At 72.4% G+C, this 56,841-nt stretch carries 54 protein-coding genes and 1 pseudogene (2 of these 55 only partly in view); 21 read left to right on the top strand and 34 right to left on the bottom strand.

The genetic code is table 11. The features are described 5' to 3' along the window. The 8 genes in view from ACYVP9_RS06275 to ACYVP9_RS06240 are tightly spaced (at most 26 nt apart) and all read right to left on the bottom strand, a layout consistent with a single transcriptional unit that may run on beyond the window. Positions 1–895, bottom strand: the 5' portion of a protein-coding gene (locus tag ACYVP9_RS06275; protein WP_460603846.1) for a PucR family transcriptional regulator. 695 nt of this gene lie to the left of the window's left edge; only the first 895 of its 1,590 coding nucleotides appear in the window; the start codon lies at positions 893–895; its stop codon lies beyond the left edge, outside the window. Positions 896–918: 23 nt separating this feature from the next. After that, complete coding sequence (gene menC / locus ACYVP9_RS06270) at positions 919–2,025, bottom strand: o-succinylbenzoate synthase (protein ID WP_460603845.1); 1,107 nt, start codon at positions 2,023–2,025, stop codon at positions 919–921. Next, positions 2,022–2,918, bottom strand: a complete 897-nt coding sequence (locus tag ACYVP9_RS06265; protein WP_460603844.1) for a GNAT family N-acetyltransferase — start codon at positions 2,916–2,918, stop codon at positions 2,022–2,024. Before ACYVP9_RS06265 ends, menC begins: the two co-directional genes overlap by 4 nt. Further along, complete coding sequence (locus ACYVP9_RS06260; RefSeq protein WP_460604305.1) at positions 2,915–4,015, bottom strand: M20 family metallopeptidase; 1,101 nt, start codon at positions 4,013–4,015, stop codon at positions 2,915–2,917. Before ACYVP9_RS06260 ends, ACYVP9_RS06265 begins: the two co-directional genes overlap by 4 nt. 26 nt (positions 4,016–4,041) lie before the next feature. Next, a complete protein-coding gene (locus ACYVP9_RS06255; protein ID WP_460603843.1) occupies positions 4,042–5,010 on the bottom strand; it encodes an ABC transporter ATP-binding protein in 969 nt (322 codons plus the stop codon). After that, positions 5,007–6,893, bottom strand: coding sequence for a dipeptide/oligopeptide/nickel ABC transporter permease/ATP-binding protein (locus ACYVP9_RS06250; protein WP_460603842.1), 1,887 nt, complete (start codon positions 6,891–6,893; stop codon positions 5,007–5,009). The genes ACYVP9_RS06255 and ACYVP9_RS06250 overlap by 4 nt, the downstream gene beginning before the upstream one ends. Beyond that, positions 6,890–7,921 carry an ABC transporter permease gene (locus ACYVP9_RS06245; protein WP_460603841.1) on the bottom strand — a complete coding sequence of 344 codons (1,032 nt, stop codon included), beginning with the start codon at positions 7,919–7,921 and terminating at the stop codon, positions 6,890–6,892. The genes ACYVP9_RS06250 and ACYVP9_RS06245 overlap by 4 nt, the downstream gene beginning before the upstream one ends. Then, complete coding sequence (locus ACYVP9_RS06240) at positions 7,921–9,534, bottom strand: periplasmic substrate-binding domain-containing protein (RefSeq protein ID WP_460603840.1); 1,614 nt, start codon at positions 9,532–9,534, stop codon at positions 7,921–7,923. The genes ACYVP9_RS06245 and ACYVP9_RS06240 overlap by 1 nt, the downstream gene beginning before the upstream one ends. Positions 9,535–9,731: 197 nt before the next feature. Here ACYVP9_RS06240 and ACYVP9_RS06235 point away from each other — a divergent pair, with 197 nt between their 5' ends. Both ACYVP9_RS06235 and ACYVP9_RS06230 read left to right on the top strand, forming a co-directional pair. Continuing rightward, a complete protein-coding gene (locus tag ACYVP9_RS06235; protein WP_460603839.1) occupies positions 9,732–10,334 on the top strand; it encodes an ArsR/SmtB family transcription factor in 603 nt (200 codons plus the stop codon). Further along, the gene (locus tag ACYVP9_RS06230) at positions 10,331–11,581 is read left to right on the top strand and encodes an MFS transporter (protein WP_460603838.1); all 1,251 of its coding nucleotides are present in this window, start codon (positions 10,331–10,333) and stop codon (positions 11,579–11,581) included. Before ACYVP9_RS06235 ends, ACYVP9_RS06230 begins: the two co-directional genes overlap by 4 nt. On the opposite strand, the gene ACYVP9_RS06225 is transcribed toward ACYVP9_RS06230, so the two are convergent. Genes ACYVP9_RS06225 through ACYVP9_RS06215 form a run of 3 tightly spaced genes read right to left on the bottom strand, consistent with a single transcriptional unit; the run spans position 11,544 to position 13,875 of the window. Then, positions 11,544–12,350, bottom strand: coding sequence for an alpha/beta fold hydrolase (locus tag ACYVP9_RS06225; protein WP_460603837.1), 807 nt, complete (start codon positions 12,348–12,350; stop codon positions 11,544–11,546). The two genes, ACYVP9_RS06230 and ACYVP9_RS06225, sit on opposite strands and share 38 nt — an antisense overlap. 31 nt (positions 12,351–12,381) lie before the next feature. Then, positions 12,382–13,302 carry a L,D-transpeptidase family protein gene (locus ACYVP9_RS06220; RefSeq protein WP_460603836.1) on the bottom strand — a complete coding sequence of 307 codons (921 nt, stop codon included), beginning with the start codon at positions 13,300–13,302 and terminating at the stop codon, positions 12,382–12,384. Between the two features lie 24 nt (positions 13,303–13,326). Next, positions 13,327–13,875: a L,D-transpeptidase family protein gene (locus tag ACYVP9_RS06215; RefSeq protein WP_460603835.1), complete on the bottom strand. Its 549-nt coding sequence runs from the start codon at positions 13,873–13,875 to the stop codon at positions 13,327–13,329. Between ACYVP9_RS06215 and ACYVP9_RS06210 the strand changes: the two genes are divergently transcribed. Further along, entirely contained in the window at positions 13,850–14,401 is a 552-nt protein-coding gene (locus ACYVP9_RS06210) for a hypothetical protein (protein ID WP_460603834.1), read from the top strand. The two genes, ACYVP9_RS06215 and ACYVP9_RS06210, sit on opposite strands and share 26 nt — an antisense overlap. Positions 14,402–14,468: 67 nt before the next feature. Beyond that, a complete protein-coding gene (locus ACYVP9_RS06205; protein ID WP_460603833.1) occupies positions 14,469–14,906 on the top strand; it encodes an SRPBCC family protein in 438 nt (145 codons plus the stop codon). Positions 14,907–14,909: 3 nt separating this feature from the next. Here ACYVP9_RS06205 and ACYVP9_RS06200 read toward each other — a convergent pair whose 3' ends face one another. Both ACYVP9_RS06200 and tenA read right to left on the bottom strand, forming a co-directional pair. Next, the gene (locus ACYVP9_RS06200; RefSeq protein WP_460603832.1) at positions 14,910–15,311 is read right to left on the bottom strand and encodes a VOC family protein; all 402 of its coding nucleotides are present in this window, start codon (positions 15,309–15,311) and stop codon (positions 14,910–14,912) included. Beyond that, positions 15,308–15,961 carry a TenA family protein gene (gene tenA, locus ACYVP9_RS06195; protein ID WP_460603831.1) on the bottom strand — a complete coding sequence of 218 codons (654 nt, stop codon included), beginning with the start codon at positions 15,959–15,961 and terminating at the stop codon, positions 15,308–15,310. Before tenA ends, ACYVP9_RS06200 begins: the two co-directional genes overlap by 4 nt. 32 nt (positions 15,962–15,993) lie before the next feature. On the opposite strand from tenA, the gene thiD reads away from it, so the two are divergent. The 7 genes from thiD to ACYVP9_RS06160 all read left to right on the top strand — a co-directional run bounded on the left by thiD (position 15,994) and on the right by ACYVP9_RS06160 (position 22,231). After that, positions 15,994–16,812, top strand: coding sequence for a bifunctional hydroxymethylpyrimidine kinase/phosphomethylpyrimidine kinase (thiD, locus tag ACYVP9_RS06190; protein WP_460603830.1), 819 nt, complete (start codon positions 15,994–15,996; stop codon positions 16,810–16,812). A 199-nt stretch (positions 16,813–17,011) separates the two neighbouring features. Continuing rightward, entirely contained in the window at positions 17,012–18,115 is a 1,104-nt protein-coding gene (gene thiO, locus ACYVP9_RS06185; RefSeq protein ID WP_460603829.1) for a glycine oxidase ThiO, read from the top strand. Beyond that, a complete protein-coding gene (thiS, locus tag ACYVP9_RS06180) occupies positions 18,112–18,312 on the top strand; it encodes a sulfur carrier protein ThiS (protein WP_460603828.1) in 201 nt (66 codons plus the stop codon). Before thiO ends, thiS begins: the two co-directional genes overlap by 4 nt. 2 nt (positions 18,313–18,314) lie before the next feature. Continuing rightward, positions 18,315–19,112 (top strand): thiazole synthase, encoded by a 798-nt coding sequence (locus tag ACYVP9_RS06175; RefSeq protein ID WP_460603827.1) that lies wholly within the window; start codon positions 18,315–18,317, stop codon positions 19,110–19,112. Further along, positions 19,109–20,440, top strand: a complete 1,332-nt coding sequence (locus tag ACYVP9_RS06170) for a purine-cytosine permease family protein (RefSeq protein ID WP_460603826.1) — start codon at positions 19,109–19,111, stop codon at positions 20,438–20,440. Before ACYVP9_RS06175 ends, ACYVP9_RS06170 begins: the two co-directional genes overlap by 4 nt. A 10-nt stretch (positions 20,441–20,450) precedes the next feature. Beyond that, positions 20,451–21,356 carry a pseudouridine-5'-phosphate glycosidase gene (locus ACYVP9_RS06165; protein ID WP_460603825.1) on the top strand — a complete coding sequence of 302 codons (906 nt, stop codon included), beginning with the start codon at positions 20,451–20,453 and terminating at the stop codon, positions 21,354–21,356. Beyond that, positions 21,356–22,231 carry a carbohydrate kinase family protein gene (locus ACYVP9_RS06160; RefSeq protein WP_460603824.1) on the top strand — a complete coding sequence of 292 codons (876 nt, stop codon included), beginning with the start codon at positions 21,356–21,358 and terminating at the stop codon, positions 22,229–22,231. Before ACYVP9_RS06165 ends, ACYVP9_RS06160 begins: the two co-directional genes overlap by 1 nt. Here the strand turns inward: ACYVP9_RS06160 and ACYVP9_RS06155 are convergent. Then, positions 22,215–22,949: an LmeA family phospholipid-binding protein gene (locus ACYVP9_RS06155; RefSeq protein WP_460603823.1), complete on the bottom strand. Its 735-nt coding sequence runs from the start codon at positions 22,947–22,949 to the stop codon at positions 22,215–22,217. The two genes, ACYVP9_RS06160 and ACYVP9_RS06155, sit on opposite strands and share 17 nt — an antisense overlap. Before the next feature lie 79 nt (positions 22,950–23,028). Between ACYVP9_RS06155 and ACYVP9_RS06150 the strand changes: the two genes are divergently transcribed. Beyond that, positions 23,029–24,384, top strand: coding sequence for a serine/threonine-protein kinase (locus ACYVP9_RS06150; RefSeq protein WP_460603822.1), 1,356 nt, complete (start codon positions 23,029–23,031; stop codon positions 24,382–24,384). Between the two features lie 183 nt (positions 24,385–24,567). Beyond that, positions 24,568–24,882 (top strand): STAS domain-containing protein, encoded by a 315-nt coding sequence (locus ACYVP9_RS06145; protein ID WP_460603821.1) that lies wholly within the window; start codon positions 24,568–24,570, stop codon positions 24,880–24,882. Positions 24,883–24,896: 14 nt separating this feature from the next. Here ACYVP9_RS06145 and ACYVP9_RS06140 read toward each other — a convergent pair whose 3' ends face one another. Then, positions 24,897–25,541 (bottom strand): NlpC/P60 family protein, encoded by a 645-nt coding sequence (locus ACYVP9_RS06140; protein WP_460603820.1) that lies wholly within the window; start codon positions 25,539–25,541, stop codon positions 24,897–24,899. A 146-nt stretch (positions 25,542–25,687) separates the two neighbouring features. Between ACYVP9_RS06140 and ACYVP9_RS06135 the strand changes: the two genes are divergently transcribed. Then, a complete protein-coding gene (locus ACYVP9_RS06135; protein ID WP_460603819.1) occupies positions 25,688–27,385 on the top strand; it encodes an endo-1,4-beta-xylanase in 1,698 nt (565 codons plus the stop codon). A gap of 86 nt (positions 27,386–27,471) precedes the next feature. Here the strand turns inward: ACYVP9_RS06135 and hutI are convergent, their stop codons facing one another. The 4 genes from hutI to hutU all read right to left on the bottom strand — a co-directional run bounded on the left by hutI (position 27,472) and on the right by hutU (position 32,869). Next, positions 27,472–28,626, bottom strand: a complete 1,155-nt coding sequence (hutI, locus tag ACYVP9_RS06130; RefSeq protein ID WP_460603818.1) for an amidohydrolase family protein — start codon at positions 28,624–28,626, stop codon at positions 27,472–27,474. Then, the gene (locus ACYVP9_RS06125; RefSeq protein WP_460603817.1) at positions 28,614–29,921 is read right to left on the bottom strand and encodes a formimidoylglutamate deiminase; all 1,308 of its coding nucleotides are present in this window, start codon (positions 29,919–29,921) and stop codon (positions 28,614–28,616) included. The genes hutI and ACYVP9_RS06125 overlap by 13 nt, the downstream gene beginning before the upstream one ends. After that, positions 29,918–31,075: a Zn-dependent hydrolase gene (locus ACYVP9_RS06120; RefSeq protein ID WP_460603816.1), complete on the bottom strand. Its 1,158-nt coding sequence runs from the start codon at positions 31,073–31,075 to the stop codon at positions 29,918–29,920. The genes ACYVP9_RS06125 and ACYVP9_RS06120 overlap by 4 nt, the downstream gene beginning before the upstream one ends. Before the next feature lie 120 nt (positions 31,076–31,195). Continuing rightward, positions 31,196–32,869, bottom strand: coding sequence for a urocanate hydratase (hutU, locus tag ACYVP9_RS06115; protein WP_460603815.1), 1,674 nt, complete (start codon positions 32,867–32,869; stop codon positions 31,196–31,198). 83 nt (positions 32,870–32,952) lie between these two features. Here hutU and ACYVP9_RS06110 point away from each other — a divergent pair, with 83 nt between their 5' ends. Then, complete coding sequence (locus tag ACYVP9_RS06110) at positions 32,953–33,711, top strand: IclR family transcriptional regulator (RefSeq protein ID WP_460603814.1); 759 nt, start codon at positions 32,953–32,955, stop codon at positions 33,709–33,711. Here ACYVP9_RS06110 and ACYVP9_RS06105 read toward each other — a convergent pair. Continuing rightward, positions 33,708–34,538 carry an SDR family oxidoreductase gene (locus ACYVP9_RS06105; RefSeq protein ID WP_460603813.1) on the bottom strand — a complete coding sequence of 277 codons (831 nt, stop codon included), beginning with the start codon at positions 34,536–34,538 and terminating at the stop codon, positions 33,708–33,710. The two genes, ACYVP9_RS06110 and ACYVP9_RS06105, sit on opposite strands and share 4 nt — an antisense overlap. 118 nt (positions 34,539–34,656) lie before the next feature. After that, a complete protein-coding gene (locus ACYVP9_RS06100) occupies positions 34,657–35,496 on the bottom strand; it encodes a hypothetical protein (protein WP_460603812.1) in 840 nt (279 codons plus the stop codon). A 235-nt stretch (positions 35,497–35,731) separates the two neighbouring features. Between ACYVP9_RS06100 and ACYVP9_RS06095 the strand changes: the two genes are divergently transcribed. Beyond that, a complete protein-coding gene (locus ACYVP9_RS06095) occupies positions 35,732–37,903 on the top strand; it encodes a multicopper oxidase domain-containing protein (RefSeq protein ID WP_460603811.1) in 2,172 nt (723 codons plus the stop codon). Here the strand turns inward: ACYVP9_RS06095 and ACYVP9_RS06090 are convergent. The 8 genes and pseudogenes from ACYVP9_RS06090 to ACYVP9_RS06055 all read right to left on the bottom strand — a co-directional run bounded on the left by ACYVP9_RS06090 (position 37,850) and on the right by ACYVP9_RS06055 (position 45,879). Further along, complete coding sequence (locus ACYVP9_RS06090) at positions 37,850–38,704, bottom strand: hypothetical protein (RefSeq protein WP_460603810.1); 855 nt, start codon at positions 38,702–38,704, stop codon at positions 37,850–37,852. The genes ACYVP9_RS06095 and ACYVP9_RS06090 overlap by 54 nt on opposite strands. After that, positions 38,701–39,126 carry a VOC family protein gene (locus ACYVP9_RS06085; RefSeq protein ID WP_460603809.1) on the bottom strand — a complete coding sequence of 142 codons (426 nt, stop codon included), beginning with the start codon at positions 39,124–39,126 and terminating at the stop codon, positions 38,701–38,703. The genes ACYVP9_RS06090 and ACYVP9_RS06085 overlap by 4 nt, the downstream gene beginning before the upstream one ends. A gap of 79 nt (positions 39,127–39,205) precedes the next feature. Continuing rightward, entirely contained in the window at positions 39,206–41,404 is a 2,199-nt protein-coding gene (uvrB, locus tag ACYVP9_RS06080) for an excinuclease ABC subunit UvrB (RefSeq protein WP_460603808.1), read from the bottom strand. Positions 41,405–41,517: 113 nt separating this feature from the next. After that, a pseudogene (locus ACYVP9_RS06075) lies at positions 41,518–41,922 on the bottom strand (DUF3995 domain-containing protein); the annotation flags it as partial. Continuing rightward, a complete protein-coding gene (locus ACYVP9_RS06070) occupies positions 41,919–42,518 on the bottom strand; it encodes a hypothetical protein (protein ID WP_460603807.1) in 600 nt (199 codons plus the stop codon). The gene ACYVP9_RS06070 and the pseudogene ACYVP9_RS06075, both read right to left, overlap by 4 nt. Before the next feature lie 54 nt (positions 42,519–42,572). Further along, positions 42,573–43,235, bottom strand: a complete 663-nt coding sequence (locus ACYVP9_RS06065) for a response regulator transcription factor (RefSeq protein ID WP_460603806.1) — start codon at positions 43,233–43,235, stop codon at positions 42,573–42,575. After that, entirely contained in the window at positions 43,232–44,413 is a 1,182-nt protein-coding gene (locus tag ACYVP9_RS06060; protein WP_460603805.1) for a sensor histidine kinase, read from the bottom strand. The genes ACYVP9_RS06065 and ACYVP9_RS06060 overlap by 4 nt, the downstream gene beginning before the upstream one ends. 56 nt (positions 44,414–44,469) lie before the next feature. After that, entirely contained in the window at positions 44,470–45,879 is a 1,410-nt protein-coding gene (locus ACYVP9_RS06055) for an HNH endonuclease signature motif containing protein (RefSeq protein WP_460603804.1), read from the bottom strand. Positions 45,880–45,942: 63 nt separating this feature from the next. Between ACYVP9_RS06055 and ACYVP9_RS06050 the strand changes: the two genes are divergently transcribed. From ACYVP9_RS06050 to treY, 4 genes are all read left to right on the top strand, one after another. Then, the gene (locus ACYVP9_RS06050; protein ID WP_460603803.1) at positions 45,943–46,725 is read left to right on the top strand and encodes a class I SAM-dependent methyltransferase; all 783 of its coding nucleotides are present in this window, start codon (positions 45,943–45,945) and stop codon (positions 46,723–46,725) included. A gap of 48 nt (positions 46,726–46,773) precedes the next feature. Next, entirely contained in the window at positions 46,774–46,956 is a 183-nt protein-coding gene (locus ACYVP9_RS06045) for a DUF5808 domain-containing protein (RefSeq protein WP_460603802.1), read from the top strand. A gap of 78 nt (positions 46,957–47,034) precedes the next feature. After that, positions 47,035–49,224: a glycogen debranching protein GlgX gene (glgX, locus tag ACYVP9_RS06040; RefSeq protein WP_460603801.1), complete on the top strand. Its 2,190-nt coding sequence runs from the start codon at positions 47,035–47,037 to the stop codon at positions 49,222–49,224. Continuing rightward, positions 49,221–51,494 (top strand): malto-oligosyltrehalose synthase, encoded by a 2,274-nt coding sequence (gene treY, locus ACYVP9_RS06035; RefSeq protein ID WP_460603800.1) that lies wholly within the window; start codon positions 49,221–49,223, stop codon positions 51,492–51,494. Before glgX ends, treY begins: the two co-directional genes overlap by 4 nt. A gap of 3 nt (positions 51,495–51,497) precedes the next feature. Here treY and ACYVP9_RS06030 read toward each other — a convergent pair whose 3' ends face one another. The 4 genes from ACYVP9_RS06030 to ACYVP9_RS06015 are packed head-to-tail and all read right to left on the bottom strand — an operon-like array spanning position 51,498 to position 54,436. Beyond that, a complete protein-coding gene (locus tag ACYVP9_RS06030) occupies positions 51,498–52,328 on the bottom strand; it encodes an Rv0361 family membrane protein (protein WP_460603799.1) in 831 nt (276 codons plus the stop codon). A gap of 31 nt (positions 52,329–52,359) precedes the next feature. Continuing rightward, positions 52,360–53,208 carry an alpha/beta hydrolase gene (locus ACYVP9_RS06025; protein ID WP_460603798.1) on the bottom strand — a complete coding sequence of 283 codons (849 nt, stop codon included), beginning with the start codon at positions 53,206–53,208 and terminating at the stop codon, positions 52,360–52,362. Next, the gene (locus ACYVP9_RS06020) at positions 53,208–54,044 is read right to left on the bottom strand and encodes a PPK2 family polyphosphate kinase (RefSeq protein WP_460603797.1); all 837 of its coding nucleotides are present in this window, start codon (positions 54,042–54,044) and stop codon (positions 53,208–53,210) included. Before ACYVP9_RS06020 ends, ACYVP9_RS06025 begins: the two co-directional genes overlap by 1 nt. After that, on the bottom strand, positions 54,041–54,436 hold the full coding sequence (locus tag ACYVP9_RS06015; protein WP_460603796.1) for an SRPBCC family protein: 396 nt from the start codon (positions 54,434–54,436) through the stop codon (positions 54,041–54,043). The genes ACYVP9_RS06020 and ACYVP9_RS06015 overlap by 4 nt, the downstream gene beginning before the upstream one ends. Positions 54,437–54,490: 54 nt before the next feature. Between ACYVP9_RS06015 and treZ the strand changes: the two genes are divergently transcribed. Further along, entirely contained in the window at positions 54,491–56,209 is a 1,719-nt protein-coding gene (gene treZ / locus ACYVP9_RS06010; protein WP_460603795.1) for a malto-oligosyltrehalose trehalohydrolase, read from the top strand. Between the two features lie 195 nt (positions 56,210–56,404). Here the strand turns inward: treZ and ACYVP9_RS06005 are convergent, their stop codons facing one another. Continuing rightward, on the bottom strand, positions 56,405–56,841 hold the 3' portion of the coding sequence (locus ACYVP9_RS06005) for a hypothetical protein (RefSeq protein WP_460603794.1). The gene runs 292 nt beyond the window's last position; only the last 437 of its 729 coding nucleotides appear in the window; its start codon lies off the right edge, out of view; the stop codon is at positions 56,405–56,407.

The raw sequence follows: 56,841 nt of genomic DNA, 5'->3' as shown, positions 1-56,841 counted from the left end.
TGGCGCCCGCTCGCAGCTGCAACCGGTCGGCGGCGTCGGCGGCCCGCGGGCCGCCCGCGAGCAGCGTGGCCAGCTGGTCGGCCTGCAACCGCCGGGTCACGTCGGCTCCGACCCGCCGGCGCAACAGGTGCAGTGCCACGACCCGGGCGGCGTCGCGCAGGGCCCGCGCCTGCGCCGCGTCGGGCTCGGAGCGGACGGCCGCCCACACCGAACCCAGCAACTCGTCTCCCGCGCGGACCGCGACGGCCACCCGCGGCACCAGGCCGTCCTCGACCGGCCCGACGAACACCGGCTCGTCGCTGTTGCGCAGGGCGGCGAACACGCCCTGCTGCTGCAGCACCTTGAGGTAGCGGGCGGGCACCCGCCGCCCGAGCACGGTCGCGATGCGTCCCTCGTCGGCCTCGTCCTGGCGCCGTGAGAACGCGAGCACGTTCGAGTGGACGTCCTCGATCGTCACGGGCCCGTCGACCACGGCGGCGATCGCGTCGGCGAGCTCGAACAGCCCGCCGTCGGTGTGCGATGCGGCGGTGACGAACGAGCGGACGAGTTCGGCCACGTGCAACCACACCGCGTCGCGCGCCAGCCGCAGCACGGGCAGCGGGGCGTCGGTGACCGCCACGACATGCGCCTTCAGCACCACCGCAGCGCAGTCGGCGGCGTGGGCCCGAGCCAGCAGGTCGGCCAGCGAGTCGGCGTCGGGCGCACCCACCGCGAGGACGACGTCACCCTCGCTCGCGACGAGCGGTTCGGTGGCGTCGTGCACCACCACACCGCGGACGACCCGCGGCCCGCCGCCGTCGTGCTCGACCACGAGCAGCGGCGCCAGCGTGTCGACCAGCCGCGCGGTGTCGACGCGCGGCGGCGCGGCGGCGGCGTCGTGCACCTCGGCGGGCATGGCGCCAGTATCCCGGCGTCGGCTCAGAGCGAGATCACCTCGCGGGAGACGGTCATCGCCTCGAGCACGTCGGGCAGCACGTCGACGCCCAGCCCCGGGCCGGTCGGCACGGCGATGGCGCCGTCCTCCAGCACGAACGGCGGGGTGATGTCCTGCTCGTAGAACCGGTCGGACGCCGACACGTCGCCCGGCAGGACGAATCCCGGCAGCGCGGCCAGCGCCAGGTTGGCGGCGCGGCCGAGCCCGGTCTCGAGCATGCCGCCGCACCACACGGGCACGCCGTGCGCCCGGCAGACGTCGTGCACGCGCCGTGCCTCGAGGTACCCGCCGACCCGTCCGGGTTTGACGTTGACGATCGCGCAGGCGCCCAGCGCGATCGCGTCCGCGGCTGTTTTCGCCGAGACGATCGACTCGTCCAGGCAGATGGGCGTACGGACGCGCCGGGCGAGCTGCGCGTGCTCGGTGAGGTCACCCTCGGCCAGGGGCTGCTCGATGAGCAGCAGGTCGAACGGGTCGAGCGCGGCGAGCCGGGGCGCGTCGGCGAGGGTGTAGGCGGCGTTGGCATCGACCTGGAGCAGTGCGTCGTCGCCGATCGCCTCGCGGACGGCGCGAACGGGTTGGACATCCCAACCCGGTTCGATCTTCAACTTGATCCGGGCGTACCCCTGGGCCACGTAGTCCTTCACCACGGCGACGAGGGACTCGACATCGTCCTGGATTCCTACCGACACCCCGGGTGCGACCCGGTCACGCACCGAGCCCAGGTGGTCGGCGAACGACGAGCCCGCCGCGCGCAGCTCGGCGTCGAGCACCGCCATCTCGAGCGCGGCCTTGGCCATCCGCTGGCCCTTGAACGGCAGGAGCAGCTCGGCGACCTCGGCCGCCCGCAGCCGGGGCCGGGCGAGCAGGGCGGGCACGAGGTGCCGGCGCAGCACGATCGCGGCCGCGTCGTTGAACTCCTCGGAGTAGAGCGGGTCGTCCATGGCGACGCATTCGCCCCACCCCTCGCCCACGTCGGTCACCGCACGCAGCAGCAGGGCGGCCCGGCGGGTCTGCGTGCCGAACGACGTGCGGAACGGTGAGCGCAGCGGCAGTTCGACCCGCCGCAGCTCGACGGCCTCGAGCTTCACGGTGTTCCCCCTTCGTTCCCGAGCGCGCGCTCGAGCACGTAGTAGCCGTCGCGGCCGAAGTCGGTGACCGTCCAGCCTTCGTCCATCAACCCGCCGAGGGAGTCGCGGACGGCCGTTCGCCAGGCCGTTCCCAGAGCGGGGTCGGCGACCCGCAGCGTCTCGATGTCGGCCGGCACCCGCACGAGCCGCACCGGCGCCGACGACGGACGGGCGGACGGTGCGTCGTCCACGACGTCGAGCACGATGCCGGCGCCCGCCGCGAGCAGGTCGGGCACCGGCCGGGTGACCTCGCGCCCGGCGAGCACCGCCGAGGTGCGCGCCCCGAGCAGCGGCCACGAGACCTTGACCCGGTCGGTGGCCTGCCCGGTGTTGATCGAGTCGTTCATGACGCCGTAGAAGTCGACCAGGTAGCGGGTCGGCAGCGCGCCGAGCTTCGCCGCGTTGAAGAACGCGTTGCGCCGGATGAGGGGGTCGAACGTCCACCCGATGCTCGACAGGCCGTGCTCGAGGGCCCAGGCGCGCTGGTCCAGCTTGAGGGCGCGGCCCACGTGCCGTCCGCCGGTGGACGGGACGACCCCCGCGATGTGCGAGTGCAGCTCGCGCGCGGGCTCGACGCTGAGGAAGCCGAAGCAGACGCCGACCGGGCGGGTGCCGTCCCACGCCAGCACGCAGTAGTTGCCCGCGTGGGTGAGCGCGCGCAGGAAGTCGATGCGCACGGTGGTCTGACCCGCGGGTGGCCGCCAGATCTCGTCGACGACGTCGCAGACGACCTGCAGCATCGCCATGTCGCGCACCTGCTCGATGCGCACGCCCGACCGCAGCGCGGCCTCGGTGGCGAGCAGGCGCGCCTCGGGTGCGGCGCCGAGCACGGCGGGCAGGTCGAGCGCCGTCATCCCGTCACCTCCGAGATCAGGGCGGCGAGCAGTGCGGCGCGCTCGGGCAGGTGGCGGGCCAGCACGTGTTCGTCGTCCGCGTGCGCGCCGCCACCCACGGCGCCGAGGCCGTCCAGCGTGGGTGTGCCGACGCCGGCGGTGAAGTTGCCGTCCGACGCGCCGCCGACGGCCACGTCGTCGAGCTCGCCGAGACCCAGCTCGCGGTGGCACCGGCGCGCCCGCTGCAGCAGGTCGGCCGACATCGCGTCCTCGAGCGGCGGGCGGTTGATGCCGCCCGAGACCGTGACGCCGGTGCCGAGCACGGTCGGGCCGATCGCGCGCAGTTGGGCGTCGACGCGCTCCTGCTCGGCGAGCGTCCACGCGCGGGCGTCGACCGCCAGCCGGGCCTCGGCCGGGATGGTGTTCGTCGTCGTCCCCGCCGTCGACGCCGTCGGGCTCACGGAGGTGCCCCTGGCCGCGTCGGCGAGGGCGGCGATGCGCAGCACCTGGTGGGCGAGCTCGACACCGGCGTTCGCGCCCCGCTCGGGTTCGAGGCCGGCGTGCGCCGCCCGTCCGGTGATCTCGAGCGTGTACATCGACGCGCCCTTGCGGGCGCTCTTCAGCGCGCCACCGTCGGCGGACGCCTCGAGCACGAACGCGGCGGCGGCGCGGCGCGCCTCGGCCTGGATCAGGTCACGCGAGTCGGGTGAGCCGATCTCCTCGTCGCCGGTGACCAGGACGGTCACGTTCGGTGTGCCCGCGTCGCGCAGCGCGGCGACCGCGTGCCACAGCACGACGAGTCCGGCCTTCATGTCGAAGCAGCCGGGCCCGCGCAGCACCGGCCCGGCGTCGGTCTCGGTGACCGACCAGGGCAGCCGCTCGAGGGTGCCGAGCGGCCACACCGTGTCGTGGTGACCGACCAGCAGCACCCGCTCCCACGCGTCCGGGTCGCCCATCGTCCAGCGCAGGTGCGTGGCACCGCGCACGTCCAGGGTCTCCGGCTCGGCGCCGAGGTACGGCGACGCGAGTTCCGCGACGAGCGCGGCGCTGCGGCGGCAGGCGTCCTGGTCCTTCGAGGGCGACTCGCAGCGCACCAGCCGTCCGGTCTCGTCGATCATCGCGTCGAGGCGTTCGGCGAACGAGGTCACGCGGTCTCCCCGGCGAAGTGGCACGCAGCCCGGTGCGGACGCTCGGCGGCGCCTGCGGACGGGTCGTCGGTGCGGCAGAGCTCCCGCGCGTCGTCGACCAGCGGCCCCACCGGACAGCGCGGATGGAAGCGGCACCCCGGCGGCGGGGCGTGCGGGTCGGCGGGTTCGGCGACCAGGCGCGCGTCCGCCGGGCGGTGCAGCAGGTCCGGGTCGTCCAGCGACGGGACGGCCGACAGCAGCAACCGCGTGTACGGGTGCTGCGGGTTCGCCACCAGCTCGTCCGGCGGGGCGACCTCGACGACGCGGCCGAGGTACATGACCGCGACGACGTCGCTGACATGACGGACGACCGCGAGGTTGTGCGAGATGAACAGCACCGACAGCGCGAGTTCGCGCTGCACCTCGCGCAGCACGTTGAGCACCGCGCCCTGCACGGACACGTCCAGGGCGGACGTGATCTCGTCGGCGACGAGCACGTCCGGACGGGCGGCGAGCGCCCGCGCGAGGGCGGCGCGCTGCCGCTGCCCGCCCGACAGCTCACCCGGCAGCCGTCCGGCCAGGGCACCGTCGAGCTGGACCAGTTCCAGCAATCGCTCGGCCTCGGCACGTCGGGCACGGCGGTCGAGATCGGGACGCGCCTCGCCGATCGCGTCGCCGATGCGCTGGCGCGGGTCGAACGCCGACTGCGGGTCCTGGAACACCATCTGCACAGGACGCCGGCCGCGGCGCACCATGATCGGGGCGCCGTCGAGCAGGATCTCCCCCGACGTCACCGGCGCGAGCCCGACGGCGGCGCGGGCGAGCGTCGACTTGCCCGAACCCGACTCGCCGACGAGCCCGACCACCGCACCCGGTGGCACCGTGAGGTCGACGCCGTCGACGGCCTGCAGCGCGGTGCGGCCGCTGCCGTAGCGGACGCCCACGTCGCGGAACGCCAGCTCGTGTCCGGTGACGACGGCGGTCACGGTGCCACCTTCTCGGTCGAGACCGTCCGCACGGCACGGTGGTCCGGCGCCTGCGGGTGGAAGCACGCGGCGCGTCCGGACGGCGTCGCCACGAGCGGCGGCTCGGCCGTGCGGCACCGCTCGTCCGCGAAGGCGCAGCGGGGTGCGAACGCGCACCCGTCCGGCACCGCGCCGGGCGCGGGCGGACGTCCGGGGACGGTCGCGAGCGGCTCGTCGCGCGCGGTCGTCATCGTCGGCAGCGAGGCCAGCAGCCCCCGCGTATAGGGGTGGCGGGCGTCCTCGCGGATCGACGCGGCGGCGACCTCTTCGACGACCCGCCCGGCGTACATCACGACGATGCGCTCGCACATGGAACCGACGACGGCGATGTCGTGCGAGATGAGCAGCAGCGCGGCGCCGCTTCTCGCACGGGCCTCGCCGACCAGACGCAGCACGTCGCGCTGCACGGTGACGTCCAGGGCGGTGGTGGGTTCGTCGGCGATGAGCAGCTTGGCGTCGCCCATCAGGCCCATCGCGATCATCGCGCGCTGCCGCATGCCGCCGGAGAACTCGTGCGGCAGCTGCCGCGCGCGGCGCTCGGCGGCGGGGATCCGCACGGCCCGCAGCCGCTCGACCGCCTGCCGCATCGCCGATGCGCGGTCGGCGCCGGCGTGCACGACGGCCACCTCGGCGAGCTGCCGGCCGACCCGCATGACCGGGTTCAGCGAGCTCATCGGGTCCTGGAACACGAAGGCCATCGAGTCGCCCAGCCGCGCGCGCAGTCGCCGTCCGGACAGGCCCGTCAACTCGGCGCCGTCGAAGGTGATCGCGTCGGCGCGGACGTCCGCCGGTTCGGCGAGCAGTTGCGCGACGGCGAGCGCGGTGAGGCTCTTGCCCGAGCCGGACTCGCCCACGATGCCGACGGCCTCGCCCGGCGCGACCGTGAGGTCGACCTCCCGGACCGCCTCGTGGGTACGCCCGTCCTCGAGCGGGAAGCGGACGGACAGCCCCTGCACCCGCAGCAGTGCGTCGGTGTCGGCGACCTCGCCGCCCGGACGCTCGCGCCGGGCAGTACGGGCGCGGGGCGCCCGTCCGCCCAGCACCTGCGCGGCGAGCTCGCCGCCGAGGTTCAGCGCGAGACCGGCGACGACGATGGCGAGTCCGGGTGCGACGGCGGCGGCCGGGTTCGTGTAGACGCTGTTGACGCCCTCGTTGAGCAGCCGTCCCCAGTCGTAGGACGGGCTCTGCACCCCGAGGCCGAGATAGGACAGGCCGGCGAACGCGAGCAGGTTCGCGCCGGCGGCGATGGTGGCGTTCACCGCGAGCGGTTCGGCGATGTTGGGCCAGATGTGGCGGGCGAGCAGGCGCAGGCGCCCGACCCCCAGCACGCGCGCCGCCGCGATGTAGTCGCGGGCGGCGACGGACGCCGCGAGCGTCTGCGTCAGCCGCGCGAACCACGGCGCGCCGGCGATGCCGAGCGCGAGCACCGCGCCGGTCGCGCCGACGCCCACCACCGTCGCGACGAAGATGGCGAGCAACACGGCCGGGAAGGCGATCGCGGTCGACACGACCGCCGCCACGAAGCGTCCGACGCGCGGGCCGGTGATGGCGGGCACGCTGCCGATCGCGACGCCGACCACGACGGCGATCACGGTGGCGGCGACCGACAGCCCGACCGACAGCCGGGTCGCGACGAGCACCCGCAGGAAGATGTCGCGGCCACCGGCGTCGGTGCCGGCGAGGTGCGCGCCGGACGCCGGACGGCTGATGGCGTCGGTGTCGTAGCGGGCGGCGGCGTCACCCCAGATCATCGGGGAGACGATCGCGAACGCGGCCACGAGCAGCACCGAGACGAGCGCGGCGATGCCCATGCCGGAGCGCGCGAGCCGCCGGAACGTGGTCATGCCTGCGCCCGGATGGTGGAGCGCGGGTCGACCGCGGCGAGCAGCAGGTCCACGAGGAGGTTGATCAGCAGTACGAGCACGCCGTAGACGAGCACGATGCCCTGCACGACCGGGAAGTCCTTCTTGATGATCGAGTCGACCATGGTCGGCCCGAGGCCGGGCCACGCGAGCACGCTCTCGACGAGCACCGTGCCGGCGACGAGACCTGTGAGCACGAGACCGGTGACGGTCAGCGATCCGGTGAGCGCGTTCGGCACCGCGTGGCGCAGGTAGACGCGCGCCGGCGGCAACCGCTTGGACCACGCGGTGCGCACGTAGTCCTGCTCGAGCACTCCGAGCGTCTCGATGCGCACGATCCGGGCCATCGCCGCGGCCGGTCCGAGGGCAAGGGCGACGACCGGGATGACGTACGACGCGGACGTGCCGTCGTACGCGGCGGGCAACAGCGTGGTCGCCACGGCGAGACCGGCGACCAGGACGACCGCGAGCACGAAGTCGGGGATCGTCGCGAGCACGACCGCGACGGTCGTGAAACCCAACTCGGTGCCGCGACGACGTCCGCGCTGCGTGACGATCGCCATCGCGATGCCGATGGGGAACGCGAGCAGCACGGCGACGACGAAGGCCAGGCCGGCCAGCACCAGGGTGTTCGGCAGTCGTTGCGAGATGACGTCGGCGACGGGCAGCTGCAGCTGGATCGATTCACCGAGCCGGCCGGTCAGCAGGTTGCCGATGTAATGCCAGTACTGCGTCAGCAACGGGTCGTCGAGACGCAGTTCGCGACGCTTCGCCTCGACGGTCGCCACCGAGGCCTGCGCGCCGAGCGCGGCGCGTACCGGGTCGCCCTTGATCAGGTGGACGATGAGGAAGGAGAACGTGACGAGCACCCAGACCGACACCAGCAGGCGGACGAGCCGCCGGGCGAGGAAGGCCGGCCAGCCCCCGATCGACCTGCCGCGGCGCAGCGGCGCAGTGATGGCGTCCCCCGACGTCACCACCGCGCCCGCACCGGCGAGCTGCTCGGACATCAGGCCGTGCGCAGCCGCAGGGTCGCACCCCAGATCTGGCCGCCCGGTGCCGTGACCTGCGCCTTGCGCAGGTAAGTACGGGTGATCGACGTGTAGAGCAGGGACGGGTTGTAGCTCGCCGCCAGCGCCTTCTCGGCCCGGGCCCAGTCGGCGCAGCTCGCCGTGCCCACCTTCGGCGTCGCCTTCTGCACCGCGGCGTCGTAGGCGGCGTTGGAGATGTGCGGGAAGTTCGCACCCTTCGGGGCCGGCGTGCCCGACACGAAGGCCACCATCTGCGACGGCAGGTTGAAGGTGAAGCTCGAGAAGGCGGCGTCCCACGCGCCGGTCTGGAACAGCGCCTGGTTCAGCTGCGCCTCGGGCAGCGTCTTCAGGCTGGTCTGCACCCCGAGCTTCTTCCACTGTGCGAGCAGGTACTCGGTGCCCGCCTGCCGGGCGTCGGAACCCTTGCGGTCGTAGATGAAGGAGAGCGACAGCTTGGTGCCGTTCTTGACCCGGACACCGTCGCTGCCGAGCTTCCAGCCCGCGCTGTCGAGCAGCTGCTTGGCCTTCGCGACGTCGGGCGCGGGCAGCGCACCGCTCAGCGGCGACTGCGAGGCGCACGCGTTCGGCTGCAGCGTGATGTACGAGCGGGGCTGCTGGGCGTTGTTGCCGGTGGCGATGCGGGACAGCGCGGCACGGTCGACGCCGAGGACGAGAGCCTCTCGCACCGCCGCGTCCGCACCCGGGCGGCCGGCCGTCTGGTTGAACCACACCTCGCCGGAGGTGTCGACCGAGTCGATCGTGGGCAGGTTCAGCGGGTTCAGGCGCGCGGTGTCCGGGCCGGTCACCTCGCCCATGTTCAGTGACCCGTTCAGCAGCAGGTTGGCCGTGGTCGACACGTTCGTGACGACCCGCACCTTGACCGCGTCCGGCGTGCCCTCGCCCTCGAGTTTCGCGCCGTCCGGGCCCCACGCGTACCCCTTGCGCGGGGCGAAGTCGTAGCTGTCGTTGGCCACGGCGTTCTTGAGCACCCACGGTCCGGTGCCGGCCGTCTTCGTCGCGATCGACTTGTGGTCGTCGAGTCCCGAGCGGCAGATGACGTACACGCCCGAGAGCTCGGTGAGCAGGAAGCCGTCCGCGGACGGCGACGTGACCGTCACCGTGCCCGCTGCGTCGTCCGCCTTCACGGTCGTGCCCTGCTTGACGAGCACGTTCAGCAGCGGCGAGGCGTTCTTCGGGTTCGCGATGTAGCTGACGTTGTCAGCGACGTCGGTGGCGGTGAGCTTCGAGCCGTCGGAACAGGTGACGTCCTTGCGCAACGTGAACGTCGCCGTGGTCGCCGTCGACGACCACTTCTGCGCCAGGCCGCTCACGAAGGTGCCGTCCGCCTTCTGGTACACGAGCGTGTCGTAGGCCAGGCCCAGCACGGACCGGGCCACGCTGCTCGGCGTCATCGACGGGTCGAGGTTGCCGGGATCGCTGGCCACGCCGATGGCGAAGGTGCCGCCCTTCGCCAGCGTGCCCTTCGCACTGCCCGAACCCTTCGGCGACGGCGAGTCGTCCGCCGCGCTGCACGAGGCGAGCAGCGTGACCGCGACCGCCAGCGGCGCGACGAGGAACGTGGACCGGCGCATGGAACCCCCTGGGCGTCGGACCGGCCGGTGCCGGTCGTCCGCACATCGTCCGCGACGGCACCGTGGCGGCCCCATGGAGAGGTCTACCAACATCGCCCCCCGGCATCGTGCGATCGCCCAATCCCCCCGGCCCGCCTCGGTCGGGCTTTCCCAAACAATGTTTGCAATCCTTTCTTTGCAAAGCTAGCTTGGCAAACGTGGAACGGTCCCGGATCGAGCTCGACGCGACGACGCTCAAGGCCCTGGCGCACCCGCTGCGCATGCAGATCATGCGGTTGCTGCAGCTGCGCCGGCAGGCCAGCGTCACCTCCCTCGCCGAGGCGACCGGCGAGACGACGGCCGCGATCAGCTACCACCTGCGGCAACTCGCGCGGCACGGGTTCGTCGAGGAGTTCACCCCCGAAACCCCTCCCCCGCCCGCCGAGGGCAAGAAGGCCACCGGGCGACCGCAGCGCTGGTGGCGCGAGGCCGTCGACACCATCCACATGTCCGGGTTCGACATGCAGTCCGACCCCACGACCCGAGAGGCCGCCCAGTTCCTGTTGCGTGACATCGCCGCGAACCGCGCCCGCACCCTCGCGCACTGGTTCGCCACCGCCACCGAATGGTCCGAGACTTGGCAGCGGGCGTCCAGCGACGGCGACCAGGTGCTGCACCTCGACCCGGCCCGGACCCGGGCCCTGGCCGACGAACTGCAGGCGGTGGTCGAGCGGTTCGCGTCGTCGCCGCCGACCGCGGACACGCGTCCGGTCGAGGTGCAGCTCGCGGTCTTCCCGGCCGACGACGGGACGCGGGCGTGAGGTACGGCGCCCGCTTCTGGCGGCTGTACGCGGCGACGGGCGCATCCGATCTCGCCGACGGCATCGGTCGGACGGCACTGCCGCTCGCCGCCGCGGCGTACACCCGCGACCCGTTCCTGATCTCCGGACTGGTGACGTTCGCGTTCCTGCCGTGGTTGTTGTTCGCGCTGCCGAGCGGCGCGCTGGTCGACCGGCTCGACCGGCGGCGTGCGATGGCGATGGCGAACACCGCCCGGGCCGCGACGACGGCTGCGCTCACGGTGCTGCTGGTGACCGGTGAGGGCGGCATCGTGGCGCTGTACGTGTGCGCGTTCGTGCTCGGCCTGGCCGAGACCGTGTACGACAGCGCGGTCCGCGCGCTGCTGCCGCAGGTCGTGCGGCGCGACCAGCTCGACGGCGCCAACAGTCTGCTCACCGTCGAGGAGACGGTGGGCCAGACGTTCGCGGGCGCGCCCATCGGGGCCGCGCTGTTCGCGGTTGCCGTGTCGCTGCCGTTCGTGCTCAACGCCGCCGGCTTCGCCCTCGCCGTCGTGCTCATCCTGTCGTTGCGCGGCGGGTACCGACCGGTGCGCGAGGAGCCCACATCGCTCCGGGCCGACATCGCCGAGGGGGTGCGGTGGTTGCGCGGACATGCCCTGCTGCGCGGCCTCACGATGGTGTCGGCGTGCCAGGCCTTCTCGCAGTCGATGGCCTCCTCGCTGCTCGTGCTCTACGTGCTCGAGGTCGTCCACCTGCCCGCGAGCGCCTTCGGCCTGCTGCTGGCCGCGGGCGGGGTGGGTGCCGTCGCCGGTGGCCTGGTCACCCCGCCGCTCGCGCGGCGGTTCGGGCGCGGACCCGTGATCACCGCCGGCGCGGTGACGAGCGCGCTCAGCCTCGGCGCGATGGCCGCGACGTCCAACGGGTACGTGGCGGGCGCCCTGTTCGCGGTCGAGTCCGTCGGCGTCATGACGTGGAACGTGCTGACGATGTCGCTGCGGCAGGCGTTGATCCCCGAGGCGTTGTTCGGGCGCGTACAAGGTGCCTATCGGACGGTGGTGTGGGGCGGCATCCCGCTCGGTGCGCTGGCCGGCGGCGCAATCGCGTCGTGGATCGGCATCCGGGGCGTCGTCGTGGTCGCGGCGTCGCTGCTGCTCGGGATGTCCGTCGTGCTCGGACGCCTGCTGCGCCGGCACCGCCCGCTGCTCGTGCGTATCGAGCCCGAGGTCGGCGTCAGCGAAGACAGTGCCGTCGCAGCAGCGATGCCGTGACGTCGGGCTGCTCCCACCAGAACAGGTGCCCCACGCCGTCGAGAGAGTGCAGCTCGGCGTCCGGGACGAGGGAGGCGATGAGCTCGCCGTTGGCGTACTCGAGCATCTCGTCCGCGGTGCCGTGCACGACGAGCGTCGGCGCGGTGATCTGCGGCAGCCGGGCGCTGGTGTCGTGCCCGAACGCCGCCTTCGCCTGGCGCAGCACGACCGGCACCGGCACGCGCACCGACAGGCTGGTGCGGGTGAACGGTGCGAAGTGCGACTCGTCCTCGCGGAACGCGGGTCCGAGGTTCGCCTCGTAGGCGACGCGCATCGCGCCGTCGAGATCGCCGGCTCCCATCGCCTGCATCATGCGCAACGGTCCGGGCGCGGCCAGCGACGAGCCGGGACCGCCGCAGTAGGTGCAACCGAGCGTCAGCGTCCGCACCCGGTGCGCGTGGTTCAGGACGATCTCCTGCGCGACCATGCCGCCCATCGAGATGCCCATGACGTGGGCGACGTCGAGGCCCGCGGCGTCCATCACGGCGACGGCGTCGTCGGCGAGCTCGGCGATGGTGAAGTCGCCGCCGTCGGGGTCGGTGCTGTCGCCGATGCCTCGGTGGTCGAACGTGATCACGTCGAAGTCGGCGGCGAGCGCGTCGAGGAACGAGTCGCCCCACAGCGCGTGGTGGCCGGCCATGCCCTGCACGAGCAGCAGCGGCGCGCCGCCGTCGTTCGGGCGCGGACGCTGCCAGGAGATCGCGCGGTTTCCCGCCTGCACGTGTGGCACGGACGCCACGCTAGTGGACCCGGGGCGCGGGTCAGCGGGTGCCGATGAGGATGCGCGGGTGCTGCCGCGGGTCGAGCCATCGCATGACGTCGACGAGGCGCCCGAGGTCGATCGCGACGCACCCCGCGGTCGGCTCGCCGCCGGTCGCGTGCAGGAAGAACGCGCTGCCCGCGCCCTGCCGCACCCCGCCCGGGGCGTTGCGGGTGTTGTAGTCGATGACCACGGCCTGCTGGTACTCGGGGACGATCGAGTACAGGTGCTCGTTGATGCCGCGCTCGTAGCCGCAGCTGCCGCACCGCTGGTGGGTGTTGTAGAGCGGTCCCGAATTGCTGATCCAGTAGTCGGACGGGTTCGTCGCGAAGTAGGGCAGCCGCGTGCCCGGGTTGCCGTTGCGCCCGAACGCCTGCGTGAGCGTGAAGCTGCCCGCGGGCGTGCGGGTGCTGCCCTCGCTCGCCTGCCCGACGCCGCCGCTGCCGACGTAGGCGGAGCTCGGCGGCCCGACCGTCCGCCAGCCGCCCGCGACCTTGCGCCACCGCTGCAGGGTGCCGGTCGTGTCACCGGGGCCGTCCGTGACCACGGTGACGACCTGGCGCGCGTCCGCGGTCGGCAGCGCCAGCGGCAACCGTCCGGCCCGCGGACGGACGGCGGTCGACGATGTCGACGGACGGGCGGACGAGGTCCGCGTCGGCAGGGGCTTCGGTTTCGGCTTCGACTTCGGCTTCGTCGTCGGCTTCATCATTGGCTTCGTCGTCGTCCGGCGGGCCGGAGCGGACGTCTGCGACGGGGTGGTCGGCGTCGCGGCCGGGCTCGTGACCGTGCTCGTCGACGACGTGCTCGACGCCACGGACGGGCTCGGCGAGGCGGGCGCCTCACCGCCGGACGAACAGCCGGCGAGGGCGACGGCGGCGACCGCGGCGGTCAGCCACGCGCGAGCGGAGCGGGGGACGCGCATGCGTCCCACCCCATCACATGCCGGTCAGGTGACACCGATGAGGATGCGCGGGTGGGACCCCGGGGTCATCCAGCGCAACAGGCTCACCAGGTTCGGCTGCGGGATCGACACGCACCCCGCGGTGGGCTCCCCGCCGGACACGTGCAAGAAGAACGCGCTGCCCGCGCCCTGCCGCACCCCGCCGGGGGCGTTGCGGGTGTTGTAGTCGATCACCGCGGCGTAGTTGTACTCCGGGTTCACGTACGCCAGGCGCTCGTTGACGCCGTTGTCGTAACCGCAGCTGCCGCAGCGCTGGTGCGTGTTGTACTTCGACCCGCCGGTGCTGATCCAGTAGTCGTCCGCGTTGGTGCGGAAGTAGCGCAGTGCCGTGCCCGGGTCGCCGTAGCGGCCGAAGGCGAGCGTGACCGTCCAGCTGCCGGCGGGCGTCTTGGACGTCGACTCGCTGGCGCGGCCGATGCCGTCCGCACCGACCCACGCGCCGATGGGACCGCCGTGGCGCGCCCAGCGTCCCGGGCCGAGCTTCGTCCAGGCCTGCAGCGTGGCGCGCGTGCTCCAGGACGACGACGCGGTCACCGTGATCACCCGCGTCGCGGTCCCCGTCGAGTACCCGAGCGGCAGGGCCCGTCCGGGCTTCGCGGCCGGACGCGGCGCCGGGCGCGGGGTCGAGCGCGGGGTCGAACGAGGAGCAGGCGGCGGAGTGGTCCGGACGGTGGTCCGGGGCGCCGGCTGCGCCGTGGTGCGCGGTGCCGGACGGGAGGTGGTGACCGGGGCCGCGGTCGTGCCGGGTGCGGCCGAGGTGGTGGCCGGGGTCGGGGCCGAGGTCGCGGCGGGGGCCGACGGCCGCGCCGTCGTGCTCACCGGTGTCGACTCCACCCGCAGCCGCGCCGAGGTCGAGGGGACGGCCACGGCGTCGGAGTCCGGGAGGAACGCGGGCCGGCTCGTCGGTTCGGCGGCCGCCGCGGTGGTGCTGCGGGACGGCGCCGGGCGTCCGGCCTGGGTCATTCCGATCACGACGGCGGCGCAGCCGGCGACCGCCGCGCAGGAGACGACGCCACCCACGACCCGTCCGATACTCATGGGGCCAGTGTGCCACGTGTGAAGGATGTGACTGAAGTGACGCACGGGCATGGTTCTGCTCCGTGCAACCCACCTGCCACGCTGGACCGATGATCACCGTCGAACGCTCCGCGACCGTGAACCGTCCGGTCCCGGCCGTGTTCGCCTACCTGGCCGACTTCACCCACACCGAGCAGTGGGACCCGGGCACGGTGACCACGACCCGCCTCGACGACGGGCCGTTGCGCGTCGGTGCCCGCTTCCGCAACGTCTCGCGCTACCGCGGCCGCACCACCGAGCTCGAGTACCGCGTCGAGCGCTTCGAGCTCGACACCCGGCTCACGTTCGTCGGCGACAACCGCACCGTCGAGGCGACGGACGACCTCACGTTCACCGGCCGCGGCGACACGACGCACATCACCTACCGGGCGCACTTCAGCTTCAAGCGCGTCTACCGCTTGGCCGAGCCCTTCCTGCGCCGCGGGTTCGAACCCGTCGCGGACGAGACGGTCGCGCAGCTGGTCGCGACGCTCGAACGCGAGCTCTGACGGTCATTCGGGCGCCACGGCCTCGACGAGGTTCCCGTCGGGGTCGCGCACGACCGCACTGAACTCACCACGCCGGTACGGGGTCCACCGGCGGGGCGCGGCGTGCTCGGTGCCGCCGTGCGTGAGCGCGGCGGCGTGGAAGTCCTCGACGTCGATGCGGTCGGCGGTGCGCAACCGCACGTGCACGCCGACCGTCGTCGGTGCGCCGGCCACGACCCAGACCACCGCCGGACGGCCGGGCGGACCCCAGCCGGCCGCCTCCAGCGCGGGGTCCTCCTCCTCCTCGTCGACCAGCTCGTGCGAGCGGACGAGACCGAGCGGTTCGAGCACCGCGTCGTAGAACGCGATGGAGGCGGCGACGTCGGACGCCGCGACCGTCACGGAGTCGAGCGGATGGTCGATCACAGCGGCCAGCCTTCCCGCCGCCAGGCGGCGTCCCAGAACATCCATTCGTAGCGCGCGGTGACGGCGAAGTGCCGTCCCGCCCCGGCGAGCGACGCGGGCGGCTGCCGGTCGGCGAGCGCGAGCACGTCGGCCACCGTGGCCGCGAACTCGTCCGCGGCGTAGGCGTCGATCCAGGCCTGGAAGCGCGGGTCGGGCGAGCCGCGTCCGGCGAGAGCCGCGCCGACCCGCTGGTAGATCCAGTAGCACGGCAGGACCGCGGCGAGCCCCTCGCCGAAGCTGCCGCCGTGGGCGACGGCGAGCAGGTAGGACGTGTACGCCGTGGTCGTCGGCGAGACGGGGACGCTCGCCAGCGCCGCCGGGTCGAGGCCGAGCTGGGGCAGCAGCGTCTCGTGCAGCGACACCTCGACCGACGCCGTCTCGGCCGCGTGGCGCGCGAGCATGCCGGTGTCGGCATGCGTCGGCGCCTTCGACCCGACCACCGCGAGCGCGCGGGCGTAGTCGCGCAGGTAGTGCGCGTCCTGGGCCACGTAGTAGGCGAACGCGTCCTCGGGCAGCGTGCCGTCCGTCAGCCCGACGAGGAACGGGTGCGCCAGGATCGCGTCGTACACGGCAACGTTCTCGTCCCACCACTGCTGCGTCACCGGCGTCACAGGACGTGATCCTGCCTGGACATACTGTGTCCGTGCAGCCCCCTCCCACCGCGCTGACGATCGCCGGGTCGGACTCCGGCGGCGGCGCCGGCGTCCAGGCCGACCTCAAGACCTTCCTCGGCTGCCGCGTGCACGGCATGTCGGCGATCACCGCGGTGACGGTGCAGAACTCGCTGGGGGTCAGCGCCTTCTACGAGTTGCCGCCGAACGCGGTCGCCGATCAGATCGAGTCGGTCGCGACCGACATCGGCGTCGGAGCGGCGAAGACGGGGATGCTCGCGTCCGCCGCGATCATGGCGGCGATCGCCGAGGTCGTCGGACGGGTCGGCATCGGACGGGGCCTCGCGACCCCGTTCGTCGTCGACCCGGTGTGCGCGTCGCAGCACGGCGACCCGTTGCTGCGTCCGGACGCCGTCGAGGCGCTGCGCGACACGATCATCCCGCTGGCCACGCTGATCACACCCAACCTCGGCGAGATCAAGCTGCTCACCGGCGTCGAGGTGCACTCGCGCGCCGACATGGACGAGGCCGCCGCCGCGTTGCTCGCCCTCGGGCCGCAGGCCGTCATCGTCAAGGGCGGCCACCTCGACGGGGACGACGCCGTCGACCTGCTGCACGACGGCACCACCGCCGTCGAGCTGTCCGCCCCCCGCCGCACCACCGACCACACGCACGGGTCGGGCGACACCCTCGCCGCCGCCACGGCGTCCGCCCTCGCCCGCGGTCTCGACCTCGTCGAGGCCGTCCGCTTCGGCAAGCGCTACATCACCGGGGCGGTCGGAGATTCCTACCCGCTCGGCGCCGGACTCGGCCCGGTCGGGCACTTCTGGCGCGTCCGCTCGCTGCCCTGATCACGTTTGCGCGCGAGATCGCCGGTTCGATGGTCCGGAAGCGGTCACCCCGCGCGCAAACCTGATCGACCCCGCGGCGCACAGCGTCCGCGCAGGCGTACTGTCGGCGGCGCACGGGAGTCCCGACACCAGCGGGGCTGAGAGGGCGAACCAGCCGACCGTCGAACCTGATCCGGGTCATGCCGGCGTGAGGGAGCACATGTCTGACAGTCATCCCGACGTGGTCGTCGTCGGAGCCGGCGTGATCGGGTCCGCGATCGCCTGGCGCTGCGCGCAGCGCGGACTCTCCGTCGCCGTCGTCGACGCCGAGCCCGCACGCGGTGCGTGGCACACCGCCGCCGGCATGCTCGCGCCCGTCACCGAGCTGACCTACACCGAGACCCCGCTGCTGCGGTTGAACCTCGACTCGGTGGCCCGTTGGCCCGGCCTGGCCGACGAGCTCACGGCCGAGGCCGAGCTGCCCATCGGGTTCCGCACCACCGGCACGCTGCTCGTCGCGTGGGACGCCGCCGACCTCGCCGGGCTGCGCGACCTGCACGCCTTCGCGCAGCGCCTCGGTGTCACGGCCGAGTTCCTCACCGGACGGGAGCTGCGCTCCCTCGAACCGCAGGCCGCGCCCGGCCTGCCCGGCGGGCTGCTCGCCCCCGACGACCACAGCGTCGACCCCCGCCTGCTGCGCGCCGCCCTGGTGACCGCGGGCGGCCGGCGCGGCGTCCGCTTCGTCACCGCGACCGCCACCGCGGTCGACCGTGACGGCGTCACCCTCGACGACGGCAGCCGTCTCGCCGCCGGGCGGGTCGTGCTCGCCGCCGGGGCCTGGTCGGGGTTGCTCGCGGCGGCGCCCGTCCGCCCGGTGAAGGGACAGACGCTGCGGCTGCGCCTGCCCGGCAGCCCGTTGCAGCACGTGCTGCGCGGACGCGTGCGCGGCAATCCCGTGTACCTCGTCCCCCGCGGCGACGGACGGATCGTGGTCGGCGCCAGTACGGACGAGGCCGGCTTCGACCGCACGCCGCGCGCAGGGGCGGTGTACGAGCTGCTGCGCGACGCCCAGTGCCTGCTGCCCGAGGTCGCCGAGGCGCAGCTCGAGGAGATCTGCACCGGGTTGCGCCCCGGCTCGGCCGACAACGCCCCGCTGATCGGCGAGCGCGACGGGGTCGTGCTCGCCACCGGCCACTACCGCAACGGCGTGCTGCTCACGCCGGTGACGGCGGACGGCGTGGCCGACCTGCTCACGACGGGTTCGGTGCCGCCGGTGCTCGTGCCGTTCGCGCCCGGTCGCGAGCCCGCGGCGGCGATCGCATGACCATCACGCTCAACGGCGCGCCCTACGAGCTCGCCGGCACCACGACGATCGCCGAGCTGATCGAGCGGGTGACGGGGGCGTCGCGCGGCAGCGCGGCCGTCGTCGCCGGCGAGATCGTTCCCCGCAGCCAGTGGTCGACGACCACCCTGGCCGAGGGTGCGCAGGTCGAGATCGTCACCGCGACGCAGGGAGGCTGACCGTGACCGCTGTGCAGAAGAAGACCGTCGACGACCCGCTCGTCATCGCCGGCGTCGAGTTCGGTTCGCGGCTGGTGCTCGGCACCGGTGGCGCTCCGAGCCTGGACGTCGTCGCGCAGTCGCTGTCCGCGTCCGGCACCGAGCTGTGCACGGTCGCCATGCGGCGGGTCGACCCGGCGACGAGCGGCTCGATCCTCGACGTGATCGACCGCGCAGGCGTGCGGGTGCTGCCCAACACCGCCGGCTGCCGTACCGCGCGCGAGGCCGTGCGCACCGCGCAGCTGGCCCGCGAGGCCCTCGAGACCGACTGGGTGAAACTCGAGGTCGTGGCCGACGACCACACCCTGCTGCCCGATCCGATCGAATTGCTCGACGCCGCGCAAATGCTCGTCGCGGACGGGTTCACCGTGTTGCCGTACACGAACGACGATCCCGTGCTCGCGCGTCGGCTGCGGCAGGCGGGGTGCGCGGCGGTCATGCCGCTGGGCTCCCCCATCGGCACCGGGCTCGGCATCCGCAACCCGCACAACATCGAGCTGATCGTCAGCGAGGCGGCCGGCACCCCCGTGATCCTCGACGCCGGCATCGGCACCGCGTCCGACGCCGCGCTCGCGATGGAGCTGGGCTGCGACGCGGTGCTGCTGGCCTCCGCCGTGACGCGAGCGCAGGACCCGCGCGCCATGGCCGAGGCGATGGCGTTCGCCGTCCGCGCCGGACGTCTCGCCCACCGCGCCGGACGGATCCCCAAACGGTTCCACGCGCACGCGTCGTCCCCGACCGACGGGATGCCCGTCCTGTGACCGCGGTCGACGACCGTCCGGACGAGGTGCCCCTCACCCTCGAGGAACCGACCACCCGCTCGCTCGGGCTGCTCGACCAGTTCGGCATGTGGGGCAACCTCGGCGTCAGCCTGCTCGGCTTCACCGGCGCGATCTACGTGCTCGACCCCGGCGGCACCGGGGTGCTCGCCCTGTCGTTCACGGCGGGCGTGGTCGCCCTCGTGCTCGGCACCGTGCTCGGCACCGCCGCCGTCGCCGTCGCGGCCGTCCCCGGTGCCGAGACGGGCGCACCGGCGATGGTGCTGCTGCGCGGGCTGTTCGGCGCGAAGTGGTCCTGGCTGCCCAGCGTGCTGAACGTCGTGCAGTTGACCGGCTGGACCACTTTCGAGCTGGTCACCATCAGTGCCGCGATGGACCAGGTGGTCGACGGCGTGCCGCGCTGGGTGTGGGTGCTGCTCAGCGGCGCGATCACCACGGTGCTGGCGCTGCGTCCGCTCGGCTGGATCCGCGTGCTGCGCAAGTACGTCACCGTGCTCGTGCTCGCGGCCATGGTGTGGATCGCGATCCAGCTGCTGCGCCAGCCCGTGCACGGCGTCGACGGCGGATCGTGGGACGGCTTCTGGCTGGCCGTCGACGGGGTCGTCAGCGTCGCCGTGTCCTGGGTTCCGGTCGCGGCCGACTATTCGCGGCACTCCACCTCGACCCGGGCGACGGTCATCGGCACGTTCACCGGGTACTCGATCACGCAGATCGGCTGCTATCTCGTCGGCATGATCGCGCTGGTCGGTGTCGCGGCCGGCGACGCCGACAAGATCTTCGGGTCGTTCCTCGCGCTGCCGCTCGGCGTGCTCGCCTTCGTCGTGCTGGCGGTGCGCGAGATCGACCAGTCGTTCGTCGACACCTACTCGGCCGCGGTGTCGGTGCAGAACCTGCTGCCCCGCCACGACCGTCGCGTGATCGCGCTCGTCGTCGGGCTGATCGCCACCGTCCTCACGCTGCTGCTGGACATCGGCGACTACTACAACTTCCTCGTGCTGCTCGGCTCGCTGTTCGTACCGCTGCTCGGCGTGTTCGCCGTCGACTACTTCGCGTCGGGCCGGTCGGGACGGGCGAGCGCCTGGGACGTCACCGACCGAGCCCCGGCCCGGCCGTGGATGCTGCTGCCGTGGCTGCTGGGCTTCGTCACGTACCAGCTGATCAACCCCGGCTACGTGACGTGGTGGGTGGACTTCTGGAGCTCCGTCCGCCCGTTCGAGCCGCAGAGCTGGATGAGCGCGTCGATCCTGTCGTTCGCGGTCGCGGCCGTGGTGACCGTCCCGGTGCGACGGCTCGCGCGGCGCGGCACGTAACGTCGCGACCATGCTGCACGTGCACCCCGAGGTCGCCGACGCACTCGCGGAGAACCGGCCGGTCGTCGCCCTCGAGAGCACCATCATCAGCCACGGCCTGCCCCGTCCGGACAATCTGCGCATCGCGCGCGAGATCGAGGACGCGGTGCGGGCCGGCGGCGCCGTTCCCGCCACGATCGCGATCGTCGACGGCGAGGCGCGCGTCGGTCTCGACGACACCGCGCTCGAGCGGGTCGCGTCCGACCCGGACGTCGTCAAGGCGAGCGTGCGGGACATCGCCGTCGTCGCCGCGCGCCGCGGCGTGGGCGCGACGACCGTCGCCTCGACCGCGCACCTGGCCGCGCGGGCCGGGGTGCGCGTGTTCGCGACCGGTGGTCTCGGCGGGGTGCACCGCGACGCGCGCGACACCTGGGACGAGTCGGCCGACCTCACCACCCTCGCCGCCACCCCGGTGCTCGTCGTCTGCGCGGGCGTGAAGTCGATCCTCGACGTCGGCGCCACCCTCGAACGGCTCGAAACGCTGAACGTCGGCGTGCTCGGCTACCGCACCGACCGCTTCCCCGGCTTCTACCTGCGCGACTCGGGCCACGCGGTGCCGTGGCGCGCCGACTCCCCGGACGAGGTCGCGGCCGCGCTGCGGGCGCAGGACGAGCTCGGCACCGACCGCTTCGGGCTGGTGCTGGTCAACCCGATCGCCGAGGCGGACGAGCTCGACCGCACGCTGCACGACCGCACCCTGGCCGCCGGGCTCGTCGCGGCGGCCGAGGGCAACGTACGCGGCAAGGACGTCACACCGTTCCTGCTCGACTTCTTCCACCGCGAGACCGGCGGCGCGTCATTGACCGCCAACGTCGCCCTCGTGCGCAGCAACGCCCGTCTCGCCGCCGAGGTCGCCGCGGCCTACCGGGCCGGCTGATGCACGTCGTCTGTGTCGGCGACGTCATGGTCGACCTCGTCGCCGCCCTGCCCGGACCGCTCGCCCTCGGGTCCGACACGCCCGCGGACATCGAGGTCTACGGCGGCGGCGCGGCCGCGAACGTCGCCGCCTGGCTGGCGCAGTGCGGCGTCCGGTCGACGTTCGTCGGCCGCATCGGCGACGACTCCGCGGGGTTGCGCGCGGTCGACGCGCTCACCGCCGCCGGCGTCACCCCGATGGTCGAGATCGACCCCAAGCGGGCCACCGGCCTGTGCATCGTGCTCGTCGACGAGCACGGCGAGCGGACGATGATCCCGTCCGCCGGCGCGAACGACGCGTCCGCCGATCCGTCGCTGCTGCCCGCGGACGCCGACTGGCTGTACGTGTCGGGCTACTCGCTGCTCAACCCGGGCTCGCGCGCCTTCGGGCACGCGGCGCTGGCGGTCGCACGCGAGCGCGGCTGGGCGATCGCCGTCGACGCGGCGTCCGCCGCGCCGCTGTCGCGCAACCCCGAGTTCCTCGACTGGGTGTGTCCGGGCGAGCTGCGCGACGTGCTGCTGTTCGCCAACACCGCCGAGGCGCTCGTGCTCACCGGCACGGACGAGCCGGCCGCCGCCGCCCAGGCCCTGGCGCTGCGGTGCGGCAGCGCGGTCGTCAAGCGCGGCGCGTCCGGCGCCGTCTGGTCGGACGGGTCGGGCGTGCGGTCGGTGCCCGCGTCCGAGGTGGTCGTCGTCGACTCGACCGGCGCGGGCGATGCCTTCGCCGCCGGGTTCCTCGCGGCGGTCGGCGAGATCGACGAGTGCCTGCTCAACGCGAACGCGACCGCCGCCCGCGCAGTCACCCGGATGGGTGCTCGGCCTAGCGTCGATAGCTGAGGTCGGTGCCCACCAGGTCGAGTCGCAGGCCGGCCGCGGTGGCCTGGGCCTTCTGCAGCGTGACGTCGAACGGGATGCCGTCGAACGGGATGGGCTTGTCGAACAGCTGGTTGACCAACCGGGCGATCTGACCGGCCAGGGCACCGCCGGCGTTGATCTGCGACTTGCCGAAGGACAGCACGTTGTCGGTCACGATCGGCGCGACGGTCACGCCGGGTCTGAACGTCCGTCCGAGGACGGTGAACTCCTTGCTCACCCTGACCCGCTCGTCGCCGGCGTAGCTCAGGTCGACACCCAGCTTGTCGCTGAGCTCGCGGTACCCGAGGACGCCGGTGGCGTGGCCCGTCTCGGCGCGGAACGAGCGGAAGTTGTCCGACACCGTCAGGTTGTCGAGCACCACCCGCAGCTGGTCGAGGGTCACGTCGAGGTTCGCCTTGTTCAACGGCACGTTCGCGGCCGTCACCGTGATCTCGTCGTACGTGCCGCTCGCGAACTGGGTGAGGAACGGGAAGCCGCCGACGTCGACGTCCGGCTCGCTCGGCAGGTCCTGCGACTGCTGCAGCGCCGACGCCGCCACCTTCTCGGCCGCGAAATCGCCGATGCGGTCGACGGCGATGAGCAGCACGACCAGGACGAGGAGCCCGACGAGCAGCCGCCGCGGCCACCGGGAACGGCGGGCGGGGGGTGGCGGCGCGTACGCGGGGAGTGGAGCGGTCACCGTTCGATCCTGACACGCCGAACCGTGGGGTTGCGTACGATCACCCGGACGTCCGTCCGAGCGCAGAACAGGAGGCACCGTGGCCGAGGAAGCCCTCGAGGACTTCGGCCCGTACCGCCTCGAAGAGGTGATCGGGCGTGGCGGCATGGGTGTCGTCTACCGCGCGTACGACACCAGCCGCGACCGCACGGTCGCCGTCAAGCGGCTGCCGCGTGAGCTCGCGGCGGACGAGAACTTCCAGGCCCGCTTCCGCCGCGAGTCGCGGTTGGCCGCCCGGCTCAACGAGCCGCACATCATCCCGATCCACGACTTCGGCGAGATCGACGGCCAGCTCTACATCGACATGCGGCTCGTCGAGGGCCTCGACCTGTCGAAGCTGATCGCCGACGAGGGCGGCGCGCTCGACGCCGAACTCGCCGTCGACATCATCGGCCAGGTGTCGTCCGCGCTCGCGTCCGCGCACAAGGCGGGGCTGATGCACCGCGACATCAAGCCCTCGAACGTGCTCATCACGGGCGTGACGCCCGAGGACCGCACCAGCCCGTTCGCGTACCTCGTCGACTTCGGCATCGCCCGCGCGATCGTCGGCACCGAGGGCACCGCGCTGACGACGACGACCGACTGGTTCGGCACGGTCGCCTACATGGCGCCCGAACGCATCAGTGGCTCCTCCGGCGACGCGCGTTCGGACATCTACTCCCTGGCGTGCCTGCTCTACCAGTGCGTCACCGGGCAGGCGCCGTTCACCGGCGAGGCGCTGCAGGTGCTGTTCGCGCACGTCAACAATGCGCCGCCGTCGGCGGCCGAGCTGCGCCGCAGCGTGCCGCCGGGTCTCGATGCGGTCATCCGCCGTGGCATGGCCAAGCGTCCGGACGACCGGTACCAGACGGTCACCGAGTTCGCGTCCGCCGCGCGCACCACGATGAAGGCGTTCGCCGGCAATCCGACGACGGTGGTCAACACCCGCACGCGTCCGCCGGGTCAGCAGCCGCCGCCGCAGTCGGCTCCCCCGCGCTCGGGCCCGCCGAACTCGTTCCCTCCCCGGTACCCGCAGTCGAGCCCGCCGCAGGCCGGGCCGGTCAACTCGTTCCCGCCGTCCGCCGGTCCGGTGAACTCCTTCCCGCCACGCACGGGCCACCCGCAGCCGGTGCACACCCACTCCGCGCCGCCGCAGTCGGCTCCGCCGCGGTCGACGCCGCCGCAGGCGGGGCCGCCGCACTCGATACCGCCGCGCTCGGGTCCGCCGCCGGCCGGGCCGGTCAACTCCGTCCCGCCCCGCTCCGGCCCACCGCAGGCCGGGCCGGTCAACTCCCTGCCGCCGCGCGGCGGCCGGCCCGCGCAGAAGCAGCCCGACGTGCTCGTCCGCACGTTGGCCGTGATCGCGGTGCTCGTCGTGATCGCCGCCGTCATCTCCGTCGTCGTCGCGGCGGGCTGATCGAGCACAGATCGGTCGGGTGCCCGCCGCCACCAGCCGCGGGGATACGTCCAGGTCGCGTCCGGACAGCGTGTCGGCGGCGCGTAGCGCGCGGTGCCGGGCGATGCGTCGGTAACGAACAGAGGCGTCGTCACGCTCTGCACTGGTGACGGGGCTCGCGGACACGATCGGTACGGTGCGGCCATGACGGGCACGGACCCGCTGCTGCTCGTCGTGACGGACGACGACCTGGCGCTCCCGAACACGGGACGGACGACGCGCCGACTGCTCGAAGCGGTGGCGTCCGCGCACACGGCGCGGGTCGTCGTCGACATGCACGACGTCCAGATCCTGAACTCGTGCGGTATCGGCGTGCTCATCGAGCTCAACAACGAGGCGACCCGGCGTGGTGGCAGCGTCTCGCTGCGCGGCCTGCGTTCTCAGGCCCGGAACACGCTGACGGTCCTGGACCTGCTCGGCCCGGCCTTCCTCGTCGAGGACGAGCAGCCCCGCGGGTGACGATCACCGGCGCGTCAGCCGGCGATGCGGACGTAACGGTAGGGGCGCAGCACCGAACCGTCGTTCATTCGCTCGGGCCATCGGTAGGAGGCCACGTGCGGCCAGGCCCGTGGGGTGCCCAGGCCACCCTGTTCGATCACGCGAACCCGGGTGTGCCGCCGGTCGGCCCAGCCGAGGAACAGCTGCACGTGCCCGTTCGCGCCGGCTGAACCCGGACCCAGGCGCCCGATGAGGTCGTACGGACGCAGGCGCGACGCCGGGATGCCGACCACGACGTCGGCGAGTCCGACGGTCGAGGCGCCGCCGCCGTCGTCCGGCAGTCGAAGCGCCATCGAGACGAAGCCGGAACAGTCGCGCCGGTACCACCCCCATCCGCCGGGACCCGCGTGGCCGCTGGTCATCGAGTACCGGATCGCGGGGTCGCCCAGCCACTGCCGTGCCCGGGCGGCCACCTCGCTGCGTGTGACGGTCGAACCGACGGGCCCGGGTTCTCCGGTGCACTGCGCGAGATGGCAGTCCGACCGGGCCGCGTCACGCGAGAGATGGTCCGACGCGCGGCTGCGGAGGGCGATGACGGCGAGCACGAGGACGAGCGCAGCGGCAGCAGCCACCGAGGCGACGCGCGTGCGGGACCGGAGCGGCGTGGACGACATGGTCATGGCCCGGATTCGAGCAGCCCACGTATAAGCGCAGCGTTCGACGGCGACGCACGACCGAGCGGGCGTCGCCGTCGTGCACGCGGTGCGTGGGACCGCGCCGCGTCGTCCTATGCTGCCGCCATGATCGCCGCCCCGGCAGCCCGCTCGTGACCTCGAGGGTCGTACGCGCCTGCGTGCTGGCCGCGTCGGCGTCGGTCGTCGCCGTCGTCCTCGCGGGCTGCACGACGCCGTCCGCCGAGGCGAAGCGGACGGTCGTCGACCTGGCGAAGCAGGACTGGCGCCGCGTGCCGGGAGTGACCGCGGACGGTGACGCCCTGCTGGTCGCACGCACCGGGCGGAGCATCGTCCGTCAGGACGGCGGGGAGCGTCAGCCCGATCCCCCGGTCGATCTCGCGGGGACGCACCTGGTGGTCCACGGCAACTACACGCTCAGCGCGCGCTTCACCGCGGTCACCGCCGACGCGACCTGGGCCGTGTACGACTCGCCGCCGGTCATCGCGGACGAGTTCCGGATCGAACCGCCTGGCCTGCGACTCACCCTGCGCGGTCACGATCTGCGCATCAGCGTCTTCGACGGCTCGCGCCCGAAGGACGTGACCGCCCCCCGTCCGGTGCACGACGAGCACGTGTCGATCCCGGATCCGGAGGCCGTGATCTCGATACGCCGCTCCGGGAACGCACTGGCGATCACGAGCAGCGGGCGCACTCTGACCAGCATGCCTCTCGGCCGGGTGTTCAGGTCCGGCGAGCTCTGGCTGGGACTGTCGAGCACGAGCGGGTCCTTCAGGGTCGGTTCGTTCACCGCCACGGCAGCGGCGGGCGGCTCGCTGCGGACCGCGCGACCTGTGATCGAGCGCGTCGGACGATCGGGCAGCGGATTGCAGGCACTCGCTGCGCGCATCCGTCCGGGCTTCCGGGTCGGGGCGGCGGTGGCCCTGGGTCCCCTCGCCTCGGACGCGAACTACGCGCGCGAGTTCGCCGGCGACTTCGGGGCCATCACGCCCGAGAACGCGATGAAGGCGCAGTTCCTCTCGCCCCGCCGCGGCGTCTACTACTTCCAGGAGGCCGACGCGCTCCTCGCCGTGGCGAAGGCCAGGGGCATGGCGGTGCACGGGCACACCATCGCGTTCAGCGAAGCCATGCCCCGGTGGATGCGGCAGCTGCCCACGGCGTCGGCCACGCAGCGCCGTGCCAGCGCCCGTGCGCTGCTGGGTTACCTCACCACCGTGGTGAAGCACTTCAAGGGTCGGCTCGCCTCCCTCGACGTCGTCAACGAGCCCTTCGACGTCGACCAGGGAACCAGCCTGCAGAAGAACGTCTGGTACCGAACCTTCGGTCGTGACTACCCCGTGGTCGTGTCCAAGGCGGTGCACGCCGCCGACCCGGCCGTCAAGCAGTTCGTCAACGAGAACGGGGCCGACGTGCCGGGCGAGCGCCAGGACGCCCTGCTCGCTCTCGCGCGCCGCACCAACGCGCTGGGCGGTCACATCTACGGCGTCGGACTGCAGGCCCATGTCTACGACATCGGGACCGACGCCGTCTCCGCCCGGGAGCTCACCGACACGTTCGCGAACGTCGCGAAGGCCGGTCTGCACGTCCGCATCTCCGAGAACGACGTCTCGGACGACCGGGGGACGCGCATCCAGGCGAAGCAGTACGCCACCGTGCTGACCACCTGCCTGCGCTCGCGCACCTGTGTCGCCTACACCACCTGGGGCGTCGACGACCGTTACGACTGGTTCGTCGACGACGACGGAAGCCTTCAGCAGGGTCACGACCTGCTGTTCGACCGCGGGCGTCCGACGCCGGCGTACACGGCGATGAAGCGCGCTCTGGGCGGTTGACGGCCTCGCTTCGGCGCGGCGCGAGCGCCGACCCGAGACCGCAGAGCACGAAACCCAGGAGCGCGGGTACGGCACGGTGGGGTCCCTCAGGGCAGTTCGTACGCCCGCGCGAGCGGAACCCCCGGCCGGTACGCCAGGTGCAGGTGGGTCGGCGCGTCGAGCACCGCGAGGTCGGCGCGGGCGCCGAGGCGCAGCGTCCCCACGTCGTCGCGCCGCAGCGACAGCGCGGCGCCGGCGGTGGCCGCCCAGAGCGCCTGCGCGGGTGTCATGCCCAGCTCCCGCACGGCCAGCGCGATCACGAACGGCATGGACGACGTGTAGCTGGTTCCGGGATTGCAGTCCGTCGCGAGCGCGACGGTGACGCCCGCAGCGAGCAGCCGGGACGCGTCCGGGTACGGCGTGCGGGTCGAGAACTCGACACCGGGCAGCAGGGTCGCCACCGTGGTGCTGTCGGCGAGGGCGGCGACGTCGGCGTCACTGACGAACGTGCAGTGATCGACGCTCGCGGCCTGCAGTTCGACCGCCAGTTGCACGCCGGGACCGTGACCGAGTTGGTTGCCGTGCACCCGAAGCCCCAGACCGGCGGCGCGCCCTGCCTCGAGCACCGTGCGCGCCTCGTCGCCGTCGAACGCGTGACTGCTGGCCGGCTCGCAGAACACGTCGATCCAGCGGGCGTGGGGTGCGCACGCCTCGAGCATCGGGCCGGTGACGGCGGCGAGGTAGTCGGCGCGGGCAACGTCGGGTGGCACGACGTGGGCACCGAGGAACGTCGTCTCGGGGGTGTGCACACCGGCGAGCTGCAGCGCGCGGCGCTCGTCCTCGACCGTCAGGCCGTACCCGCTCTTGATCTCCACCGTCGTGGTGCCCTGCGCGCGGAGCTCGGCGAGGCGACGGTCGAGCAGCAGGGCCAGGGTCGTGTCGTCGGCGGCGCGGGTCGCCGACATCGTCGAGGCGATGCCGCCGCCGTCGTACGGCGCTCCGCTGAGTCTCGCCGCGAACTCCGCGGACCGGTCGCCCGCGAACACGAGATGCGTGTGCGAGTCGACGAAACCGGGGACGACGGCCCGTCCGCCCAGATCGTCGCGGGTGTCGGCGGACGGTGCGCTGCGCGACGGTCCGACCCAGGCGATCGCGCCGTCCTCGACGAGCACCGCCGCGTCGTGCAGCACGCCGAGGGCGGTGCCGTCGACGGACGGGTCGTTGGTGACCAGCTCGCCGATACCCGTGATCAGGTGCGCCATGCGTCCTCGATTCCCTCTCGCAGCAGGGCACCGACGTCGCCCAGCACGTGCTCCCCGCCGGACACGACCGTACGGCCGTCGACGAGCACCGTGTCGACGTCCGCCGCGCCCGCGGCGAACAACACCTGCGCCGGATCGCACCCTGCGGTGCGGACGGTGTCGAGCCGCACCGCCACGAGATCGGCGCGCGCGCCGGCGGCCAGCCGCCCGGCGTCGTCCCAGCCGATCGCGTCGTGGCGGGTCGCGGCGGTGAGCAGCTCGGCCGGCGAGAACGAGCCGCGGCGTCCGGTACGCAGGCGTTCGTCGAGCTCGAGCGCGCGGGACTCCTCGAACAGGTCGACGACGGCGTGCTGGTCGGTGCCGAGCGACAGCCGGACACCCGCATCGGCGAGGGCACGAGCGGGTCCGATGCCGTCGGCCAGGTCGCGCTCGGTGGTGGGGCAGAAACAGGCGACGGTGTCGGTGGCGGCGAGGTCCGCGATGTCGTCGGAACTCAGGTGCGTGGCGTGCACGGCGGACGTCCGCGGGCCGAGCACGCCGTGGTCGGCGAGCAGCCGGGTCGGCGTTTGCCCGTGGACGGCGAGACAGGCCTCGTTCTCGGCGGGTTGCTCCGAGAGGTGCACGTGCCGCGGTCGTCCGGGGACGTCGACGGAACTCAAGGCCTCGGCAGGGACCGCGCGCACCGAGTGCACCGCCGACCCGACGCGGAATTGCGCGTCCTCGCGCAATGAAGCGACTCGTGCCGCCCAGGCGTCCACCGACCCGTCCGAGAACCGGCGCTGCACGTCGTCCAGCGGCTGATAGCCCTCAGCGGTCAGTCCGCCGCTGAGGTAGCAGGTGTCCAGCAGCGTGAGCCGCACACCGGCGTCGCGCGCGGCCTCACGCAGCGCCTCTCCCATGACGTTGGGGTCCGCGTACTGACGTCCGGACGGGTCGTGGTGCAGGTAGTGGAACTCCCCCACCGACGTGACCCCGCTCAGCGCCATCTCGGCGTAGGCGCCCCGGGCCAGCGCAAGGTAGGCGTCCGGGTCGAGGCCGGCCGCCACGCGGTACATCCGCTCGCGCCACGTCCAGAAGGTGCCGCCGTCACCGTGCGTGCGTCCGCGCAGAGCGCGGTGGAACGCGTGGCTGTGATCGTTCGCGAAGCCGGGCAGCACGACGCCGGGCAGGTGCTGCGCGCCGGACGCGTCACCGTCCGGGACGACCGCGGTGAACCGGCCGTCCGCGATCTCGAAGCGCACGTCACGCGCCGGCCCGTCCGGCAGCAGCGCGTGCTCCGCGAAGTACGCGGTCACACGAGGTCCCTCATCACGGCGGCGAGCGCGGCCACCCCGGCGAGACAGTCGTCCCGCTCGGCGAACTCGGCCGGCGAGTGCGAGACGCCGGTGGGATTGCGGACGAACAGCATGGCCGTCGGTACCCCGGCCGCGGCGAGAATGCCCGCGTCGTGGCCGGCGCCGGTGTCGAGCACAGGGGCGTCGAGCAGCAGGGAGAGACGGTCGGCCAGGTCGGTCGGGAACGCGGTGCGGTCGGTCCACGACTGCTCGTGCACCTGGCCGCCCAACTCGGTGACCCACATCGTCACGTCGCGGACGATTGCGCGAACCTGCTCTTTCTCGGACGCGCGCGCGTCGAGGGAGGCGGTCACGTGCGAGGCGATGGCATTGACGCCGTTGGGCTGCACCGCGACGCGTCCGACGGTGGCCACCCCGCCGTGCACCTCCGCGGCCGTCCGGGCGGCCAGCACCACGTGCGCCAGCGACACCATCGCGTCGCGCCGGTCGCCCAGCAGGGTGGTGCCCGCGTGGTTGGCCTCGCCGGGCAGCTCGATGCGCCATCGTCCGTGCGGACGGATCGCGCTCGCCACGCCGATCGCGGCACCGCGGTCGACCATGTCGCGGCCCTGCTCCACGTGCAGCTCGACGAAGGTCCCGATGCGGCGCAGCGTCTCGTCGTCACGTCCGTAGCCGGCCGCGAACGGAGACGCCTCCGCCATAGATGTCCCGTCCGCATCGCGCAGGGACCGGGCGCGGTCGGCGTCGAGTTCTCCCGTGATCAACCGCGATCCCGCGCAGGCGACCCCGAACCGGGCGCCCTCCTCGTCCCCGAAGTTCACGATGGCGACGGGACGGTCCGTCGGCCCCAGCTCGTCCAGGGCCGCGAGCGCCGACACGACACCGAGCGGACCGTCGTACGCACCGCCGTCGGGCACCGAGTCGAGGTGCGAGCCGACGACCAGCCCCGGACCGTCGCGATCGGGATCACCGCGCCACGCCCACTGGTTGCCGGCGCGGTCGGTCGTGAGATCCAACCCGCGGGCGGACGCCTCCCCCGCGAACCACTCGCGCAGCGTCGCATCCTCGTCGGTCCAGGCGAAGCGGCGGTACCCGTTCGTCCGCCCTTGGCGCCCGATCGGGGCGAGCGCGTCCCACATCGCGTCGAAACTCATGCGTCCACTGCCCGGTTCACTGGCACCTTCCCGAGTTGACTGGCACGTTTCACCGCTGACTGGATGACCTCAAGTCGCCAGCGAGGCACAGAAGCCACCAGTCAACGGGAGAGGCAGGGGTCAGTCGCCGGGGGCGGACGCGGTCTCCTGCATGGGGACGCGCACGCCGCGGGAGGCGGCGACGTCCTCGGCCTGGTCGTAACCGGCGTCGACGTGCCGGATGACGCCCATGCCCGGGTCGTTGGTGAGCACGCGCTCGATCTTCTGCCCGGCGAGGTCGGTGCCGTCGGCGACGCAGACCTGGCCGGCGTGGATCGACCGTCCGATGCCGACACCGCCACCGTGGTGGATCGACACCCACGTGGCACCGCTGGCGACGTTGACCATGGCGTTGAGCAGCGGCCAGTCGGCGATGGCGTCCGAGCCGTCGAGCATGGCCTCGGTCTCGCGGTAGGGCGAGGCGACGGAGCCGCAGTCGAGGTGGTCGCGTCCGATCACGATCGGCGCGCTGAGCTCGCCGTTCGCGACGAGCCGGTTGAACTCGACGCCGGCACGGTCGCGCTCGCCGTAGCCGAGCCAGCAGATGCGCGAGGGCAGGCCCTGGAAGTGCACCTTCTCGCCGGCCATCCTGATCCAGCGGGCGAGCGACTCGTTCTCGGGGAAGAGGTCGAGCACGGCCTTGTCCGTCCGGGCGATGTCCTTCGGGTCACCCGACAGCGCCGCCCACCGGAACGGGCCCTTGCCCTCGCAGAACAGCGGACGGATGTACGCGGGCACGAAACCGGGGAAGTCGAAGGCGCGGGTGAGCCCGGCGGTGCGCGCCTCGCCGCGGATCGAGTTGCCGTAGTCGAAGACCTCGGCGCCCTTGTCCATGAACTTGACCATGGCCTCGACGTGCCGCGCCATGGACGCCTGCGCGCGCCCGGTGAACTCGTCGGGCTTACGCTGCGCGTAGTCGTGCCAGTCGTCGAACTCGACGCCGACGGGCAGGTAGCTCAACGGGTCGTGCGCGGACGTCTGGTCGGTGACGATGTCGATCGGCGCGTCGTTGGCGACGAACTGCGGCACCAGCTGCGCGGCGTTGCCGAGCAGTCCGATCGACAGCGGCTTGCGGGCGTCGCGCGCCTCCTCGGCCAGACGCAGCGCGTCGGCCACCGACGACGCCTCGACGTCGAGGTAACCGTGGTCGATGCGGCGCTTGATACGCGAGCCGTCGCACTCGATGCAGATCGCGACGCCGCCGTTCATGGTCACGGCGAGCGGCTGCGCACCGCCCATGCCGCCGAGGCCGGCGGTGAGGGTGATCGTCCCGGCCAGGGTGCCGCCGAACTTCTTCGCGGCGACGGCGGCGAACGTCTCGTACGTGCCCTGCAGGATGCCCTGGGTGCCGATGTAGATCCACGACCCCGCGGTCATCTGGCCGTACATCGTCAGGCCGAGCTGCTCGAGGCGGCGGAACTCGTCCCAGTTGGCCCAGTCGCCGACGAGGTTCGAGTTCGCGATGAGCACGCGCGGCGCCCATTCGTGCGTGCGCATGACGCCGACCGGCTTGCCCGACTGCACGAGCATGGTCTCGTCGCGCTCGAGCGTCGTCAGGGTGCGGACGAGCGCGTCGTAACTGGCCCAGTTGCGAGCGGCCCGACCGGTGCCGCCGTAGACGACGAGGTCGTCGGGACGCTCGGCGACCTCGGGGTCGAGGTTGTTCATCAGCATCCGCAGCGGCGCCTCGGTCTGCCACGAGCGTGCGGTCAGGTCGGTGCCGCGCGCGGCGGTCACGGGTCGGGCTCCATCCATGCCCCCATTGCACACCGACCCGCCTCCACGCGGGACCACCCGACCGTCACCACTGTCTCGGATCCGAGACTAGGGTGGGGTGCATGGCGTCCGTCCCCGCCGCGTCGCACGCGCTGGAGATCCTCACCTACCTCGGCCGTCAGGCGTCCCCCGTGCCCGCCGCCGCCCTGGTGCGCGACCTGGGCCTGCCCCGCTCGAGCGTCTACCACCTGCTCGCGACGCTGCAGGAGGCCGGCTTCGTCACCCACCTGCCCGAGGACCGTCGCTACGCGCTCGGTCTCGCGGCGTACGAACTGGGGACGGGGTACAGCCGGCAGGCGCCGCTCGCACGGCTCGCGCGGGTGCCGATGGCCGAGCTGGTCGACCGGGTGCGCGACAGCGCCCACCTCGCCGTGCTGCACGGCGGCGAGGTCGTCTACGTCATCGAGGAACGGGCGCGCCACCGCCGTCCGCTCGTCACGGACGTCGGCGTGCGCCTGCCCGCGCAACTCACCGCGAGCGGACGGGCGATGCTCGCCGCCCTGCCCGAGCAGCAGCTGCGCGCCCTGTTCCCCGGACCCGAGTCGTTCGTGCTGCGCAACGGCCGCGGTCCCCGGTCGCTGTCGGCCCTGCGGGCGATGCTGGTCGAGACCCGGCGACGCGGCTTCGCGGTCGAGGACGGCGAGGTCACCGAGTTCTGGTCGTCGGTGGGCGCGCCCGTGCTCGACGCGTCCGGCTTCCCGGTGGCCGCGGTCGCGGTGACGTTCCCCGACGCCCTGCCGGTGCAGCGACGCGACGCGATCGCGACGCAGGTCGTGCGGACGGCGCACCTGCTCACCCGCCGCATCGGCGGACGGGTCTAGCTGCCGGCCACCCGGGCCTCGTAGTCGCGGCGCGCCGTGGCGTCGACGTCGACGAACGCCTTCTCGACCCCGAACGCCCGGGCCATCCGTTCGGCGATGCCGCGGGGGATCCACGCCTGCGAGGCGGCGAGCGCACCCGCCACCTTCGTGACGCGCACGACGGGGCGCGGCCGCTCGATCAGACCGGCGACGGCGGCGGCGACCTCGGCCGGTTCGGCGTTGCGCAGCCCGCGCGAGCCCTTCGTGCCCGCGATCAGCTCGGTGTTCGTGTAGGTCGGCTGCACCTGCGAGAAGCGGACGCCCGACGAGCGGTACTCGCGCCGCGCCGACTCGGTGTAGCCCTTCACCGCGTGCTTGGTCGCGCAGTAGCTCGCGCCACCGGGCACGTAGCTCTCCCCCGCGATCGAGGCGATGTTGATGATGTGACCGCTGCGCCGCGGCAGCATCCGCTGCAGCGCGAGCTTGGTGCCGGTGATCACGCCGAGCACGTTGATCTCGAGGATGCGGCGGCTGGTCGAGTCCGACTCCTCGTGCACCGGGCCGAGCGGCATGATGCCCGCGTTGTTGACCAGCACGTCGAGCGGCCCGAGGACGTCCTCGACGTGATCGAGGAAGCGCTCGAACGACTCGGGATCGGTGACGTCGACCTGCGCGTAGGCGGTGATGCCGAGCTCGCCCACGGCCTCCTTCAGGCGCTGCGGGTCGACGTCGCCGATCGCCACCCTCGCGCCGTCCGCGACGAGCCGTTGCGCGGTGGCATAGCCGATGCCGCGCGCGCCGCCGGTGATGGCCACGACCTTGCCTTGGATGCTGCCGCCCTGCGCCATGCCGTCCGCCTCTCGCTGGAGTCCATTCTGACAACACTCGTTGTCGGACATCCTGCCACGGACGGCACGACGGCGGGGACGGACGATGCCGTCCCCGCCGCGGCGGAGCGGGGGGCGGCTACCGCAGGGTGATCACCCGGTACATGCCCATGAATGCGTGCGGCATGCCGGTCATGCGGTCGGGATAGAAGCAGAGGATCGCCCACTTGCCCGGCTTGCCGGCGTACGTCTGGAGCATGGTGCGTCCCGGGGAGATCGCACCGGTCGAGATGTCGTCGGTCTTGCCGCCGTAGAAGACCTTCGGGAACGGCTCCTGGTTCCGCAGGGCCTTCGCGACGTCGTAGTGGGTCTTGCCGGGCCGCATGCGGATCATCTCGACGAAGTGCGACTGGTTCGCGTCGTTCTTGAACCGCAGCACACCGGAGCGCGGGATGCCGGCAGGCTTGAGCGAGAACGAGTGCGACTTGATCGCGACGATCGTGGACGCAGCGGGCACCGGCGCGTTCCAGTCGGCATTGCGGACGACGATCTTCTTGATCTTGGGCGCGGACAGCGACTGCTGCTGCGGGTTGAGGGCGTAGTAGGTGCCCGGCACCAGGTGCACCCACATCGAGTGGCCCGGCGTCGTGCCGCCCATGAGCTGGAAGTCCCGCTCGAGCGGGATCGGCTTGCCCTGGTTGAAGGTCGCGAAGTCGGCGATCAACTTCTTCTCGCCGGCGCCCTTGCGCGAGCGCAGCAGCTGGAACAGCCGCCCCTTGCCCACCACGTGGATCTTGGCCACGCCGGGGCGCAGGGCCCACGGCCCGCCGCCGACGGCCTGGTTCGCGTAGACCTGGTACGTCGCCGTCGGCCTGGCGCCGGCGCTCGCGCCTGCGGCGTCGGCACCGACGGCCATTCCGCCTGCAAGGGTCGCGGCGACGGCTGCCGCCACCGCGACCCGCTTCGCTGTCACTGCCATGGTCGATCCTCTCGTGTCCACGGATGTAAGCGCGAGCTATGAGACCACCGAACAATCAATTGCGCCAGAGGCCGAAGGAAGCACATCGACATGCATTTCCTCGCGCATCGCAGACCATCCCGGAATTGCACAAGGGTGGTGGCACCAAGGCCCTTCGTCCCGTATTCCCGTCATTGTTCGCCGAACGGCCGGACGCCGGTTGCGCGGTCCGGGCGGACGCGCCTAGCTTGCGCGCGTGACCACCTCGACCCGGCCCGCGAGAGCCGCCGCCGTCGCCGCCGCGACCCTCGTCGTGCTGGCGAGCGCCGTCGTGCCCGCGCCGGCGCAACCACGCGCCCGGGCAGTGGCGCCGGGGGTCGCCGTGACCGCTGCCGCGCCGAGGATCGCGACCGTCACCATCCCGAAACGTGCGATGTTCACGGGCTTCGGGGCCTCGAGCTACACCGTGGCGAACGGTGGCACGCTGCGGGTCGTCAACCACGACACGGTCACCCACACCGTCACCTCGGCCGCGCGCGGCCGCAGCGGCAACCCGCTGTTCGACACCACGGTCGGGCCGGGCAGGACGGTCACCGTCCGGGGAGTCGGAGCGCTCGCAGCGGGCCGCTTCGTGTTCACGTGTCGCCTGCATCCGTCGATGAAGGCGACATTGGTCGTGGTGGGCGGAAAGGGCGGAACAACCGGCTCGACAATGCGATTCAGCCTGCCGATCACCTTCCCCAAAGTGATCACCGCGGCGTCCTCGACGATCTCACTCGCCAGTGCATCACAACAAATGCTGCCCACCGGCGCAAAGACCCCGATCCGGGCATTCGGCGGCTCCTATCCCGGGCCCACCATCCGGCGGCCGAGCGGACGGGCCACGACGGTCCGTTTCGTCGATCGCCTGCCCGCCTCGGCCGGGCCGCAGTCGATGCATCTGCACGGTGACCACCACGCGTCCGCCGACGACGGGCAGCCGACCACCCACCTGTTCCGTCCCGGCGCTGCCCGCACCTACCACTACCCACTGCGCGATCACGGCGTTCCGATCCCGCCCGCATTCGGCTTCTACCACGACCACGTGATGGGGGCGACGGGCCGCAACAACTGGCTCGGCGAGCAGGGCATGTTCATCGTCGACGACGGTCGCGCCGGGTCCCTCGGCCTCCCCACCGGCTACTACGACAGGTCGCTGCTGCTGTCGGACCGGTCGTTCACCTCGACGCACCGGCTGACCGCGGTGCCCGCCACTCCCGGTGTCATGCCGATGCCCATGACCGGCAGCGACGCGCCCCCCGGCGACGCCACCGTGGGCAACCGCGTGCTGGTGAACGGTCGCTGGGCCCCGCACTTCGCCGTCCGCACCCATCACTACCGGCTGAGGTTGCTCAACGCGTCGAACTTCCAGTCCTACGACCTGACGCTGTCGGACGGACGCCGCTTCGTGCAGGTCGGCACCGGCAGCAGCCTGTTGCCCCGTCCGGTGGCGCGGACGCACATCCTGCTCGGCCCGGCCCAGCGGGCGGACGTCGTCGTCGACTTCCGCGGCGAGCTGCACAAGAACGTGGTGCTGCGCAGCGTCGCCCGCATCGGACGGCCCGCCATGGGCATCGGCACGCCCAGCGTGCCGATCATGCAGTTCCGCGTCGTCCGAGGCGTCCCCGACCGCACGAAGGTGAGGAGCACGCTCGAGGCGACGCCCAGGCTCACCGTGCCCGCGCGGACCACGTTCGCGTGGGACTTCGGGCTCGGCGGAAAGACCGGCGCCGGCACCTACTGGACGGTGAACGGCCGCGCCTTCGATCCGACCCGTGTCGACCTGCAGGTGCCGCTCGGGTCAGTGCAGCGCTGGTCGTTGCACAACAGCAGCACCGTCACGCACTACATCCACCTGCACGAGGAGCAGTGGCACACCGTGCTGCGCAACGGCACGCCACCGCCCGCCTACGAGGGCGGGTTGCAGGACACCTGGCGCCTCGACCCCGGTGACACCGTCGTGGTCGCCGCCCGGATGACCGATCACACCGGGGTGTTCATGATCCATTGCCACATGCTCGACCACGAGGACCACGGCATGATGGCGCAGTTCGAGGTGACGTCACCCGGTGCCGCGCACGGCGTCGCCGCGGGCTACCACCTCGCCGGCCCGGCCCCGGCACGTCCCACGACACCGATGCGGATGGACATGTCCATGCCCGCGCACCACGGCGGCCCGGATCCGGCGGCCCCGCCCGTGCGGTCATCGGCACCGACCTCGACGGTGTTGCGCGACGCGGCCGTCGGAGCGGGCGGTCTCGCCCTGGCGTTCGTGCTCGTTCTCGGTGGGGCCGCGTGGCTACGGCGGTCGCGCGGCGCTGCCGGACGCGGCCCGTCAGCGCAATCGGCGGGTGTGGATCGTGACGACCGGACGGTAGCCGCGACGTGACCAGAAGGGCACCGACAGCGGGTTGAACGCGCTGTAGTGCAGCGCGCTGGCAGCGATGTCGGCGCTGCGGTGGCGCCGGTGCAGTGCGTCGACGAGGGCGGCCCCCACACCCGAACCGCGCCGCGCGGACGTGGTCGACGCCATCGCCAGGTACGAAACCGGCGCGAGGGTCAACCGCTCCCCCGCCCACCCGGACGTCTCGACGGAATCGGCGACGATCGCGCCGCACAGGGCGCCGTCGTCGGCGACCAGCACGGTCGTGGCCGGGTCGTGGATGCTCGCGGCGGCCTGCCGGGCGATGGCCGCGCGGATGCCGTCGGACACCCGCAACGTGCCCACAGCGGCCTCGTAGTCGGCCTGCTCGCACCAGAGCCGGCCGACCGCGTCCACGTCCTCGGGACCGGCGTCGCGAACCTCGACCGATGCCTGGGGTGCCGGCTCGTGCGGGCGGCGCAGATCGGCGACCGCGAGCACGGACGCGGGCAGGAAGCCGACATCGCGCGCCTGCCGGGCGCGGGTGATGTCCCTGCTCGCCAGCGCGAACGCGGCGGTGGCCGTGCCCGGGCGGTCGGCGACCCGGGCGCGGGCCTCGTCGACGAACGCGGTCAGCAGGGCGGGGACGACGTCGACCGGCAGGTCGTCGACGAGCGCGAGCGACACCTCGTGGTCGTCCATCCACTGCGCCTCGAGCGCGCCCGGATCGGTGTCGGTGACGGTGACCGCGGCGGGCACGCCGGCGAGCCAGACCGGATCGGCGTCGCCGGGCAACGCGGTGCGCGGCCGGTAGAGCGGGTCGGTCACTGGACGCAGAACTCGTTGCCTTCGGGGTCGAGCAGCACGACCCAGCTGTCGCCGAACTCCTGCTGCTCGCGGACGACGGTCGCGCCCAGGCCGACGAGCTCGTCGACCTTGGCGCGGACCGCTCGGTGACGTTCGTCGGGGTCGACGATGCCGGCGCCGGCGTTGACGTCGAGGTGGACGCGGTTCTTCGCCGTCTTCGCCTCGGGCACCTTCTGGAAGAACAACCGCGGGCCCGAGCCGGACGGATCGACCACGGCGTCCTTCGTGTCCCGCTGGTCAGCGGGGACGCCGACGGAGTCGAGGAAGGTGTCCCAGTCGGCGAAGCCCTCGGGCGGGGGTTGGCGCACATAGCCGAGCGCGGCCGCCCAGAACTGCGCCAGCAGCCGGGGGCTCGCCGCGTCGAACACGATCTGGACCGTCACGCCGCGTCCTCGTGGCGCTGCGGCCGGCGACGGCAGGCCCGACGCACGCCGCTGCCCCGGATCGCTGCGTACGCGTCGCTCACGTGCCCACTCCGGCAGCATCCATGCCGCGCAGCTCTTTCTTCAGTTCGCCGATCTCGTCACGTAACCGGGCCGCCACCTCGAACTGCAGGTCGCGGGCGGCGCCGAGCATCTGGTCGTTGAGCTGCTGGATGAGGTCGGCGAGCTGGGCCCGGGGCATCTCGGCGACGTCGAGGCCGCCCTGCGCGTGGGCGCCGACCCCGACGACACCGGCCGCGTGACCGGACTGCTGGCCGGCGACCCCGCGGCCGCCCTTGCCCGGTGCCGGCGACTTCTGGTTGCGCCGGTCGGCGGACTTGCCCCGCGACTGCGACCGGCCCGACCCGCCCTGCGGCATCGCCAGCAGCTCCTCGGTGTCGGCGGCCTCGCGGGCGAGCAGGTCGGTGATGTCACCGATGCGCTTGCGCAGCGGCGTGGGATCGATGCCGTGCTCGGTGTTGTAGGCGACCTGCTTCTCGCGGCGGCGGTTCGTCTCCTCGATCGCCTGCGCCATCGACGGGGTGATCGTGTCGGCGTACATGTGCACCTGACCGGACACGTTGCGCGCCGCGCGGCCGATCGTCTGGATCAGCGACCGACCCGAACGGAGGAAGCCCTCCTTGTCGGCGTCGAGGATCGACACGAGCGACACCTCGGGCAGGTCGAGACCCTCGCGCAGCAGGTTGATGCCGACGAGCACGTCGTACTCGCCGAGCCGCAGCTCGCGCAGCAGCTCGACGCGCCGCAACGTGTCGACCTCGCTGTGCAGGTATCGCACCCGGATGCCCTGTTCGAGCAGGTAGTCGGTGAGGTCCTCGGCCATCTTCTTGGTGAGCGTCGTGACGAGGACGCGCTCGTTCTTCTCGGTGCGCTCACGGATCTCACCGACGAGGTCGTCGATCTGGCCCTTGGTGCCCTTGACGATGATCTCGGGGTCGATGAGGCCGGTCGGCCGGATGACCTGCTCGACGAACTCGCCCTTGGCCAGGTTCATCTCGTAGTCGCCCGGCGTCGCGGACAGGTAGAGCGTCTGGCCGACGCGGTCGACGAACTCCTCGAACTTCAGCGGCCGGTTGTCCATGGCCGAGGGCAGCCGGAAACCGTGGTCGACGAGCATCCGCTTGCGGGACATGTCGCCCTCGTACATGCCGCCGGTCTGCGGCACGGTCTGGTGGGACTCGTCGATGACGAGCAGGTAGTCGTCGGGGAAGTAGTCGAGCAGGCAGTTGGGGGCGCTGCCGCGCTGGCGGCCGTCGATGTGCATCGAGTAGTTCTCGATGCCGTTGCAGAACCCGACCTGGCGCATCATCTCGATGTCGTAGGTGGTGCGCATGCGCAGCCGCTGCGCCTCGAGCAGCTTGTTCTGGCCCTCGAGTTCGGCCAGCCGCTCCTCGAGCTCCTTCTCGATGCCGGCGATCGCGCGTTCCATGCGGTCGGGGCCGGCGGCGTAGTGGGTGGCCGGGAAGACGAAGACCTCCTCGACCTCACGCACGACCTCGCCGGTGAGCGGGTGCAGGTAGTAGAGCCGCTCGATCTCGTCGCCGAACATCTCGGCGCGGATGGCGAGCTCCTCGTAGACCGGGAAGATCTCGACGGTGTCGCCGCGGGCGCGGAACGTGCCGCGGGTGAAGGACACGTCGTTGCGGGTGTACTGGACGTCGACCAGGCGGCGCAGCATGGTCTCGCGCTCGATCTCCTGGCCCACCCGCAGCCGCAGCGACCGGTCGACGTACTCCTGCGGCGTGCCGAGGCCGTAGATGCACGACACGGTCGCGACCACGACCACGTCGCGACGGGTCAGCAGGGACATCGTGGCGGAGTGGCGCAGCCGCTCGACCTCGTCGTTGACCGAGCTGTCCTTCTCGATGTAGGTGTCGGTCTGGGGGACGTACGCCTCGGGTTGGTAGTAGTCGTAGTAGCTGACGAAGTACTCGACGGCGTTGTTCGGCAGCATCTCGCGCAGCTCGTTCGCCAGCTGCGCGGCCAGGGTCTTGTTCGGCGCCATGACCAGGGTCGGACGCTGCTGCCGCTCGATCACCCAGGCCGTGGTGGCCGACTTGCCGGTGCCGGTGGCACCGAGCAGGACGGTGTGCTTCTCGCCGGCGGACAGCCGACGGTCGATCTCCTCGATGGCCGTCGGCTGGTCGCCGGACGGCTCGAAATCGGAGACGACCTCGAACTTGCCCGTCGTGGGGACGATGTCGGACTTGACCCGCATGCCTCCACGGTACGAGAGGGGTCCGACAACCGCGTCCGGGTTCGCGCAGGGGTGAACCTCGCGCGGGGTGCGCGGACGGTCCGCACCGCCAGCGCCGTCCACGCCACCGCTCCGGCCGCGAACCACGGCAGGTACAGGAACAGGAACCACCGGGACAGGCGCAGGTACTCCGCCCGGCGGTCGGCCGGTACCGGCTCGAGCCCGGTCAGCGCCCGTCCGAACTCGACGTAGATGTCGACGGCGCGCCCGGCCAGCAGCACGGCACCGAACCACAGGAGGCCGAGCGACAGGCGGCGGGGCAGCCGTCCGTGCGCGGTGTCCCGGGCGACCGCCGCGCCGGCGAGGCAGAACAGCGCGATGCCGAGGTTGGCCAGCCGCAGCGTCGCTCCGCCACCGTCGACGACGGACGCGCTGAGCGCGGTGCGAAGCCCCACCTCGGACCCGGCGGCCCAGACGAGGTGCGGGACGGCGAAGACGACCGCCCACGCGACGGCGAGGCGGGCGGAGGCGTGTGTCATGCCCCGACGCCCGCACGCAGAGACCGTCCGCCACGTCGGTCGACGGCATCGTCCCGGGTCGTCCGCAGGTATGACGCGGCGGCGCCGCCGGCGGTCAGGACGGGTCCGGCCAGCAGGAACAGCCACGGCGAGAACGCGATGACGCCGACGACCGTGACCGCCACGCCCAAGAGCAGGACGGTCGCGCCGGACCGCGACGACGCCCGTTGCGGCCCCACCCGTCGCGCCAGTACGAGCAGCACCGCACCCATGACGCCGAACCAGGGTTCGAACACCAGCAGGTTCCACCACCCGAACAGGTCAGGACCGTCGACCACCACCAGCACGCTGAACAGCGCCCAATGGGCCAGGGCGAGCGCGCCGCCGGCGAACCCGATGCCCCGTCGGGCGGGCACGACCCTCCCCCACGACCGTCCGAGCGCGAGGGACAGCAGCCCGGCTCCGGCGATGAGCACGCAGGCCGCCCCGTTGGCGAGAACCCATTCCGGTGGCGGGTCGGCGATGCCGAACGGCGCGGTCGCGCCGCCGAGGGCCCAGTAGGCGTGGACGGGGACGTACGCGGCGGCCCACAGCGCGCCCGCGGTGTCTGTTCTCATGCCGTCCACGGTCGCGGGAACGGGGCGCCCCTCGCGTCGTCCGCTGGTATCGCGTCAGTCGCCCGGACGGACGACCCCGGTCTCGTAGGCCAGGATCACCAGCTGCACCCGGTCGCGCAGCCCGAGCTTGGCCAGGATGCGTCCGACGTGGGTCTTCACGGTCGGCTCGGCGAGGAACAGCCGCTCACGGACCTCGGCGTTGGACGCGCCCCGCGCGATCAGCACGAACACCTCACGCTTCCGCTCGGTGAGCGCGGCCAGCGGGTCGGCGTCGCCGCCGGGCGAGGGCAGGGTGGGCGCGACGTGGTCGAGCAGGCGTCGCGTGGTGGACGGTGAGATCACGGCGTCGCCGGCGTGCACGGTGCGCACGGCCTGCAGGACGTCCTCGGCGGGCGCGTCCTTCACGAGGAAGCCGCTCGCCCCCGCCCGGAGCGCGGCGAACGCGTGCTCGTCCAGGTCGAAGGTCGTCAGGACGACGATGCGGGCGGCGAAGCCCGGCGTGGCGAGCAGCCGCCGGGTCGCCTCGATACCGTCGAGCCGGGGCATGCGGACGTCCATGAGCACGACGTCGCACCGCGTCGCGGCCAGCAGGTCGAGCGCGGCCCGGCCGTCGGCGGCCTCGCCGACGACCTCCAGGTCGGGCTGGCTGTTCACGAGCATGGCCAGCCCCGAACGCACGAGTTCCTGGTCGTCGACCAGGACGACCCGGATGGTCACCGGTCCACCGGCAGGTGCGCCGAGAGCTCGAAGCCGTCGCCGAGCAAGGCCGCCTCGACGTCACCCCCGACGAGCCGGACGCGTTCGCGCAGGCCGTCCAGGCCGTGGCCGCCCGGGGCGACGGGTCCGCGGCGGGCGTGCCCGCCGTCGTCGCGGACGGTGACGGTCAGTTCCGTCGGCTGCCACTGGAGGACGACCTCGACGGACGCACCGGAGCCCGAGTGCTTGACCACGTTGGTGAGCGCCTCCTGAACGGTGCGGAACGCCGCCAGCTCGGTGGCGGCGGACAGCGGACGGCGTGTGCCGGTGTGGCGGACGGACACCGGGTGCCCGGCCTCGCGCACGCCCGCGGCTAGGGCGTCGATGTCGGCCGTGGTGGGGGCGGGTGCCTGCTCGGCCGGGCCGTCCGTGCGCAGCACGCCGAGCAGGGCGCGCATGTCGCCCAACGCGGCCCGGCCGGTGTCCGCGACGGTGGCAAGGACCTCGGCCGCCGCGTCGGCGTCGGTGCGGACGACGAACCGTCCGGCATCGGCCTGCCGCACCATGACCGCGAGCGAGTGGGACACGACGTCGTGCAGGTCGCGGGCGATCCGGTCGCGTTCGGCGCGGACGGCGGCGCGCTCCCGCTCGGCCCGCAGCTGCTCGGACTGCTCGCCCTGGACTCGGCGGAGCAGCCCGAGCGTCCAAGCCGCCACCGCGGCCGCCGCGACCCCGAGCCCGGCGCCGGCGACCGGCCCGACGCCGTCGACGACGTCCGCGCCTGCGCCGAGGCGCACAGTGACCGCGAGCGCCCCGACGAGGGCCGCCGCGAACGCCGGACGGGCCACCGGCGGCGGACCGAACGCGACCACCGCGTACAGCACGAGAAGGAACACGACGCTCGAGGGCAGCAGCACCGGCGAGTACTCCACCCGCCCCGACGCGGCGTCGACCGGTACCAGCGGTGACGCGACCAGCACCGCCTCGGCGACGGCGGCCACGACGAACGCGGCCACGGGCGCAACCCGCCTGATGGCGACCGTCGCGTGCAGCGCGACGGCAGTCGCCACGAGCACGACCGTGATCCCCGTGTCGGCGTCGGCGAGCAGGCTGACCGTCGACGCCCCCGCAGGCACGGCGACGAGCAGCGCGAGCACCAGATCGGCCACCCAGGGGCGGGCCTTGATCCACTGCGTCACACGGTGATCGTAAATATGACGTCCCCGCGCTCGCGTCGTCCGCAGGTATGACGAGGTCAGAACGGGGGTGGGTCGGGATCTCCTACCGTCTCGGGGACCGGGTCGGGCGGGAGTGGGTCGAGCCAGGGTTCGGGGTGGCTGGCGTAGTAGCGGCTGTCGGGTGAGAGCCAGTGGGTGGTGCCGTCGTGGCGAGCGGTGATCCAGCCTGCTTCGTGTTTGAGGCGGTGATGACGGCGGCAGAGGCAGTGCAGGTTGCCGGCCTCGGTGAGCCCGCCGCGGGCGGGGTCGGTGTGGTCGAAGGGGTCGAGGTGGTCGCAGTCGCAGGCCTCGGCGCGGCGGCGGCAGCCGGGGAAGCGGCAGGTGCGGTCGGTGAGTTCGATGAGCCGTTTGAGCATGGCGCCGGGCTTGTAGGTGCGGGCGCCGACGGCTTCGAGGCGGCCGTGGCGGTCGATCAGCACCGGCCGCCACCAGGCTGTCGGGTCGGTCGCGAGGCGCATCGCGACCGACACGGGGACGGGGTCGCCGTCGATCTCGGCCACTGCACCCGGCTCGGCGGCCGGGTCGCCGGTCTCGGCGGCGCGGAGCGGGACGATCACCTGGATCGGGCGCGGCTTCCTCGCCGGACGCCGCCGCCCCCGACCTGCATGCCGCGCACGCCCGCGCTCCGGCCCAGATGTCGGCTCAGCGGTCGGCTCGGGTGCCGGTTCCGGCTCGGACGCGTCGGCGTCTGCGACGGGTGTGTCGGGGGCGTCGGCGGCACTGTTGTGGGGGTCGGCGCCGGCGGTGAGCAGATCGACCAGCACATCAGCGCGGATCTCGTCACGGGTGCGCTCGTCGCCCGGGTCTTCGGCGGCCGCGGCCACCTCGGCCTCGGTCAACGCGTCCAGTTCGTACCGCACCCGGGCCAGCTCGTCCGCGCCGAGGTGCGCGAACAACGAGCCCATCCCGTCCGGGTCGGCGACGAACCGCACCCGCCGCGCCCGGCGCGCAATCGCATGGCGCCGCTGCGCCCCGTCCGGATCGACCGCCACCAACGCCTTGCGGCAGTGGGCCTTGAACTCCGCCACCGACAAGTGATCACAGCGCGGCAGCACCCGCGCCTCCACCCGACCGGTGGTCTCGGCGTCGGCCAGCAGCGTGACGTCCAACAACACTGCGACATGACCGCCGGTAAGCCGGCCTGCCTCGAGAGCGGCCAGGGTGTCGGGCAGCAGGTCGCACACCGTCCGGGCCTGCGCCAACCGCCCGGCCGCGGTCACCGGCGCGCACCGCAGCAGCGACGACACCGCCTCACGGTTCCACCGCATCGCCGGATGCTCGCGTTCGTCCAACCGGTCGATCTCGGCCAACACCACCAGCCGGCGCGCGTCCAGCGCGCACTGCTCGGCCTGCAGCGTCTCCAGCTCGTCCAGCAACGCATCCCGCGCGAGCACAACCGGCTCGACCACGAGGCTGCTGCTGCTCATGTATTCGATCGTAGGAACGACCACCGACAGAACTCGCGAGCTGCCGCAACAGATACTCGACGCATGGACCCGGTCGTCGAGGCGTTCTACGAATCCGAGTACGACGAGAGCGCACGGTTGCGCTCGCGGGCGCACGGCGTGCTGGAGCGCGTCCGTACCCAGGAGCTGCTGGAGCGGTACCTGCCGTCGGCGCCGTCCGACCTGCTGGACGTCGGCGGCGGGCCCGGGGTCCACGCCGAATGGCTGGCCGGCCGGGGACACCGGGTGCACCTCGTCGACCCCGTCCGCCGTCATGTCGAGGCCGCCGCGGCGCTGGACGGGGTGACGGCCGAGCGCGGCGACGCGCGCCGACTCACCCACGCGGACGGGAGCCAGGACGCCGTGCTGCTGCTCGGCCCGCTGTACCACCTGCCCGACCGCGCGGACCGGCTCGTCGCGCTGCGCGAGGCGCGACGCGTGGCCCGGCCGGGCGCCCCGGTGCTGGCGGCGGGCATCAGCCGCTACGCCGCCCTGCTCGACCTCGGATCCGACGGCCGCCTCACGTCGGACCTCGAACCGTTCCTGCGCGAACTGCTCGCCACCGGACGCTTCCGCGCCGGCGTCGTCGACTTCACCGAGGCCTACTTCCACACCCCGGACGGGCTGGCGGGCGAACTGCGCGAGGCCGGCCTCGGGGATGTCCAGGTGCTCGGTGTCGAGGGCCCCGCGGCGCCGACCCTGCGCGCACTGGGGATGTCCCGACTGCCCGACCTGCTGGACTCCGCCGCCCGCGCGGCGCGCCTCGTCGAGCAGGATCCTGCGCTCGTACCGGCGAGCTCGCACCTGCTGGCCGTCGGTCGCGCCTGACGTCCGACGCTCAGGCCGCCCGACGCACGCCGGGCGTACAACCCGACCATGGCCGACAAACAGGACAAGCGGTTCCTCGGACTCCCCTACAACTGGGAACGGCCCCGCCGCGGCGACGCCCGCCGCAGCATGTGGGACCCGGACGACGGCCGGATCTTCACGCCGAAGCGCTTCGGTTGGGGCTACAACCTGAACCTGCACGCGGTGCGCGACCGGTTGCGCCGCCGCTGACGCGGAACGCCCGTCCGACGGGCCAGTGCATCCCGTCGCAACCGGGGCTGAAATCGTTACCGGCGTACGCGCCGGGGTATGACCGCACCGATCGTCACCGACGCACCGGCCGGTCACGTCCCCGACGACCCCGTCGACATTTCAGCAACGAGGAGCACGACTGTGCAGATCTGGCCCGGCCACGCCTACCCCCTGGGCGCCACCTACGACGGGTCCGGCACCAACTTCGCCCTGTTCAGCGAGGTCGCCGAGAAGGTCGAACTGTGCCTGTTCGACGCCGACGGCACCGAGACCCGCGTCGAGCTGCACGAGGTCGACGGCTACGTCTGGCACGGCTTCCTGCCGGGCGCCGAGCCCGGGCAGCGCTACGGCTACCGCGTGCACGGCCCGAACGACCCCGCCAACGGCCTGCGCTGCAACCCGAACAAGCTGCTGCTCGACCCGTACGCCAAGGCGATCGACGGCAGCATCGACTGGGACGAGTCGCTGTTCGGCTACCACTGGGGCGACGAGGACTCGATCAACGACGACGACTCGGCCGCCCACCTGCCCAAGTGCGTCGTCATCAACCCGTTCTACGACTGGGGCAACGACCGGTCACCCCGCCGCGCATACGCCGACACCGTGATCTACGAGGCGCACGTCAAGGGCATGACCCAGTCGCACCCCGAGGTGCCCGAGGAGCTGCGCGGCACGTACGCCGGCATCGCGCACCCCGTGATGATCGAGCACCTCACGCAGCTCGGCGTCACGGCGATCGAACTCATGCCGGTACACCACTTCGCGAACGACTCGACCCTCATCGACAAGGGGCTGTCGAACTACTGGGGCTACAACACGATCGGGTTCTTCTGCCCCGACCACAAGTACTCGTCCAGCACCTCGCCCGGCGGTCAGGTGCAGGAGTTCAAGACGATGGTCCGCACGCTGCACGAGGCGGGCATCGAGGTCATCCTCGACGTCGTCTACAACCACACCGCCGAGGGCAACCACCTCGGACCCACGCTGAGCTTCCGCGGCATCGACAACCCGGCCTACTACCGGCTCGTCGAGGACGACCAGAAGTACTACATGGACTACACGGGCACCGGCAACTCGCTCAACGTCCGCCACCCGCACTCGCTGCAGCTGATCATGGATTCGCTGCGCTACTGGGTGCTCGAGATGCACGTCGACGGTTTCCGCTTCGACCTCGCGTCCACGCTCGCGCGTGAGTTCTACGACGTCGACCGGTTGTCGGCCTTCTTCGAACTCGTGCAGCAGGACCCGGTGATCTCGCAGGTCAAGCTCATCGCCGAACCGTGGGACGTCGGCCCCGGCGGCTACCAGGTGGGCAATTTCCCGCCCCAGTGGACCGAGTGGAACGGCAAGTACCGCGACACCGTGCGCGACTTCTGGCGCGGCGAGCAGGGCACGGTCGGCGAGTTCGCCGCCCGCATCACCGGCTCGGCCGACCTGTACGCCTCATCCGGACGGTGGCCCGTCGCGTCGATCAACTTCGTCACCGCCCACGACGGCTTCACGTTGCGCGACCTGGTCTCGTACAACGACAAGCACAACGAGGCCAACCAGGACGACAACAACGACGGCGAGAGCCACAACCGGTCCTGGAACTGCGGCGTCGAGGGCGACACCGACGACCAGGAGGTGCTCGACCTCCGGGCCCGCCAGCAGCGCAACTTCATCACCACGATGTTCCTGAGCCAGGGCGTGCCGATGCTCTGTCACGGCGACGAGCTCGGCCGCACGCAGGGCGGCAACAACAACGGTTACTGCCAGGACAACGAGATCACCTGGATCGACTGGTCGGCCATGGACGTCGACCTGCTCGCCTTCACCCGCCGGGTGAGCGAGCTGCGCCGTGACCACCCGGTCTTCCGTCGCCGCCGGTTCTTCGACGGACGTCCGACCCGTCGCCGCGGCGGCCTGCCCGACATCGGCTGGTTCAGCCCGGACGGCAGCGAGATGGCCGAGGAGGACTGGGACGCCGGCGTCGGCACGATCGCCGTCTTCCTGAACGGCAACGGCATCGCCGAGCGCGACCCGCGCGGCGAGCGGCTGGTCGACGACTCGTTCCTGCTCGTGTTCAACAGCCACTGGGAGCCGGTCGACTTCGTGGTGCCGGCCGACGAGTACGGCTCGGCGTGGCAGGTCGTGCTCGACACCACGCGCGTCGAGCACGACGAGGAGCGGGTCGAGGACGCCGGCGCGACCCTGACGATGGCGCCGCGCTCGATCGTCGTGCTGCAGCAGGCAGCCACCGCATGACACCGGCGAGCACCTACCGGTTGCAGATCCGGTCGTCGTTCGACCTGCACGCCGCGGCCGACGTCTGCGACTACCTCGCCGACCTCGGGGTGTCCACCGTCTACGTGTCGCCGATCCTGCCGTCGACCAAGGGCTCGGACCACGGTTACGACGTCGTCGGCTGGGACACCGTCGACCCCCAGCGCGGCGGCGTCGACGGGTGGACGCACCTGCTCGCCGCCGCCCGCTCGCGCGGGCTCACCGTGCTCGTCGACATCGTCCCGAACCACGCCGGCGTCGAGGACGCCGCGCAGAATGCCGCGTGGTGGGATGTCCTGAAGCACGGCAAGGACGCCGAGCACGCGTCCTGGTTCGACATCGAGTGGGCCAGCGGTCGTATTCTGCTGCCCGTCGTCGGCGACGACTTCGACCCGGCGACACAACTCGAGATCGTCGGGGACGGCGATAGCGCGGAACTGCGCTATTTCGAGCACCGCTTCCCCGTCGCTCCCGGAACCCTCGGCGGCTCGCCGGCCGAGGTGCACGACCGCCAGTACTACGAGCTCGTCAACTGGCGCCGCGCCGACACCGACCAGAACTATCGCCGCTTCTTCGCGGTCACGACGCTGGCCGGTCTGCGGGTCGAGGACGACGCCGTCCTCGACGCCACGCACGAACAGATCGCGCGGTGGACGCGGGAGGACGGCGTCGCCGGGCTGCGGGTCGACCACCCGGACGGTCTCGTCGACCCGGAGAAGTACGCACGGCGGCTGCGCGAGCTCGCGGGCGACGACGCCTGGCTGCTGGTCGAGAAGATCCTCGAGCCGGGCGAGACGCTGCCGGCCGAGTGGCCCGTCGACGGCACGACCGGGTACGACGCGCTCGCCGAGGCGGGCGGAATCCTCGTCGACCCGGCGGGCGAGGCCGCGTTCGAGGTGCTCAACCGCGACCTCACCGGCGACGACCGCACGAGTCACGAGCACGTCGAGGCCGGCAAGCGGCACGTCGTCACGACGATCCTGCAGGCCGAGATCAACCGCCTCGTACGGCTCGTGCCCGACGTGCCGAACGCCGGCGAGGCCCTCGCCGAGCTCGCCGTGCACTTCCCGGTCTACCGCTCCTACCTGCCGGGCGGCGTCGAGGACCTCGACTCCGCGATGAACGCGGTGCGCACGGACCGTCCGCATCTCCAACCCACCCTGGACACCCTCTCGCCGCGCCTGCACGACGCCGACGACGAGCTGGCGCGCCGCTTCCAGCAGGTGTCCGGTGCGGTCATGGCCAAGGGCACCGAGGACACCGCGTTCTACCGCTACACGCGCTTCGTCGCGCTGAACGAGGTCGGCGGCGACCCGGCGCGCTTCGGCCTCTCCGTCGACGAGTTCCACGCAGCACAGCACGAGCGGCTCGCCCGCGCGCCGCGCGCCATGACCACGTTGTCGACCCACGACACCAAGCGCGGTGAGGACGTCCGCGCCCGTCTGGCCGTGCTCTCGGAGATCCCCGAGGAGTGGTCGGACCTGCTGCGCGGGCTGATGTCCGCCGCGCCGGTGCCGGACGCCTCGTTCGCGCACCTGCTCTGGCAGACGTTCGCCGGCGCCAGCACGGACGGCACCCTCGCCGAGCGCGAGCGCATGCACGCCTACGCCGAGAAGGCGATGCGGGAGGCATCGCAGTCGACGACGTGGACCGACCCGGACGAGGCGTTCGAGGCCACCGTCCACGCTGCCGTCGACGCGGCCTACGACGACCCGGAGGTGCGCGACCCGCTGGCCGCGTTCGTCCGGCGCATCACCCCCTACGGCTGGTCGAACTCACTGGCGCAGAAGCTGGTGCAGCTGACGATGCCCGGCGTGCCCGACGTCTACCAGGGCACCGAGCTGTGGGAGGACAGCCTCGTCGACCCCGACAATCGCCGGGCGGTCGACTTCGAGGCCCGCCGCGCGCTGCTGACGCACGAGGGCCCGCCCGGAATCGACGCCACCGGTGCCGCGAAGCTGCACCTGGTGCGCACGGTGCTGCAGCTGCGCCGCGACCACCCGGAGGCGTTCGACGGTTACACCCCGGTCGCCGCCGGCGGACCGTCGCACGAGCACGCGGTCGCCTACGACCGCGGCGGCGTGCTGGTGGTCGCCACGCGGCTGCCGGTCACGCTCGAGCGCATCGGCGGCTGGCGGACGAGCACGCTCGACGTCGGCGACTACGCCCGCGACCTGCTCACCGGGCGCCCGGCGACGGGGCAGTTGGCCGAACTGCTGGCCACGTACCCCGTCGCGGTGCTGGTGCGCTGACGCCTACGGCGTCGGGTAGCTGAAGCTGGGGATGCTCGGGATCGAGAAGCTCGGCAGGCTCGGGATGCTGAAGCTCGGCAGGCTGTAGCTGGGGACGCTGTAGCTCGGCGCGCTGTAACTGCCCGACGGCGCCGGCGCGCTGGCGGACGGGCCGCTGCCACCGGGGCTGTTGAGGTTGCTCAGGCAGGTCTTCCAGTCCCCGTCCTCCTTGACGGTCGGAACCGACACGGTCCGCGTCCGGCCGTTCTGGGTCGCGGTGACGGCAACCGACGCGTTGTTGTCGTCGACGGTCGTGGTGGCGCCGATCTTCCAGCTGTCCGGGGCGTCGTTGTCGTCGATGCGGTCGTTCTCGTCGGCGAGTTCCTTCAGGTCGGCCTTGCAGAGGGTCGCCTTGACCGCGTCGACGTCCTTGTCCTTGAGGGCCTGCAGCGTCTTGCCGACGACCGCGGACGGTGACTCGCCGCCGTTGTCGTCGCCGCCGAACACGCCGGTGAGGAACAGGACGAGCACGACCAGCCCCGCGACCACGACGGCGCCGACGACACCGAGCAGGGCCTTGTTCGGGCCCTGCTTCGGCGGCGGCCCGTAACCGCCCGGGCCGCCGTACCCGGGCTGGCCGTAGCCGCCCTGGCCGTAACCCGGCTGGCCGTAACCCGGCTGGCCGTAGCCGCCCTGGCCGTAACCGGGCTGCTGGTTGTACGGGTCGTTGCCGTACCCCGGCTGGCCGCCGTACCCGGGTTGCTGGCCGTAACCACCCTGGCCGTAGCCGCCCTGCCCGGGCTGCTGGTTGTAGGGGTCGTTGCCCGGGGGTGGTCCCCAGCCCGGGTTTCCCATGGGTCCTCCCAAGGAGCCAAGATCGACGTCGCTATCGGGACCGTACCGTGAGTGAGCCGATCCAGTCGGCCATGCGGCGCATGAGCGCCCGGGCCTGCGTCTCCCCCGCCCCGTGGAGGAAGTAGTGATCGACGCCGGGGACGACGACGTGCTGTGTCGGCACCCCCGCGTCGCGCAGTCGCGCCGCGTACCGGTCACCCTCCCGGCGCAGGGTGTCGCGCTCGGCGGTGACGACGAGCGCAGGCGGCAGTCCGTCCACGCGCGGGGCGAGCAGCGGCGACGCGGTGGGCTCGCCCCGGCGGGACCTGTCCTTGAAATAGGCCTCGCGCGCAAGCGTCAGCACGCCGGGGCCGATCATCCCGCCGGGCGAGGTCGCGATCTTGGCGCCGACCTCCTCGGCGACATCGAGGGACGGCACCCCCAGCAGCTGTCCGCGCAGGGGCACACCCTCCTCGCGCGAGCGCAACGCCACCGACGCCGCGAGATTGCCACCGCCGGAAAACCCACCGACCACCAGTGGGCGGTCCCGGGCGTAGTGCGCGGCGACGTCGAGCATCTGGTCGTGCGCCACGGGGTAGCGGGCAAACGGCGCCACCGCGTAGTCGGGCAGCACGACCTCGACGCCGGTGGTGGCGACGACGAAGCGCGCCCAGAAGTCGTCCATCTGCGGGTAGCGCATGACGAACGCGCCGCCGTGCAGGTGCACGTACCGCCCGTCCGCCGAACCCGGGTAGCGCAGGCACCGCACCCGGCCATGCCTCGTGCGGACGCTGTCGCGCACGGGCGACGGCAGGTCGGCGCCCTCGAACAGCACCTCACGCCCGTAGCGCGGGCGCGACAGCCGGGTCAGCAGCGCGGTCACGTCGTGCCGCAGGGCCATCAGTGCGGCGGCGCGAGCCGCGCCTTCAGCGCGGACACGTCGAGCGACGGCCGCGGCCACTGCGGGTCGAGGTCCGCGAGCGTCTCGTGCAGCAGCTCGCCCACCGCCCAGTTGCGGTACTTCTTGTGGTCGGCAGGCACGAGGTACCACGGCGCGTGGTCGGTGTTCGTGCGCTGCAGCATGGCCTCGAACGCGACCTCGTAGTCGCTCCACCGGGCGCGCTCGTCGAGGTCGGCCTCGTTGAACTTCCAGTGCTTCTCGGGACGGTCGAGCCGCGCCAGCAGCCGCTCGCGCTGGGTGTCGAAGCTGATGTCGAGGAACACCTTGAGCACGGTGGTGCCGTTGTCGACGAGCTCCTTCTCGAACTCGTTGATCAACTCGTAGCGCTGCTCGATCGTGTCGCGGTCGACGAGTTCGTGGACCTTGACGACGAGGACGTCCTCGTAGTGCGACCGGTCGAAGACGCCCAGCACGCCCGGACGGGGCAGCCGCTTGCGGATGCGCCAGAGGAAGTCGTGCTCGAGCTCCTCCTCCGTCGGTTTCTTGAACCCGGTGTACTCGACACCGATCGGGCCGAAGGTGCCGACGACGTGCTTGGTGACACCGCCCTTGCCCGCGGTGTCGATGCCCTGCATGACCAGCAACACGCTGCGCGTGCCCCCGGCGGTCGACTCCGCCCACAGCTTCTGCTGCAGCTCCTTCATGGCCGCGGTGTCGTTGGCGAGGTCGCGGTTCTTCTCCGTCGGGGCGAGCGGACGGGCGGACGTGTCGAACCCGGCCAGCACCACCTCGCCGGACGGCACCCGCAGCGCCTCGCGCATGCCGCGCCCGGTCACGCGTCCTCCTTGGTCACGAGCCGGTGCAACGCCAGCTGCGCCACCGGCGCGTAGCCCACGATCACCGGTAGGGGGCCGTCGAGCCGCAGGGTGGTCATGGAACCGCCTCCTCGTTTCGTCACCGCATGGTCGAGCCGAACGGTGAGCGGCCACCGGCGCACCGCCCAGCTCCACTGCCGGTTGGCCTCGTCGTACGACTCGACGACGAAATCGGCGTGGACGCCGAGCGGGCCGAAGACCCGTCCGCTGACACCGAACGCGAGTTCGTCGTCGGTGGCGTCGACACGGGTCAGCTGCGGCGACCAGTTCGTCCACCGGGACAGCTGCGCGTAGCGCTGCCACACCTCGTCCGGCGGCAGACCGCCCTTGGCGCTCAGGGTCAGGACACTCACGCGTCGATCCTTCCCGGTGTTAAGCGCCGCGACACCCCCGGGCAGGGTGGCGGTGTGACCACCACGAGCCCACTGCGCGTCTGGGCCCCGCTCGCCACCCGCCTCCGCGTCCGCACCGACGGTTCCGACACCGACCTGACCGCCGCCGGGGACGGCTGGTGGGAGGGTCCCGTCCTGCCCGCCGGCACCGACTACGGCCTGCTCGTCGACGACGAGGACACCCCACTGCCCGACCCGGCCACGAGGTGGCAACCGGACGGGGTGCACGGCCTCAGCCGCGTCTACGACCAGGACGCCCACGCATGGAACGACTCCGGGTGGCGCGGGCGCGACCTGACCGCCGCCGTCGTGTACGAGCTGCACATCGGCACGTTCACCCCCGGCGCCACGTTCGACAGCGCGATCGAGAAGCTCGACCACCTCGTCCGGCTGGGCATCACCCACGTCGAGGTACTGCCGATCAACGCGGTCAACGGTGTGTGGAACTGGGGGTACGACGGCGTCGACTGGTACGCCGTCCACGAGCCGATCGGCGGCCCGGACGGGTTCAAGCGTTTCGTCGACGCCGCCCACGCCCGAGGTCTCGCGGTCGTGCTGGACGTCGTCTACAACCACCTCGGACCGTCCGGCAACTACCTGCCCAAGTTCGGCCCCTACCTCAAGACGGGGCGCAACACGTGGGGTGACCTCGTCAACGTCGAGGAGCCGGCCGTCCGCCGGTTCATCCTGGACAACGCGCTGATGTGGCTGCGCGACTTCCACGTCGACGCGCTGCGACTCGACGCCGTCCACGCCCTCGTCGACGATTCGCCGCAGCACATCCTCGCGCAGCTGTCGCAGGAGGTCGACGCGCTCGAGGCCGAGCTCGGCCGGCCGCTCACGCTCATCGCGGAGTCCGACCTCAACGACGACATGATGATCGCTCCTCGCGACCAGGACGGTCGCGGCATCGACGCGCAGTGGGACGACGACGTGCACCATGCGCTGCACTCGCTGCTCACCGGCGAGACGCAGGGGTACTACTGCGACTTCGGCTCGCTCGCCGTGCTGGAGAAGGTGTTCACCAAGGCCTTCCTGCACGACGGCACGTACTCGACGTTCCGCAAGCGCGAGCACGGGCGGCCCATCGACGCCGACCGTGACCGCGGCTGGCAGTTCGTCGTCTGCCTGCAGAACCACGACCAGGTCGGCAACCGCGCCGTCGGTGACCGGTTGCCCGAACTCGCCTCCCCCGGACGCGTCCGCATCGGCGCGGTGCTGCTGCTCACCTCGCCGTTCACGCCGATGCTGTGGATGGGTGAGGAGTGGGCCGCCTCGACCCGCTGGCCGTTCTTCACCTCGCACCCCGAGGAGGAGTTGGGCCGGCTCACCGGCGAGGGACGCATCGCCGAGTTCGCCGACCACGGCTGGGACGTCTCGCAGATGATCGACCCGCAGGATCCCGCCGCCTACCGCGAGGCGATCCTGAACTGGGAGGAGGCGGACGATGACGAGCACGCCGCCGTCCTCGACCTCTACCGCTCGCTGATCGCGCTGCGCGCCGCCGAGCCCGACCTGCGTGACGGCGACCTGCGGCAGGTCCGGCTCGACTACAGCGAGGACGACCAGTGGGTCGTCGTCCACCGCGGCGGCTTCGACGTGGCCGTCAACCTGTCCGGCGCCGAGCAGGCCCTGCCCACCGGAGGCGAGGTGGTCCTCGCCACCGGCACGGCGCGGGCGGACGGCGACCGTCTCGTGCTGGGACCCGAGACGGCCGCGATCGTCCGCCGCTGACCACTGCCGCGGCACCCCTGCCGCGCCACCCCTGCCGCGCCACCCCTGCCGCGCCACCCCTGCCGCGCCACCCCTGCCGCGCCACCCCTGCCGCGCCACCCCTGCCGGTGATCAAGAAGAGGACGTGCTCGCCCGGACAACCGTCGTGACGTGCGTTTCCTCTTCTTGATCACCGCGGTGTCGGACGGCGGACGGTCAGGCGGTCTTGCCGACGTCCACGATGCGCGTCGGCAGGACCGCCGGCGGCGGACCGAAGCCCTTGCGGGCGGACGCGATGACGCCCTTGGCCAGGGCGGCGTTGCCGACGGCTCCGACGCCGGCCCCGATTCCGAGCGGCAGGGCACGCCCGAGGGCGAGGGCTCCCTGCCGCGCGCCGAGGCGGGTCAGCAGCATGCGGAACAGCCGGTTGTTGATCGAGCCGAGCTTGCCGCCCTCCTTCTTCTCGGAGGCGCGGCCGATCATCTGCGCCCAGTGCCCTGATTCGGAGGCGGTGCCCTTGATGACGTCGCCCGCCCCCTCACCGACGAGAACGGCCACGACGAGCGCCCGCCGGGTCTCGGGATCCGCGATGGGGATGGAGTGCAGCTCGGCGAGCGCCAGCACGTACATCGCGGTCGCCGAGATGAAGCCGC

The sequence above is a fragment of the Jatrophihabitans fulvus genome, assembly GCF_054781375.1.
Note: the sequence above shows the minus strand (reverse complement) of the source record. Positions and strands in the feature narration are given on the sequence as shown.

Excerpts from the sequence above, each read along its gene's own strand:
- ACYVP9_RS06265 (WP_460603844.1), bottom strand. The coding sequence starts at position 2,918 with ATGACGGCGCTCGACCTGCCCGCCGTGCTCGGCGCCGCACCCGAGGCG.
- thiO (WP_460603829.1), top strand. The coding sequence starts at position 17,012 with ATGTCTGACAGTCATCCCGACGTGGTCGTCGTCGGAGCCGGCGTGATC.
- hutI (WP_460603818.1), bottom strand. The coding sequence starts at position 28,626 with ATGGCGCACCTGATCACGGGTATCGGCGAGCTGGTCACCAACGACCCG.
- ACYVP9_RS06260 (WP_460604305.1), bottom strand. The coding sequence starts at position 4,015 with ATGATCGACGAGACCGGACGGCTGGTGCGCTGCGAGTCGCCCTCGAAG.
- ACYVP9_RS06165 (WP_460603825.1), top strand. The coding sequence starts at position 20,451 with ATGCTGCACGTGCACCCCGAGGTCGCCGACGCACTCGCGGAGAACCGG.
- ACYVP9_RS06055 (WP_460603804.1), bottom strand. The coding sequence starts at position 45,879 with ATGAGCAGCAGCAGCCTCGTGGTCGAGCCGGTTGTGCTCGCGCGGGAT.
- ACYVP9_RS06120 (WP_460603816.1), bottom strand. The coding sequence starts at position 31,075 with ATGAGTTTCGACGCGATGTGGGACGCGCTCGCCCCGATCGGGCGCCAA.
- glgX (WP_460603801.1), top strand. The coding sequence starts at position 47,035 with ATGACCGCACCGATCGTCACCGACGCACCGGCCGGTCACGTCCCCGAC.
- ACYVP9_RS06045 (WP_460603802.1), top strand. The coding sequence starts at position 46,774 with ATGGCCGACAAACAGGACAAGCGGTTCCTCGGACTCCCCTACAACTGG.
- ACYVP9_RS06100 (WP_460603812.1), bottom strand. The coding sequence starts at position 35,496 with ATGGCAGTGACAGCGAAGCGGGTCGCGGTGGCGGCAGCCGTCGCCGCG.
- ACYVP9_RS06030 (WP_460603799.1), bottom strand. The coding sequence starts at position 52,328 with ATGGGAAACCCGGGCTGGGGACCACCCCCGGGCAACGACCCCTACAAC.
- ACYVP9_RS06220 (WP_460603836.1), bottom strand. The coding sequence starts at position 13,302 with ATGCGCGTCCCCCGCTCCGCTCGCGCGTGGCTGACCGCCGCGGTCGCC.
- ACYVP9_RS06250 (WP_460603842.1), bottom strand. The coding sequence starts at position 6,893 with ATGACCACGTTCCGGCGGCTCGCGCGCTCCGGCATGGGCATCGCCGCG.
- ACYVP9_RS06240 (WP_460603840.1), bottom strand. The coding sequence starts at position 9,534 with ATGCGCCGGTCCACGTTCCTCGTCGCGCCGCTGGCGGTCGCGGTCACG.
- ACYVP9_RS06050 (WP_460603803.1), top strand. The coding sequence starts at position 45,943 with ATGGACCCGGTCGTCGAGGCGTTCTACGAATCCGAGTACGACGAGAGC.
- ACYVP9_RS06025 (WP_460603798.1), bottom strand. The coding sequence starts at position 53,208 with ATGGCCCTGCGGCACGACGTGACCGCGCTGCTGACCCGGCTGTCGCGC.
- hutU (WP_460603815.1), bottom strand. The coding sequence starts at position 32,869 with ATGGATGGAGCCCGACCCGTGACCGCCGCGCGCGGCACCGACCTGACC.
- uvrB (WP_460603808.1), bottom strand. The coding sequence starts at position 41,404 with ATGCGGGTCAAGTCCGACATCGTCCCCACGACGGGCAAGTTCGAGGTC.
- ACYVP9_RS06205 (WP_460603833.1), top strand. The coding sequence starts at position 14,469 with ATGATCACCGTCGAACGCTCCGCGACCGTGAACCGTCCGGTCCCGGCC.
- ACYVP9_RS06110 (WP_460603814.1), top strand. The coding sequence starts at position 32,953 with ATGGCGTCCGTCCCCGCCGCGTCGCACGCGCTGGAGATCCTCACCTAC.
- ACYVP9_RS06145 (WP_460603821.1), top strand. The coding sequence starts at position 24,568 with ATGACGGGCACGGACCCGCTGCTGCTCGTCGTGACGGACGACGACCTG.
- thiS (WP_460603828.1), top strand. The coding sequence starts at position 18,112 with ATGACCATCACGCTCAACGGCGCGCCCTACGAGCTCGCCGGCACCACG.
- treY (WP_460603800.1), top strand. The coding sequence starts at position 49,221 with ATGACACCGGCGAGCACCTACCGGTTGCAGATCCGGTCGTCGTTCGAC.
- ACYVP9_RS06160 (WP_460603824.1), top strand. The coding sequence starts at position 21,356 with ATGCACGTCGTCTGTGTCGGCGACGTCATGGTCGACCTCGTCGCCGCC.
- ACYVP9_RS06070 (WP_460603807.1), bottom strand. The coding sequence starts at position 42,518 with ATGAGAACAGACACCGCGGGCGCGCTGTGGGCCGCCGCGTACGTCCCC.
- ACYVP9_RS06140 (WP_460603820.1), bottom strand. The coding sequence starts at position 25,541 with ATGACCATGTCGTCCACGCCGCTCCGGTCCCGCACGCGCGTCGCCTCG.
- ACYVP9_RS06105 (WP_460603813.1), bottom strand. The coding sequence starts at position 34,538 with ATGGCGCAGGGCGGCAGCATCCAAGGCAAGGTCGTGGCCATCACCGGC.
- ACYVP9_RS06245 (WP_460603841.1), bottom strand. The coding sequence starts at position 7,921 with ATGTCCGAGCAGCTCGCCGGTGCGGGCGCGGTGGTGACGTCGGGGGAC.